This window comes from Streptomyces sp. AK010 (genome assembly GCF_014207295.1).
In the GTDB taxonomy this organism is placed as follows: Bacteria; Actinomycetota; Actinomycetes; order Streptomycetales; family Streptomycetaceae; genus Streptomyces; species Streptomyces massasporeus.
Genome location: NZ_JACHCX010000012.1, coordinates 196,825 through 249,889 on the forward strand (window position 1 = coordinate 196,825; position 53,065 = coordinate 249,889).

Genomic DNA, 53,065 nt, shown 5'->3' on the forward strand with positions numbered 1-53,065 from the left:
CGGAGGAACCGCAGCCCGAGCCCATCGCCGGGAACCGGCCGACGGAACCGCGGCCGGCCGAGCCCACCGCAGTCTGACCGAACGCCTCACTCTTCAGGGCCGCGAGTCTCCTCCCGCTCGCGGCCCTGTTCACGTGCCGAAGACCGCGAGCGTCCCTCCGCTCGCGGCCTTCTTCCGTGCCGGTGGCTCACAGCCCGGCCATGTCTCCCGGTTCCGCGACCGAACGGGCCGCCAGCATGCCCAGCTGGTAGCCGAGCTGGAACCGGGTCTCCGCCTTGAGCTCGGACTTCAGCTTGGCGAGGTGCGTGGCGTAGGCCCGGGTGCTCAGACCGATTCGCTTGGCGATCGCGGTGTCGCTGTCGCCGTTGATCAGGCAGCGGATGATGGTCTCGCGCAGCACCCCGCTGATGTGGCTGGACTCGTTCGGTGTGCGGGAGCCCTCGAACGGCTTCGCCCGCAGCCAGTTGCGCTCGAACACGCCCACGAGGAACCGTACGACGGCCGGCTCCCGGATGATCACCGCCTGGTCGCGTTCGTTGTCGGCCGGGATGAACGCCACGCTGCGGTCGATGACGATCAGCCGGTCGAACAGCTCGTCCATGGTGCGCACCTGGGCGCCGAGCGCGGTCATGTCGGCCACGTACTGCCGGGTCGGGCTGTCGTGCCAGGCCGTGTGCTGGTACAGCGTGCGGACCTCCACACCGCGGCCGAGCAGCTCGGCCGTCTGCATCCGCACCTTCTCCAGAGTGTCCTTGGGCCGACCGCCGCCGGGCTGCGCGGTGAACAGCTCCTTGGTGGCCTGCTGCACCGACTCGTTGACGATCGCGCTGATCGCGGCCTTGCCCTCGATACGGACGATGGGCTCGCCGTCCTGCGGGCGCGGGCCCTTGCGCGACTCGGCGATCAGGGGCTGCAACAGGTCGGTCAGGCTGCGGGCCTCGTCCAGCATCGTCAGGGCCGCGGACCGCAGCAGCGCCCCGAGCCGGGCCTCCACCACGCCGGGGTCGACGACGGACACCTGCTCGGGTGCGGCCGGATCCTGACTGACCATGCCCATCGCCAACAGCTCGCCGAGCGTGCCCTCGTCGAGGTCGCAGCCCTCCCGGCGGACCGGATCGGCACTGCTGCCCGACTGCCCGTGCCATTCCTTGCGGAGCAACTCGACATACGTCGAGCGGGCTTTGGTGCTGGGTATCGGGACCACGGACTTTGCTGGACTCATCGCCAACTCCCCCGGAGTGAGGTCGGTAGTCGCAAACCCGCGAGAGTGTAACCCTTCCCATCTGTCCGCGTGCAGACAATCGCGCAGCGTGATACCCGGGCAATATTTCCGCGGGCGGGGGCGACTTCCGGTCAGGCCAACCCGCCCACCGTCCGGCCCTCTTCCAGTCAGGCCAACCCGCCCACCGTCCGGCCCTCCTCCGGTCACGCCAACCCACCCACCGTCCGGCCCTCCTCCGGTCAGGCCAACCCGTCCACCGTCCGGCCCTCCTCCGGTCAGGCCAACCCACCCACCGTCCGGCCCTCCTCCGGTCACGCCAACCCGCCCACCGTCCGGCCCTCCTCCGGTCAGGCCAACCCGTCCACCGTCCGGCCCTCCTCCGGTCATGCCAACCCACCCACCGTCCGGCCCTCCTCCGGTCAGGCCGACCCGTCCACCGTCCGATCCTCCTCCGGTCACGCCAACCCACCCACCGTCCGGCCCTCCTCCGGTCAGGCCGACCCGTCCACCGTCCGATCCTCCTCCGGTCACGCCAACCCACCCACCGCCCGGCCCTCCTCCGGTCAGGCCGACCCGTCCACCGTCCGGCCCTCCTTCGGTCAGGCCGACCCGTCCACCGTCCGGTCCTCGGGATCCCCGTCCGCGGCCCCGTCCTCCAGGGGCAACCCCAGGCGCCAGGCCCGGTATCCGGCCTGGAACCTGCTCTCGGCGTCGAGTTCGTCGGTGATGTCCCGCAGGTGACGGCGCAGGGTGCGCGGGGCCATGCCGAGGCGGCGGGCGATCACGTCGTCCTTGAGGCCGGCCGCCATCAGCCGCAGGATGGCCAGTTTCAGATCGTCGGAGGCCAGCCGGTCCTGGGCGGTCTCGCCCTGCTCGGTGAGCCGTCCGCCGTGCATCTCGTCGAGGTCGAACGGCCGGCCGGACCGCCACAGCGTCTCGAACATCCGGTACAGGAACCCCACGACGGTCGGGTCGGTGACGATCGACGCGCCCGGCGGGCGTCCCTCGACCCGGGGCTGCGGAACGAACGCGGTCTCCCGGTCGAAGATGATGACCCGGTCGAACACCTCGGCGGTGGTGCGGATCTGCGCGCCCGCCGCCGACACGGCACGGACATAGGTCTGCGTCGTGAGGCTCGCCCGGGCCGTGTGCTGGTAGAGCGTGCGCACCCGCACCCCCCGCTCCAGCATCCCGACGCTCTCGGCGACGATCCCGTGCAGCGTGTTCGGGCTGCGGCCGCCGCCGGGCTGGATGCTGACCATCTCCTCCATGCACAGCCGGGTCATCGCCGACAGCTCCCGCCGCACCTCGGCGGGGTTGTCCACCTGCCGGAGCCGGTCGGTCCTGCGCCCGCTGCGGGAGTGCTCGGCGAACAGCGCGGCGAGCGGCCTCAGCCGGGTGTGCAGCCGGGTCAGCTCCCGCTGCCGCTCGCGTATCTCGCGCTCCAGCGGGGCCCGCGCGGTCACCTCCGCGACGGTCGGGTCCACCGGCGTCCACACGTCATCGCCACCGAGCCGCTGGAGCAGGCCGTGCCGTGCCAGGTCGTCGAGGGCTATGCTCAACTCCCCTTCGGAGAGCCCCAGTTCCCGGGCGGCCTCGCCGGGGTCGCGGAGCGTGCCGTGGCGCAGGGTCCACTCGTAGAGCAGCAGCGAGCCCTGCCGGAGCACCGGTTCCGGCTCCCGCTGCTGTGTTCCCGAACGCTCCATCGTCGGCTTCCTCTTCCGGTCAGGCCACCTTGGGCCACCGATTATCTCTCTGCTCGGCGCGGGAACGCTGCCAGAATCCTCGTATCGCGCTGCACGAATCGGCATGGCTGTGCGGCCATGGCCCCCCGAAAGGGTGAAGAATGCGCCGAATCGCTTTCCTGCGATCCATCGAGATTCAGCAGACCAAGCCTTATCTCACACGTCTTGAGTCGAGGTTCGAACGGGAGGGAATTGAAGCAAAACTCTTTTACACGGACGGCGATTGCGGACCGGACGACTTTCCGGGTGCGGCCGAGAAGCTGCCCGGTGACATCTCGCCGGCGGAGCTCGCCAAGAAGGTGATCGACTGGTCCGCCGACGGCGTGGTGTCGCTGTCCATCGCGGACGAGAACGCCCTGCGTGACGCGGTGGTGAAGCGGATCCTGGAACCCGTCGGCATTCCCATGGTCGGCCACAGCCTGGCGGCCGTGCACGTCGGCTCCAACAAGTGGGAGACGAAGGGCCTGCTGCGGGACCACGGCTTCGACATACCCGGCGGCATCCTCGTCGACAGCGATGTGCTGGCCGGCCGCGGACTGCGGATCCCCGCCTATGTCGACTCCATTCTGATGCAGGCTTCCGACCTCGGATACCCGTTGATCAGCAAGCCGTTGTGGGACTGCATGGGCGTCGGCATGGTGGCGATATCCGACGAGAGCGAACTGCAGGACCATCTGGCCCGGCCGCACGACGGCAATTTCATTCTGGAGCAGTGCGTCTCCGGGGAGATCTGCTCGGTGGAAGTCGTGGGCGCCCGCGGTTCCTACGTGGTGCAGCCCCGGGTCTGGCAGGGCCCGGCCGAGGCCGGACCGGTCTTCAACTTCGGCCGGCTGCGCTACGCCGCCCCGCGCCCCGGGCACGACGAGGCGTTCGCGCCCGTCGCCGAGAAGCTCCAGGCGCTGTGCCGCGCGCTGGACCTTCAGGGCGCCATCGGGATCGACATGATCTACCAGGACGGGCGTTACAAGATCCTGGAGATCAACCCCCGGGTCACCGGCACCACCACCCCCTGCATCGCCGCGTCCGGTTTCAACACCTACGACTGCCTGCTGTCGATCCTGGACGGCAGCTGGCCCGCGCCCGCGGTGCCGGCCGTGGCACCCGTCCGGCAGGTGTGCCTGCAGTTCCCGATCCACGACCCCACACCGGAGTTCGTCCGGGACGCCACGCGCGAGCTGGACGTCGTCCGCACCCAGACCCTCACCATCGACGGGGTACGGCACCCCAACATCATCCTCACCTGCGCACTCGAGGACCGGCCGGAACTGCCCGGCAGGCTCGCCTCGTTGTGGCGGCGGCACCGGTTCACCGACGAGGCGCTCCTGGCGCAGATCGCGCGGGCCGTGGGGGCCGCCGTGCCCGATCCGACGGAACCGGTTCAATGACATGAACATGAAAATGTATCGCAAGGTGCTGGCCCACCAGGGCATCGGATCGCTGATGCTCCTGGGCCTGTTCTCCAAGATCGCCGTGGTGGCGATCCCCGTCGTCCTGAACCTCGCGGTGGTCCTCGGCCTGGACCGCGGGTTCGGCGCCGCCGGACTGGTCATCACGGCCTGGACGGTCGGCGTGGGCATCGGCGGTCCCCTCCAGGGCCGCATGATGGACCGCCACGGAGCCCGCCCGGTGCTGCTGGCCTCGGTCGCCGCCCAGGTGCTGTTCTGGGGCCTGGGCCCGCTGCTGCCCTACGAGGGGCTGATCGCCGGCGCGCTCGCGGTCGGGCTGCTCAACCTGCCCGGCTTCGCCCTGGTGCGGCTGCGGCTGGCGGTGGCGATCCCCGACGAGGACCGCAACGCGGCCTTCGCCCTGGACGCCATGACCTCCAACATCTCGTACATGGTGGGCCCGGCCCTCGGCGTCACCGTCGCCACCGCCGTCTCCAGCACGGCCTCCATGCGCGGGCTCGGCGTCATCATCAGCCTCGCGGGGCTCGGACTCGCCGTGCTCGACCCGGTGGTGAAGGCGACCACCTCCCCGGCCGCCACCGGCGCCCAGCCGCCGAAGCCGACGTTCCGGCAGTGGTTCTCGCCCGCCCTGGTGCCCGTCCTCATGGCGACCACCGCCACCACCCTGGCCACCGCCGGGTACGAGACGGCCATCGTCGGCGGACTGCGCCACGCGGGCCAGATGGAGTTCTCCGGCCTGGTGCTGACCGTCTGCGGGTTCTGCTCGCTGATCGGCGCCCTCGTCTACGGCACCGTCAAGCGCCCGCCCGGCTTCGCCGTCATCGCCGGCCTGGTCGGCCTCACCACCGTCGTCGGCGGCTTCGCGACCGGCGACTGGCGGCTGCTCTGCCTCGCCATGGTGCTCCCGGCGGCCTTGTGCTCCCCCGCGTTCGCCTCCACCGGCAGCGCGGCAAGCGCCCTCGCCCCGGAAGGCTCCCGCGGCGTCGTCATGGGCTGCTACAGCGCCGCCCTCACCGTCGGCAACAGCTTCGGACCCGCCCTGTCCGGCGCGGTCCAGGACTCGGCCGGCCCCCGCTGGGCCTTCGTGGTCATCGGCCTGGCCGGTGCCGCCCTGTCCGCCCTGGCCTTCACCGGACATCTCTGGCTGGGCCGCCGCCCCGCCGGGAGCACCGCGCCCGAGCCGGACCACGCCGCCCTGGCCGAAGCGAAGGCCTGAGCCGCCGCACGGCCGCCCGCACGAGCCCCGTCGGCATTCCGCGGGCCCGCCGCCCGCCCCACCTCACACCCCCCTGACGCATCAAGGAGCAGTGGATGAGCACCAAGGGTCACGTCGTCCTCGTCGACGCCTTCGGCACGGCGCGGTTCTACCCGCCGGAGTTCCGCGACGCCGGCTATGAGTGCGTGCGCGTGCAGAGCGCCCCCGAGCAGCCGGCGGCCTTCGCCTCCTCGCTCGACCTGTCCCTCTACGCGGACAACATCGTCCACCACGGGGACTTCGAGGACACCCTGCGCCGGGTGAGCGCCTACGAGCCGGTCGCCGTCATGGCCGGGCACGAGTTCGGCGTGGAGTTCGCCGACCGGCTCAGCGAGGCGCTGGGCCTGCCCACCAACGGCACCGCCCTCAGCAAGGCCCGCCGCGACAAGTTCACGATGATCGAGACGATCAAGGCGGCCGGGCTGCGCGGCGCCCGCCAGCTGCTGGCCACCAGCGCCGACGAACTGGAGGCCTGGCACGCGGAGCACGGCGGCCGCGTCGTCGTGAAGCCCCTGTCCAGCGCCGGCAACGACGGCATCCGGTTCTGCGACACCCCGCAGGACAGCGCCGCCGCCTTCCGCGAACTCACCGGCGCCGACAACCTGTTCTCGCAGCGCAACGAGGGCGTCGTCGCCCAGGAGTACCTCTACGGCGGCGAGTACATGGTCAACACCGTCAGCCGGGACGGCCGCCACCACATCACCGACATCATCGCCACCACCCGCATCTCGGTGAACGGCGTGCACGACATCTCCAACTCCGTCTACCTGCTGCCCCGTCGCGGCGACGTGCAGGACCGGCTGGTCCCCTACGCGCTGAGCGTCCTGGACGCCCTCGGCGTGCGGCACGGCCCCGCCCACATCGAGCTGAAGCTCACCCCCGAGGGGCCGGTGCTGATCGAGATGGGCGCCCGGATCTGCGGCGGCGACCTGCCGTACTACGTCCGTCACGCCACCGGCGAGTCCCCCTTCGACTGGGCCGTCGACGCCTACGTCCGGCCCGAGCGCTTCCAGGCCCGCCACGCCCAGGACTACACGATCAAGCAGCACTTCGCCTCCGTCGGCCTGGTCTCCCCGACCACCGGCCGGCTCGCCGGACTGCGCCACATCGAGGACATCAAGAAGCTGGAGAGCTTCTACGACTTCTCGCAGTTCGTCCCCGTCGGCGGCGAGATCGTGCCCACCACCGACGACATGACCTACGTCGGCTTCGTGCGGCTCTTCCACGAGATGGAGGAGGTCGTGATGCGCGACATCGGCACCATCCACTACCTCGACGGCGAGGGCATGTACGAGCTGGCCGGTCAGGAGTGAGCATGGCCCGCGCCCCGAAGCCGCACCTCGTGGTCATCAACCGCTGGCGCGAGAGCTACGCCCGCTACGCCGCGTACGTGGACCACGACACCCACCACGTCTCGTACATCACCACCGAGGTCGGCCTGCCCTCGGTACCGGAGGCCGCTGTCGACGTCGTCCTGGTCGAGCGCACCGACGACCTGGACGCGGTACGCGCCGCGACCCGGCTGCTGGCCGCCCGGTACGGACCGCCGCAGGGCATCGTCGCCCTCAAGGAGGACGACCTGCTGGTCGCGGCGGCCCTGCGCGAGGAGTGGGACTGCCCGGGCCCGCGCACGGAGTTCCTGGAGCCGTTCCGCGACAAGTTCCTGATGGCCACCGCCGTCGCCGAAGCCGGTCTCGACGTACCGGACTTCGCCCTGGCGCCCGACGCCCGCACCGTCGTGGACTTCGGCCGGACGCACGGCTGGCCGCTCGTGGTGAAGCCCACCCGGGGCAGTTGCAGCGAGGGCGTCGTACGGCTCGACGGCCCCGAGGACGTACCCCGGCTGGACTTCACCGGCGAACAGCTGCTCGTGCAGCGCTTCCAGGCGGGCCGGATCTACCACGTCGACGGCGTCTTCACCGGCTCCGAGCTGCTGCACTGGACCGCGTCCCGGTACGTCAACACCTGCCTGGGCTTCCGCACGGGCAGCTTCCTCGGCTCGGTCGAGGAGGACGACGAGGGGGTCCTCGCGGCGATCGGCGCCTACGCCGTCGAGGCTCTGAAGGCCCTGACCCGGCAGGCGACCGTCTTCCATCTGGAGGTGTTCGTCGACCCCGTCGCGGGCCGGCCGCACGTCAGCTTCCTGGAGGTCGGGGCGCGGGTCGGCGGCGCCGAGATCGCCTTCGTGTGGCGCGAGGTGCACGACTACGACCTGATGCACGCGGCCTTCCGGTTCCAGCTGGGCCGCCCCCTGCCACCCGGCGCGCCGAAGCCGGACCGCGAGTTCGGCGGCTACCTCCTGATCCCGGCCCCGGCCGCGCGCCCCTGCCGCATCACCGAGGTCACGCCGATGACCGGCCGCACCCCCGGCCCCTACGCCGAAGCCCTGCTCGACGTGGGCGAGGTCCTGCCGCTCGCGGACGCCTACTACGAGCACGTCGGCGGCCGGTTCCGCTTCCGCGGGCGCGCCAGCGGGGAGGTGGAGGCCGCGCTGAAGAAGACCGCGAGCGGGTTCCGGGTGTCGGCGGTGGCGATTCCGGCGGCGGAGACGGTCGCCGCGTGAGGCCGATGAACGAAGGGCAGTGGAGGTCGTTCGTCCGCACCGGCACCCGCACGGGGAAGCTGGCGACCCACCGCAAGGACGGACGGCCCCACGTCACCCCGGTGTGGTTCCTCCTGGACGACACCCCGGACGGCGAACCGCAGCTCCTGTTCACCACCTGGCACGCCTCCCTCAAGGCCAGGGCGCTGCTGCGCTCCCCGCGGTTCGCGCTGTGCGTGGACGACCAGGAGCCGCCCTACAGCTACGTGATGCTCGACTGCACGGCGCGGCTCACCGAGGATCCCGAGGAGCTGCGCCACTGGGCGACCCGCATCGGCGCCCGCTACATGGGCGAGGACCTGGCCGAGCGGTACGGGGCACGCAACTCGGTGCCCGGGGAGTACCTGGTGCGGGCGACGGTGCACGAGGTCCTCGCGTACGGCGGCATCGCGGACTAGGGGGCTTCTGACGGATCTCCGCGGAGGAAGGAGCGGCGTTCGGTGGTTGTTCTCGGTGTGCCGGACGGAAGGCCCGCCGGTCAGTCGAGGCCTCCGCCCACCGTGAAGCCGGTGACCGTGCCGCCGCCCTCCCGCCGGAACGCGAAGGGCGCTCCCCCGTGCGCGAGGGCCACCTCGCGGACGATGGACAGCCCCAGGCCGGAACCCGGCAGGGAGCGGGCGTCGGCGGCCCGGTAGAAGCGGTCGAAGACCCGGGTGAGGTCGCTGTCGGCGATGCCCGGGCCCCGGTCGAGGACCTCGACCCGGATGGTGCCGGGCCGGGCGGGCCCCGAGACGACGATCTCGACGGGAGCCCTGCCGCCCTGGTCGAACTTCACCGCGTTCTCGACGAGGTTGGACAGCGCCCGGGTCAGCATCCCGGGCCGTCCGTCGGTCGTGGTGTCGCCACTCGCGCGCAAAAGGATCTCCCGGCCGCTGCGGCGCCGGGCCACCCCCGCCACCTCCTCGGCGATGTCGGCGAGGTCCACCCGGCGCGGCGGCTCGGTGTCGGACTGCCCGGCCGCGAGATCCACCAGCTCGTTGACCAGGTCGGTCAGCTCCCGGGCCTCCTGGCCCAGGTCGGCGACCAGTTCCTCGCGGGCCTTAGGCGGGAGTTCGTCGATCCGGCGCAGCAGGGAGATGTTCGTACGCAGCGAGGTCAGCGGCGTGCGCAGCTCGTGGCCCGCGTCCTGGACCAGACGGCGCTGGTCCTCCTCGGACTGCGCGAGCCGGCCCAGCATGCGGTCGAAGGCCCGGCCGAGGCGGCCCACCTCGTCATGACCGGCCACCGGCACCTGGATGCCCAGCCGGCGGGTGCGCGCGACGTCCTCGGCGGCGTCGGTCAGCACGACCAGGCGGCGCGTGATCCGCCGGGCCAGCCACCAGCCGAACAGCCCGGCGCCGATCACCACCGCGGCCATCAGCACCAGCGTCCGCTGCTGGAGCGCCCGCAGCAGGTCCTCGACATCGCTGAACTCCTGCGCGACTTGCACGGCGCCCCGCCCGCCGCCGAGGGAGACGGTGGCGACGCGGTAGACGTCGCTGCCCACGTCGACGTCCTTGTGCTCGACCACCTGCCCGGACGGCTCCTCGGCGGCGATCCGCGCGTCGGTGCCGGTGACCGGCAGCCCCGGACTGCCCGCGTCGACGACGTGCCCGTCCGGGCCGAGCACCTGCACGTCGGTGCGGGCGGGCCGTACGAGGTCGTGGCCGGGCGCGGCGGACGAGAAGTCGCCGGGCGTCATGTGGTTCTGCCGCACCTCGTCGCGCAGGTCCTGCACGACCTCGTCGAAGACCGTCTGCTGGTCCACCCGCACCAGCCGGGCGGCGGCGCTGTAGGACAGGATGCCGACCAGGATCGTCACGGCCGCCGTCACCGCCGCGAACGACACGGCGAACGTGGTGCGCAGCGAGACCAGCTTCGGCCGCCGCCCGGCCGGCAGGCGACGGAGGCGGCCCACTCAGTCCTCCCGCAGCACGTAACCCACGCCGCGCACCGTGTGGATCAGCTGCGGTGCGTCCGGCTCGTCGAGCTTGCGGCGCAGATAGCCGACGTAGACGGCGAGGTTCTTCGAGCCGGGCCCGAAGTCGTAGCCCCAGATGCGGTCGTAGATCGTGGAGTGGTCGAGGACGATGCCCGCGTTGCGCACCAGCAGTTCCAGCAGCTCGAACTCGGTGCGGGTCAGTTCCAGCTCGCGCGCGCCGCGCCAGGCCCGGCGCGCCTGCGGGTCCATGCGGATGCCGGCCGCCTCGATGAACCGCTCCGGGAGCGCCTTGGGCGCCTCGGCCGCGGGTGCGTTGCCTGCGCCCACCGGGCTGGTGCGGCGCAGCAGGGCGCGCAGCCGGGCGAAGACCTCCTCCACGTCGAAGGGCTTGACCACGTAGTCGTCGGCGCCCGCGTCCAGTCCGGCGATCCGGTCGGCCGTCTCGACGAGGGCCGTCAGCATCAGTACCGGCGTGCGGTCGCCCTCGGCGCGCAGCACCCGGCACACCTGGAGCCCGTCGATGCCGGGCATCATCACGTCCAGGAGAAGCACGTCGGGGCGGTTGCGGTGGGCCTGCGCGAGCGCCTCGACGCCGTCGGCGACCGCCAGGACCTGGTAGCCCTCCAGGGTCAGGGCACGCTCCAGGGCGTTGCGGATGGCGCGGTCGTCTTCGGCGAGCAGCACGGTGTGGGGCACGCGTCCAGTGTGCCAAGCCGCCCGGCTCCCCAGGCCGTATGCGGTGCGCCGGGGCGTCCTTCTTACTCCCCTCTCACCAGGAGGCGGGCAACCCGGGAGCCGGGTCCTACCGTCCCCTCACCGCCGGTCGCCGGCGAGCCGGGACGCGTGCGTCGGGGCGTCCGGCACGTCGGCCGGGCGGTCCACGGCGAACTCCTTGCGCAGCACCGGCACGACCTCCTCGCCCAGCAGGTCGATCTGCTCCAGCACGGTCTTCAGCGGCAGCCCGGCGTGGTCGATCAGGAACAGCTGGCGCTGGTAGTCGCCGGCGTACTCGCGGAAGGCCAGCGTCTTCTCGACGACCTGCTGCGGGGAGCCGACGGTCAGCGGCGTCTGCTCCGTGAAGTCCTCCAGCGTCGGCCCGTGCCCGTACACCGGCGCGACGTCGAAGTAGGGCCGGAACTCGCGCACCGCGTCCTGCGAGTTCTTCCGCATGAACACGTGCCCGCCGAGCCCGACGATCGCCTGCTCGGGCGTGCCGTGGCCGTGGTGGGCGTAGCGCGTGCGGTACAGCTCGACCATGCGCTTGGTGTGGTCGGCCGGCCAGAAGATGTTGTTGTGGAAGAAGCCGTCGCCGTAGTACGCGGCCTGCTCGGCGATCTCCGGGGAGCGGATGGAGCCGTGCCAGACGAAGGGCGGTACGCCGTCCAGCGGGCGGGGCGTGGCCGTGAAGCCCTGCAGGGGCGTGCGGAACGTGCCCTCCCAGTCGACGACGTCCTCGCGCCACAGGCGGTGCAGCAGGGCGTAGTTCTCGACGGCGAGGTTGATGCCCTGCCGGATGTCCTGCCCGAACCACGGGTAGACCGGGCCGGTGTTCCCGCGGCCCAGCATCAGGTCCACCCGGCCGTCGGCCAGGTGCTGGAGCATCGCGAAGTCCTCGGCGATCTTCACCGGGTCGTTGGTGGTGATCAGGGTCGTGGCCGTGGAGAGGACCAGCCGCTCGGTGCGGGCCGCGATGTGGCCGAGCATCGTGGTCGGCGACGAGGGCACGAAGGGCGGGTTGTGGTGCTCGCCGGTCGCGAAGACGTCGAGCCCCGCCTCCTCGGCCTTCAGCGCGATGGCGACCATGGCCTTGATCCGCTCGCGCTCGGTCGGTGTCCGGCCGGTGGTCGGGTCGGGCGTGACGTCGCCGACGCTGAAGATCCCGAACTGCATGGTCGCTCACCCTCCAGGTTGTTTACGGTTCAACCATACCCGGAGAACGGCGGCCGACCGGGGGCTATTCCCAGTGGGGGTCCCTGCCGGTCCGCGCCTGCAGCCGCTCGAACGCCGACGCACCCGCGCCCTCGGGCACCGGCTCCCCGAACACGCCCGTCTTCCGGGCCGTCGGCGCCAGCTGGTCCACCGCGCCGGCCAGCTCCGCCACGACCGCCTCGTCGGCGCCCGGGAAGGACTGGGCGGAGAACCACTTCGACGAGGTCGCACAGGCCCGCGAACGCTACGACGCAGAGACAGCGGACGCATGACGGCTGACGGCGGCTGACGGCCGACGGCTGACGTCCGACGGCTGACGGCTGACACATGACGTCCGACGGATGACGGCCGAGGCCGACGGCCGGCAACCGACGGCACGAGGCCGTCCCCGGGCGTGCGAAGCTGACCGCCATGTCCGTGCTCCGCTCCGCCGCCCTCTTCGTTCTCGCCGCGCTCCTCGAGATCGGCGGCGCCTGGCTCGTCTGGCAGGGCGTGCGCGAGAACAAGGGCTGGCTCTGGGCGGCCGGCGGCGTCCTCGCGCTCGGCGCCTACGGCTTCGTCGCGACCTTCCAGCCCGACGCCCACTTCGGCCGGGTCCTCGCCGCGTACGGCGGGATCTTCGTCGCCGGTTCGATCCTGTGGGGCGTGGTCGCGGACGGCTACCGCCCGGACCGCTGGGACATCACGGGCGCGCTGGTCTGCCTCGCGGGCATGGCCGTCATCATGTACGCCCCGCGGGGAAACTGACCGGCCCCTCGGCCGGCTCAGAGCGGCTCGTCGGGCGGGAGCAGCCCCAACTGCCCCAGGAAGTCCATCTCGTCGAAGTACAGGCGGTAGTCGACGATCCGCCCGTCCCGCACGGTGGCGATGTCCACCCCGCGGATCCGGACCTCCTTCTGCGTCGGCGGCAGCGTCTCACCGTTGGGCAGCTCCAGCGGCCCGGTGTTCCACCCGCGGTAGATGCCCTCGTCGATGGCCGTGTCCCCGGCCTCGTAGGAGTGCAGCACCTCGAACGTCGCCCCGGGCACCGCCTCGGTCATCGTCCGCCAGTACTCGACGATCGAGTCGCGCCCGCGCAGCTCCCCCTCGTCGGGGGTGAAGGCGACCGCGTCCTCGGCGTAGAGCTCGCCGACGGCCTTCAGATCGGTGTGTGCGGTGACCGCGTCCGTGAGCCGGTCCATGACCTCGCGCGCCTCACCCATGATCCACCTCCGGGAGAACAGAGGATCACCCGTCCTCATTCTCCCACCGAAGGGCCCGCCTATCCTGGCCACGGGCCCGACGCGGACGCCGGGCCCGCCCACGCCCGAGGACCCGAGGAGCACCCCATGGCCACCGCCGCCCCGCCCGCAGCCTCCCGCATCGCCGTCGTCACGGGTGCGAGCAGCGGGATCGGCGCCGCCACGGCCCGGCAGCTCGCCGCGGCGGGCTACCGCGTCGTCCTCACCGCGCGCCGCAAGGACCGCATCGAGGCCCTGGCCGAGGAGATCACCGCGGCGGGCCACCAGGCCACGGCGTACACCCTCGACGTCACCGACCGCGCCGCGGTCGACGAGTTCGCCACGGCGTTCAAGACGATCGGCGTACTGGTCAACAACGCGGGCGGCGCGCTGGGCGCCGACCCGGTCGCGACCGGCGACCCGGCCGACTGGCGGCAGATGTACGAGACGAACGTCATCGGCACCCTCAACCTCACCCAGGCCCTGCTGCCCAAGCTGATCGCGAGCGGCGACGGCACGGTCGTGGTCGTCTCCTCCACCGCCGGCCACGGCACCTACGAGGGCGGCGGTGGCTACGTCGCCGCCAAGCACGGCTCCCACGTCCTCGCTGAGACCCTGCGCCTGGAGATCGTCGGACAGCCGGTCCGGGTCATCGAGGTCGCCCCCGGCATGGTCAAGACGGACGAGTTCGCCCTGACCCGCTTCGGCGGCGACGAGGAGAAGGCGGCCAAGGTCTACCAGGGCGTCGCCGAACCCCTCACGGCCGACGACGTCGCCGACACGATCACGTGGGCGGTCACCCGCCCCGCCCACGTCAACGTCGACCTCCTGGTCCTGCGCCCCCGCGCCCAGGCGTCCAACACGAAGGTGCACCGGGACGCGTAGCGCCGGTCAGCCCTTCACACAGACGACCTGCTTGATCTGCGCCACGACCTCCACGAGGTCGCGCTGCTGGTCGATGACCTGCTCGATCGGCTTGTAGGCGCCGGGGATCTCGTCGACGACCCCGGAGTCCTTGCGGCACTCCACGCCCTGGGTCTGCTGCTCCAGGTCCTTCGTGGTGAACCGGCGCTTGGCCGCGTTGCGGCTCATGCGCCGGCCCGCGCCGTGCGAGGCCGAGTTGAAGGACTTGGCGTTGCCGAGACCCTTCACGATGTACGAACCCGTGCCCATGGAGCCGGGGATGATCCCGTAATCGCCGGAGCCGGCCCGGATCGCGCCCTTGCGGGTCACGAGCAGGTCCATCCCGTCGTAGCGCTCCTCGGCCACGTAGTTGTGATGCGCGCTGATCTCCGGCTCGAAGGTGGGCTTGGCCTTCTTGAACTCCTTGCGGATCACGTCCTTCAGGAGCGCCATCATGATCGAGCGGTTGCGCTTCGCGTACTCCTGCGCCCAGAACAGGTCGTTGCGGTACGCCGCCATCTGCGGGGTGTCCGCGACGAACACCGCGAGGTCGCGGTCGACCAGGTTCTGGTTGTGCGGGAGCTTCTGGGCCACACCGATGTGGTGCTCGGCCAGTTCCTTGCCGATGTTCCGGGAACCGGAGTGCAGCATCAGCCAGACGGAACCGGTCGTATCCGTGCACACCTCGACAAAGTGGTTTCCTCCGCCGAGCGTTCCCATCTGCTTGATGGCACGTTCCTGACGGAACTTGACCGCCTCCGCCACCCCGTCGAACCGCGACCAGAAGTCGTCCCACCCGGCGGTGGCCATTGCATGGAACCGCCCCGGATCCACCGGGTCGTCATGCATCCCGCGCCCCACCGGAATCACCTGCTCGATCCGCGACCGCAGCCGGGACAGGTCGCCGGGCAGGTCGTTCGCCGTCAGGGACGTCTTCACCGCCGACATTCCGCAGCCGATGTCGACCCCCACCGCCGCCGGGCACACCGCACCCCGCATCGCGATGACCGAGCCGACCGTCGCGCCCTTGCCGTAGTGCACGTCGGGCATGACGGCCAGGCCCTTGATCCAGGGCAGGGTCGCCACGTTCCGCAGCTGCTGGAGCGCGCCCTCCTCGACCGAGGCCGGGTCGGCCCACATCCGTATCGGTACCTGCGCACCAGGTATCTCTACATACGACATAACACCCTCAATCCCCCGCAAACGAACACAAGTCTTCAACAGAAAATACCGGAGCCAAGGTCGACGAAAGGGAAATCGGACCGGCGTTCACGGCAGTGCGTGCGATACACATTGTGTTCATCGCCCGGCCTGGGGCGGCAAGCCAATATCCGTGTCGAGAGGGGCCACCACGTGCAACGGAAGGCCTACGTACCCGGTATCGCCGTGCTCCTCGCGGCGGTCCTGGCCGGCTGCACCGGCGGCTCGGGCGACGAGGGGACGCCGGACGGCTCCAACCCGGGCGACACCGGCACGGCATCGCCCGCCGCCGAGCCCGGCCGCTACCGCACGCTCCCCGAGCCCTGCGCCGAGGTCGGCGAGAGCACGCTCGACGAACTCCTCCCGGGCATCCGGAAGATCGGCGACGAGGAGCAGCGCGAGAAGGCCTACGAGGGCGAGCCCACGACCACGTTCGACACCGACCGCAAGGTCGGCTGCCGCTGGAAGGTGGACTCCCCGGACGCCACCGACCACCTGCTGGTCGACTTCGAGCGGGTCGTCTCCTACGACAACGCCGTCAGCGACGACAACCAGGCCGAGCAGCTCTTCGCGGAGCAGGAGGCCTCAGCCCACCTGCCCGTGCCGACCGCGACCGAGACGGCGGTCACCGGCAGCGCCCCGGCGGGCGGTGCGAGCACGTCCAAGAGCGGCTCCCCCTCCACGTCCGGCTCCTCCTCGCCCTCGGCGTCGGTGTCCGCCGCCCCGGCCGAACTGCAGCCCCGGGTACTGGAGGACCTCGGCGACGAGGCCTTCCTCGACGACGGGCTCAGCAGTTCCGGTTCGACGGCCAAGCAGCGGACGGTGACTGTGGCGTTCCGCACGTCCAACGTCATCGTGACCATCGAGTACACGGAGCAGCCGGCGACCGTCGGCGTCGTCCCGGACAGCAAGGAAATGCAGGACAGGGCGCAGAAACTGGCCTCCCAGCTGGCGGATTCGCTGAGCGACTGAGCCCCTTTCACGGCCCCTTCACGCAGAGCCGCAAAGCACCCGAAGGAAGAACACACCGTTGCCTCACCGCGTACGGTGACCACTCGGACCCGTTCCGACCGCAGGGAACCACGAGCGTCATGAGTGAAGGAACCATGCAGCGACGAGCACAGCGAGAAGTGGGGGCACCTCCCAGGCCGGCCGGGCACTGGGGGAGAGACCAGCGAGCGAAGCGCCGTAACCGCGTCCTTGTCTGCGCGGCCGCCGTCCCCGTGATGCTGGTCGCCGCCGGCTGCTCCTCGGACCTCGGCTCCGGCGACAGCACGGACAAGGCGGCGAAGGCCGCCGCTTCGGCGTCCGCGAGCCCGTCACCGACCGTGCAGGCGGCGGCGTACGGCAAGCTTCCGGAACCGTGCAAGGCGTTCTCGAAGAAGACGCTGGAGGACCTCGTCCCGAAGGGCAAGTCCGGCAAGGAGGGCAAGTCGGACGATATCTCGACCCGGGGCCGCTGCTCCTGGAACAGCCTCGACAACAACGGCGTGAAGGGCTCGCAGTTCCGCTGGCTGAACGTGTCGATGCTGCGCTTCGAGTCGGACGTCACCCGGGGCCCGGCCGACAAGCTGGCCCAGGAGTACTTCGACAAGCAGGTGCAGGAGGCCCAGGCCGTCGAGGGCGCGAAGGGCGTCAAGACGGAGCCGGTCCCGGACACGGGCGACCGGGCGACGGCCGTGCACTACGACCTGAAGAAGAAGGAAGGCACCTTCAAGCAGCAGACGGTCGTGGCGCGCGTCGAGAACGTCGTGGTCACACTCGACTACAACGGCGCGGGTCTGGCCGGCGACAAGACGCCGAGCGGCTCCGACATGCTGAAGGACGCGAAGAAGGCCGCCAAGGAGGCGGTGGACGCCGTGTCCGAGGCGAACGGCAAGGGCGGCGGCAAGGCGGACGGCAGCCCGTCCAAGTCCGCGTCCAAGTCGCCGTCGAAGTCCGCGTCCGAGGAAGCCTCGGACGAGCCCTCGAAGGACGACTCGACCTCGCCGTCGAAGAAGCCCGCGTCGGAGAGCTGAGCATCTCCGACGGGAACCGGCCACCCGTTCTCCGCACACATGTGCCACCCTGTTGCGCGCAACAACATGCAAGGGGAGGGGAGTACGGGTGGCCGCGCCACTGCAGCTGACTCGGATGCACCGCGTTCTCATCGGCGTGGTCGTGGCCGGTGCCGTGATCATCGCCGGTATCGGCTTCGCCGGTTCGTACGCGGCGGTCCGCGAGTTGGCGCTGAAGAAGGGCTTCGGGAACTTCTCCTACGTCTTCCCGGTCGGCATCGACGCGGGCATCTGCGTTCTGCTGGCCCTGGATCTGCTCCTCACCTGGATCAGGATCCCGTTCCCCCTGCTGCGCCAGACGGCGTGGCTGCTGACCGCGGCGACGATCGCCTTCAACGGCGCGGCCGCGTGGCCGGATCCGCTCGGTGTGGGCATGCACGCGGTGATCCCGATCTTGTTCGTGGTCTCGGTCGAGGCGGCCCGGCACGCGATCGGCCGTATCGCCGACATCACGGCCGACAAGCACATGGAAGGCGTCCGCCTCACCCGCTGGCTCCTCTCCCCCGTCCCCACGTTCCTCCTCTGGCGCCGTATGAAGCTCTGGGAGCTCCGCTCCTACGAGCAGGTCATCAAGCTGGAGCAGGAGCGGCTGGTCTACCAGGCGCGGCTGCGGTCGCGGTTCGGGCGGTCGTGGCGCAGGAAGGCTCCGGTGGAGTCCCTGATGCCGCTGCGGCTGGCGCGGTACGGGGTGCCGTTGGCCGAGACGGCTCCTGCGGGGCTGGCGGCGGCGGGTATCGAGCCGGCGCTGATCCCGCCGGCTCCCCAGCAGGCGCTGGACGCGGCGGCCCCGCCCGCCCGGGCCGGGGGCGGTCCCGCCGCTTCCTCCCAGCCCGCCCCGCGTAGGGCGACGACGCCTCCCGGCGAGCAGCGCCTGGAGCTCGACGGCGCCCCCGCTCCGGCTCCCGAGTTCCTGGAAGCAGAGCCCGAACCCGACCAGAGTCCCTGGTTCAACACCCCGCGCGAGGTCGCGTACCAGGGTGGCTACGACCCGGCCTACGACCCGGAGCAGTACGCCCAGTGGTTCGCGGAGCAGCAGCACGCCGAGCAGTACCTGGAGGACCAGCCGCTCGAGGCCCCGTCCCCGGAGGACACGGGCGGCTTCCCCATCCCGGTGGGGCCGGGCCGCACCCGTGAACTGGGCGAGGGCGGCGGCACCCCGCCTCCCGGCTCCGCGCCCGCCCCGGAGCCGGACGAGGAGTCGTTCTACCAGGTGTTCAAGCAGTCGATCAACGGCAGCTACCCCACGCCGCGCGAGCTCATCGACAACGTGGAGGCGGAGTTCGGCATCGGCCTGCCGCCGGAGGATGCCAAGCGCATGGTCAACCGCTTCACGAACCGGCACAACGCGGAACTGGAAGAGGACCACATCGCATAGCCGGGCGGCAATTTCGGAATCATTTGTTCCGCCGCCGGGCCCCGGCCGGCAAACGGCTCAGTTCAGGCCATTTCCGAAAACAATCCCTTGCGCGCCCCCGCGCCGCGTGGCTACGATCCTGCGGCGGAAGCGGGGGATCTATGCAGGCAGTTCACTGACGCGCCGATAGAGACGACACGAGTTCGCCGCAAGCCAACTGCGGCGACCCCTCTCGGCGATGAATTGATTCACTTCACCACCCAACTCCCGGGCGACGATGTCACGTAGCGACGTCGCATGGCGGGGGAATTCTGGAAGTTGGGGGCGCAGCCATGCAGCCAAAAGAATATGTACTTCTTCTCGGAGCCGACCAGTATCTCCGGGAAAGAGCCTTCTCGGGCGCGAAAGAGGCCGTCAACCTTCCGGTCTGGGCGGCGTCGGAGGACGCCGTCCGCAGACTGAACCGCACCTTCGACACCATGCTCTCCGCCGACCCCAAGGACGCGGACTCCCTGCTGCGGGCCATCCGCCGGCATTCCGCCCGGGGCTGGCACCCCCGGGTCGTCGTGCCGCTCAACGACTGGACGGTGGACTCGGCGAACGTCGTGAACCGCACCCTGGGCCTGGGCGGCCTGGACGCCACCGCGGTCACCAACGCCCGCAACAAGCACGCGATGAAGCGGGCCCTCCTGGCCGCCGGAGTGCGCACCCCCCGGTCCCGGCTGGTGCAGTCCGAGGAGGAACTGCTCGACGCGGTCGAGGACCTCGGCCTGCCCGTCGTCGTCAAGCCGTACGACTTCGGCGGCAGCGGCGGCGTCGTCCTGGCCACCACCCGCGAGGAGGCGCTGGCCGGTCTCGCGGAGTCCAAGGGCGTGATCGCCCAGTACGGCGCGGCGTTCAACATCCTCGGCGACAAGTACCTGGTCGAGCAGTTCGTCGACTCCGACGACGAGGTGTCCGTGGAGGTGCTCTGCGGTGCCGGGCGCGCGCGGGTCCTCGCCGTGACGGAGAAGTACCTGTCCCCGCGCCCCTGGTTCGCCGAGCTCGCCCACCTGGTGCCGAGTCACCGCACGGGCGACGCGGCGCTGACCGACCTGGCCGTACGGGCCTGTGTCGCGCTGGGCGTCGACCGGGGCCTCGCCCATGTGGAGATCAAGTTCGGCGCGGACGGGACGCCCTGGGTGATCGAGGTGGCGGCCCGCCCGGGCGGCGACGGGATCATGGACCAGGTCGAGCGGGCCTACGAGCTCAACCCCTACCGGCTGCACGTCGGTTCCTACCTGGGCATCGACCTCCTGGACACCGTCGCCGCCGCCACACCCGTCAGGACCTCGGCGATCGCGTTCCTCAAGGCCGCCCCGGGCCGGATCCTGGACGTGCTCGACGGGAAGCCGCTGCCGCCCGAGGTGCGCAGCGTCAACATCGCCGCCAAGCCCGGCGATGTCTCCCACGCGGCCAAGAACTGGAGCACCCGGGAAGGCCTCATCGAGCTCGAATGGGACGAGCTGTTCGATGCGAGGACGCCGCTGCCGGTGACGGTGGCGAAGGACCTGTCCGACCAGATCTTCGTGACGGGCGAGGCGGCCGGGGCGTGACGCGGTACACGCTCTACTCCGCTCTCTACCGATTCTTCAACGGAGTGGTGCTGCTGCTCCTGAACTGGCACATCGCGTCCGCGCAGGGCGGCGGCTACGACGCGCTGGCCGTCTCCACCACGCTCTCCTTCGTCCCGGCCGTCTTCGTCCCGCCGCTGATCCGCTTCACGCCGATCACCGGCGGGGCCAGGATGACCGCGGCGGGCCTCACCGGGATCTCCCTGACGCTGCTCGCGATCGCGGCCTGCTGGTCCCAGGTGCACGCGGTCGTCGCCCTGAACTTCGTCCTGTGGATCTTCTTCTTCTACCTGGAGTCGACCTGGGAGGTCTGGTTCAACGACGAGGCGTCCGGAGTGCACGGTGAGGCCCTGCGCAAGCACAGTTCGCTCACCATGACCGTCAACCAGGTCGCCCTGATGGTCGGTCCGCTGTTCGCCCCGCTGTTCACGCGCCTGATCCGGACCGAGTGGGTGCTGGTCGTGTGCGCCGGACTGTTCGCCGTCGTCGCGGTCCTGAGCCTCGGGTCGCACCGCCTCGCCACCGCCGCACAGGAGGCGCCCGAGACGGCCGGGCCGCGGCGCGCGGGCGGCGTCAACGGGCTCTACCTCCTGGCCTTCCTGCTGGTCTGGCCCATCCTCGGGACGTTCAACCTCATGCTGCCGCTGCAGGCCCTCGCCCACGGCAGGAGCATGCTCGCCGTCGGCGTCCTGGACATGCTGCTCGGCATCGGAATGGCCGTCGCCGGAACCTTCCTGCACCGCCTGACGAAAAGCCTGGACATGCGCTGGGTACTGACGGGAGCCGCCGGCGCGGTGGCCGCGGCGATCGTGATCTGGGCCGTCGTCCCGGTATTCGGGGCGGCGCAGATGGTCGCCGTCTTCGCTCTCGGATGCGCCTTCGGTTCCCTGCGCGTACTCCTGCGCGCGGAAGCCGCGGAGAACTTCTCGCCACGCCAGGTCGGCGCGATCGTGGCGAACGCGAACGCCTGCTCCCTCCTGTTGCTGTCGGTGGTCCTCGCGGGCGGCAGATTCTTCTCCGCGCAGATCTGGCTGGCGCCGTTCGCGCTGACCCTGCTGCTCGTTCTCTCGTTCCACGCCATTCGCAAGGCCCAGCACAACCGACTCGTACCGGCGGAGGTGTCCGAATGACCGTGCTCACCGATTCCCGAGGCGTTCCGCATCACGTGGAAAGCCCGCCGGACATGGAAAGCGTCGAGCGGGCGATCGTCCAACTCGTCTCCATGAAACTGGACCACGACCGATGTCGCCGCTCCGGTGCGGCCCTTCACCTGATCCTGGCCGTGGACCTGCTGTGCTCCATGGAGCGCCCGGCGGTCGAGGAGGCCGGCGCGATCCTCGCCGCCCTGCCGGAGACCGGCCCCGCCGACGCCCGGACCGACGCGATGCGCACCGCCCTCGGCTTCTGGACCACCGGGGACCTGGTCGCCGCCCGCAACGGCTTCCAGACCCTCGTCGACACATATCCCGGCGACGCCGTGTCGATCTACGCCGTGCACATGCTGGACTTCTTCCTCGGCGACGCCCCGCACATGCTCGCCACGACGGCCGATTCCCTGGCGGCCTTCGCCCCCGACGACCCGGTCATCGGCTACCTGCACGGCCTGCACGCCTTCGCGCTGGAGGAGAACGGCCTGATCGAGGCGGCGATCGAACGCTGCCGGCTCGCCCTCGCGCTGAACGCCGACGACATCTACGCGATGCACGCGATGGTGCACTGCCTCTACGAGACCGGCCGGCACGAGGAGGGCGCCCGCTACATCCGCGACTACATGCGCGGCCGGGACGCCTCGACCCCCATGCGCATCCACGTCTGGTGGCACTACGCCCTGTTCGAGCTCTACGCGGACAACATCCAGGAAGTGCTGGCCTGTTACCGCATCGGCATCCGCAGGAAGACGTCCCTGCGCTCGGCCGAGGACCTGGACGCCGTCACCCTGCTCTGGCGCCTCGCCCTGATCAGGCCGCAGCTCGACCTCTCCGCCTACTGGCGCTCGCTCTACCAGGACTGGGAGCAGTACCTGGAGGAGAGCTGGTACCTCTTCAACGACTTCCACGCGTACCTCACCTACTGCCAGGTCGGCGAGTACGGCCGCGCCGACGCCCTCCTGGAAGCCGTCCTGGCCCGCGGCAAGGAGGTGCCCGAGGAGATGGTCGACGTCTTCCTCGGCTTCCGCTCCTTCACCACCGGCGACTACGCCGACGCCGCCGACCGGCTGGCCAGGTCCTACCACCGGGCGTTCGCGATGGGCGGCAGCAACGCCCAGCGCGACGTCGTCGAACTCACCGGGATCGAGGCGGCCCTCCGCTCCCGGAACTACGAACTCGCCGAGCACCTGCGCGAGTCGGGCCGGATCTTCCGCCACCGCAGCCCCGTGCTCGACGAGTACGCGGCCCGGCTGGCGGCGCTGCGCACATCCGAACGCCACACACAGGGGGTACTGAAGTGAGCCTTTACCAAGCGATACTCGACGAGACCGCGCCCGGCGACGTGCCGCCCAGCACGATCAAACTCGCCGACCGGACCACCGTGTGGCAGCTCGACAGCCCGTCCGGCTTCGCCGCCAAGGTGACCCACGGCCGGGCGGCGGTCTTCGTCTGCGAGAAGGCGGCGGCCCTGACCCTGGACGCCCTGAAGGAGTGTTGCGCGCCCTTCGGGGTCGGCGAGGCGGTCGAGTGCTCGAAGTCGCAGTACCTGCTGGCCATCGGGCTGCTCGACGACACCGCGCTGCTGGTGCTGGGCGCGGACGCCGATGTCACGGCCGCCCCGGTGGAGTTCTCCCCCACCAGCGACGACGTCCGCAGCATCGTCGGCGCCCTCGACGACTACTACTACGGCTACGAGGACCGCTACCGGACCGTGTACGAGCACGGCGCCGAACTGTGGGAGTCGGCGGAGCCGAACGCCTCCCTGCGCCAGATGATGACGGAGCGCCCGGACGTCTTCGCCGGGCGGATCATCGACCTGGGCTGCGGCGAGGGCCGCGACTCCCTCTACCTGCTGTCGCGGGGGCACGACGTCGTCTCGGTCGACGTGTCCCACTCGGCGCTGTCCCGCGCCCGGGAGCGCGCCGCCGCCGCGAACCTGGACGCCTCCGGGTTCATGGAGCGCGACATCATCTACCTGCGCGGCTTCGAGGAGGGCGGCTTCGACCTCGCGATGAACATGGGCTGCCTGCACATGCTGGTCGACGAGGAGCAGCGGGCCCGCCACATCTCCCGCGTCCACGAGATCCTCCGCCCGGGCGGCCACTTCGTCGTGGACCACTGCGCGAGCGAGTGGGGGAAGGGCTTCTTCTCCATCCCCGACTACGACGACGTCTCCGAAGACCTCGTCCCGGGGCGGGTCATCTCCCGCAGGATCCGTGTCGAGGACGGCGAGAAGAACATCGGCCTTGAGGTGCTCCCCTACGCGGAGCGGTCCGGTGACGCCCTCACCGAGGAGATCAGCCGGCACGGCTTCCGGCTGGTGAGCAGCACCCACACGGACACCGAGGCGTTCGGCTCGTCGACGATGCTGCTGTTCCAGAAGCCCGGAGCCTGACCCGAGAAGGGGCCCTCCGGCTGGAGGGCCCCTTCCCTGTCGGGCGACTACCGGCCGAGCAGCGCGCGCACCCGGTCCTGCCCCACCGCCAGCAGCAGCGTGGGCAGCCGCGGCCCGGTGTCCCGGCCCACCAGCAGGTGGTACAGCAGCGCGAAGAACGACCGCTGGGCGGTCTTGATCTCCGGCGGCAGCTCCTTCGGCGTGGCGTCGGCGGAGAACCCGGCCTGCACCTTCGGCACGCCGTAGACCAGGTGCGTCAGCCCGTCGAGCGACCAGTGGTCGGCCAGCCCGTCGAGCAGCAGCCGCAGCGACTGCTGGGATGCCTCGTCGAGCGACTTCAGCAGCTCGGCGTCCGGCTCGTCCCGCACGATCGTCCGCTGGTCGGCGGGGACGTGCGTGTTGATCCAGGCCTCGGCCTTGTCGTAGCGCGGGCGCGCCTCGTCGAGGGAGATCAGCGGCTGGTCGGGGTCCAGCTCGCTGAGGATGCGCAGCGCCTGGTCCTCGTGCCCGGCGGTGATGTCCGCGACGGACGCCAGGGTCCGGTACGGCAGCGGCCGGGGCGTGCGGGGCAGCTCACCGGCGGCCGTGCCCACGGCACGGGCGTGCGCGGCCACGTCGGCCGGCAGGGCGCTGCCGTCGGCGACCTTGGCGTCCAGCCGGTCCCACTCGTCGTAGAGCCGCTGGATCTCCTGGTCGAAGGCGACCTTGAAGGACTGGTTGGGCCTGCGGCGCGCGTACAGCCAGCGCAGCAGCTGCGGCTCCATGATCTGCAGGGCGTCGGCCGGGGTGGGCACACCGCCCTTCGAGGACGACATCTTCGCCATGCCGGAGATGCCGACGAACGCGTACATCGGCCCGATCGGCTGCTTGCCGCCGAAGATCCCGACGATCTGCCCGCCGACCTGGAACGACGACCCCGGGGAGGAGTGGTCGACGCCGGACGGCTCGAACACGACCCCCTCGTACGCCCAGCGCATGGGCCAGTCGACCTTCCAGACCAGCTTGCCGCGGTTGAACTCCTCCAGCCGGACCGTCTCCGAGAAGCCGCACGCGGTGCAGGCGTAGGTCAGCTCGGTGGAGTCGTCGTCGTAGGAGGTGACGGAGGTGAGGTCCTTCTCGCAGTTGCCGCAGTACGGCTTGTACGGGAAGTACCCGGCGGCGGTGGAACTGCCGTCGTCCTCACCGGCCGCGCCGGAGCCCTCGGCGGCCTCCAACTCGGCCTCGTCGACCGGCTTCTGCCCCTGCTGCTTCTTCGCCGGCGCCTTCTTCGTGCGGTACTGGTCGAGGATCGCGTCGATCTCGCCGCGGTGCTTGATGGCGTGCAGGATCTGCTCGCGGTACACGCCGTTCGTGTACTGCTCGGTCTGGCTGATCCCGTCGAACTCCACGCCCAGCTCGGCCAGCGACTCGACCATCGCGGCCTTGAAGTGCTCGGCCCAGTTCGGGTGCGAGGAGCCCTTCGGCGCCGGGACGGACGTCAGCGGCTTGCCGATGTGCTCCTTGTAGCTCTCCTCGTCGACCCCGGCGATGCCCTTGGGCACCTTGCGGTACCGGTCGTAGTCGTCCCAGGAGATCAGGTGCCGCACCTGGTGGCCCCGGCGGCGGATCTCGTCGGCGACGAGGTGCGGGGTCATGACCTCGCGCAGGTTGCCGAGGTGGATGGGGCCCGAGGGTGACAGGCCGGACGCGACGACGACGGGTTTGCCCGGGGCCCGGCGCTCCGACTCCTCGATGACCTCATCCGCGAAACGGGAGACCCAGTCGGTGGTCTCGGTGCTCTGAGCCACGATCGGCACGTCCTTCTTTCTGCATCGGGCAGCCGGTACGGTCGCACGGCTGACCGCACCATTGTCCCAGACCCCCTCGCGCCCGGAAAAACGGCTTTACCCCCATGGGATACTGGCCGTGTCCATCGATTTCCCCTAGGAGAACGGCACCCTCGCCCATGGCCTCGGTCACGTCCCTCAGCGACTCCGTCCACCAGCGCCTCGCGGCGGCCCTCTCGGCGGCCCTGCCGCAGGCCGGCTCCGCGGACCCGCTGCTGCGACGAAGCGACCGGGCCGACTTCCAGGCCAACGGGATCCTGGCCCTCGCCAAGAAGGAGAAGGCCAACCCGCGGGACCTGGCGACGCAGGTCGTCGCCCAGGTCGAGTCGGGTGACGTGATCAAGGACGTCGAGGTCTCCGGCCCCGGCTTCCTGAACATCACGCTCACCGACCGCGCGATCACCGGGAACCTCGCCGCGCGGCACGCGGACGGCGAGCGTCTCGGGGTGCCGCTGAAGGAGAACGCGGGCATCACGGTCGTCGACTACGCCCAGCCGAACGTGGCGAAGGAGATGCACGTCGGCCACCTGCGGTCGGCGGTCATCGGCGACGCCCTGCGCGGCATGCTCGACTTCACCGGTGAGCAGACGATCGGCCGGCACCACATCGGCGACTGGGGCACCCAGTTCGGCATGCTCATCCAGTACCTGTTCGAGCACCCCGGCGAGCTGGCCCCCGCGGCCGACGTCGACGGCGAGCAGGCGATGAGCAACCTGAACCGGGTGTACAAGGCGTCGCGTGCGCTCTTCGACGCGGACGAGGAGTTCAAGGAGCGGGCCCGTAAGCGGGTCGTCGCCCTGCAGTCCGGTGACAAGGAGACGCTCGAGCTGTGGCAGCAGTTCGTGGACGAGTCGAAGGTCTACTTCTACTCCGTCTTCGAGAAGCTGGACATGGAGATCCGTGACGAGGAGATCGTCGGCGAGTCCGCCTACAACGAGGGCATGCCCGAGACCGCCCGCCTCCTGGAGGAGATGGGTGTCGCGGTGCGCTCCGAGGGCGCGCTCGTGGTGTTCTTCGACGAGATCCGCGGCAAGGACGACCAGCCGGTCCCGCTGATCGTGCAGAAGGCGGACGGCGGCTTCGGCTACGCGGCCTCCGACCTGACGGCGATCCGCAACCGCGTCTTCGACCTGCGGGCGACGACGTTGCTGTACGTCGTGGACGTGCGCCAGTCGCTGCACTTCAAGATGGTCTTCGAGACGGCCCGCAGGGCCGGCTGGCTGGGCGAGCACGTCACCGCGCACAACATGGGCTACGGCACAGTGCTCGGCGCGGACGGCAAGCCGTTCAAGACGCGTGAGGGCGAGACCGTACGGCTGGAGGACCTGCTGGACGAGGCGGTGCAGCGGGCCGCCGAGGTCGTCCGGGAGAAGGCGCAGGACCTCACCGAGGACGAGATCCAGGAACGGGCCGCGCAGGTCGGGATCGGTGCCGTGAAGTACGCGGACCTGTCGACGTCGCCGAACCGGGACTACAAGTTCGACCTGGACCAGATGGTGTCGCTGAACGGCGACACGTCCGTCTACCTCCAGTACGCCTACGCCCGGATCCAGTCGATCCTGCGCAAGGCCGGCGGGACGGAGCCGGTCGCGCACCCGGAGCTCGACCTCGCACCGGCGGAGCGGGCACTCGGTCTGCACCTGGACACGTTCGGCGACACGGTCTTCGAAGCCGCCGCCGAGTACGCCCCGCACAAGCTGGCGGCGTACCTGTACCAGCTGGCGTCGCTGTACACGACGTTCTACGACAAGTGCCCGGTCCTCAAGGCCGAGACGCCCGAGCAGGTCGAGAACCGGCTGTTCCTCTGCGACATCACGGCACGCACGCTCCGCCAGGGCATGAACCTGCTGGGCATCCGGACACCCGAGCGCCTCTGAGCCCGGGCTCCGGCCGACGGCCCCGAGGGCGGCACTCCCCGGTGGAGTGCCGCCCTCTGGCGTTCCGCAGCCATTTCCGCGGCGGTGGGTGAGTGCCGTGGGTGCTGCCCGCCCGGCTTCGATGCCCCGCATCCGGTCGGCTCAGCGCCGGGCCGTGGTGTTCGCGCCGTCCAGGGTCTCCCTGATGATGTCCGCGTGCCCGGCGTGCTGGGCGGTCTCCTTGATCAGGTGCAGCAGGATCCGGCGTACGGACCAGTGCCCGGGGCCCGGCGGGGACCAGGGTGTGCGCGGCAGCGGCACGCGCACGTCCAGGTCCGGCATCCCGGCCACGGCCTCGTCGGCGGCCCGCGCGGCCGACTCGTAGCGCTCCAGCAGCGCGGGGAGGGTGTCGCTCCCGGCCATCCGCTACTGCGCCATGTCCGGCATGCCGTCGGGCAGTTCCCCGTCGGCCTTGGTCATCAGCTGCGTCCAGGTCTCCTGGCCCTGGGCCAGGTGCTTCAGGACGCCGCCGAGGGTCAGCTCGCTCACCGTCGTACGCTGCGCGGCCTGCGCGTCGGTGAGTCCCTGCACCGTGAGCAGCAGCAGGGCGCGCTGTTCCGCGAACGCCGCCGGCAGGTCCGCCTTCTCCGAGGAAGTGGTCATGTCCCGAACGGCAGGGCGCCAATAAGGGGTCCTTTCACTATGAGCGTCCGATCAGGGCGCGTGGTCTGGTGCCGTGCGTCGCAAGGCGCCGGGAAGCCCTCGTAGCGGAGCTACCAGGGCTTTTCGGCAACGCGGCGAGGTGCGGTGCCAGGCCGCGCGACCCGGACGGGCATAGTGAAAGGACCCCTAAGTCGGATTCTGTCCGCCATGACGGTCGCGGGGCCGGCCGGGCTGTCAGTGGCGGGCTCTACAGTCCCCACCATGGCGACTCTTCCCAATCCCCTGCCCGCGCTGGCGGCCGACCCGAGCGGCGGCTCGCTCGGCCTCCGGCTCCCCGCCGGGACGCTCCTCGACACCACCGACGAGGGCCCCTGGCACGAGCCGTTGCTGTGGTGCGCGGACAGCCGGGCCCTTCCGGGCGGCTGGGCGGCACTGGAGCCGGCCCGCCGGGCTGGACTGCTGCCCGTCGTGCTGGAGACGGGCGACGGCCACGGCGGGCCGGACCGCTGGGAGTTGATGCCCGGCGAGATGTCCTACCCGGGGGACCACGACGCGCAGGAGGTGCTCGCCGAGTACTGGGAGGAGCACGCCGCACAGGACGAGGCATGGCCCGCACCGGCCGGGCCCCTCGACCAGGGACGGGACCCGGAGGTCCTGGCCGCCGACGTCGCGGACACCCTGCTCGGCGACGGCGGCCCGTTCAAGGAGCCCCGCCTCGCCCTGGTCCCGGCCCGCCGCAGCGCGGACCTCCCGACGGCGATCGGCTGGACGGGCCCGGTGAACCACGAGGGCGACACGGCCCGCCTCAGCGCGGTGCTCCGCTCCTGGGAGGACCGCTTCGGCATACGGGTCGCCGCCCTCGGCTTCGATCACCTGCTGGTGTCCGTGGCGGCCCCGCCCACCACCCCGGCCGCCGCGGAGGCCGTCGCCGCCGAGCACCTCGCCTTCTGCCCGGACAACATCCGGCAGGGCGCCCACCCGACCCTCCGCGCCTACGCCGAGCACCAGGTCCTCAACCGGCGGACCTGGCACTTCCGGTGGGACTGAGCCCCTCCCCCAGCCTGCGCAGCCCTTCCCCGATCTCCTCGGGCGTCTGCGTCACGAAGCACAGCCGCAGGGTGGTCCGGTCGGGCGTGCCCGCGTAGAAGGGGGCGCCGGGGACGTAGGCCACGTTCTGCCGGACCACCTGCGGCAGCAGGGCCGTGGTGTCGTACGGCTCCGGCAGGCGCGCCCAGAGGAACATGCCGCCCTCGGGCCGGTGCCAGACCGACCCCTCGGGGAGTGCCCCGGCGAGGCCGGCGAGCATCGCGTCGCGGCGGTCGCGGTACACGCCGGCGACGCGGGCGACATGGGCGTCCAGGTCGTTGTCGGCGAGGTAGCGGGCCGCGGCGAGCTGGTTGACGGTCGGGGTGTGCAGGTCGGCGGCCTGCTTGACGACGGCACAGGCGCGCCGCAGCTCGCCGGGCGCCCGCAGCCAGCCCAGCCGCAGTCCGGGCGCCATGACCTTGGAGAAGCTGCCCAGCAGCACCGTCCGGTCCTCGGCGCCCGGGTGGGCGGCGATCCACGGCACGCGTTCACCGTCGTAGCGCAGCTCCCCGTACGGGTCGTCCTCGACGATCCACAGTCCGCACCGGGCGGCGGCCGACGCCACGGCGGCGCGCCGCTCGGCGGGCAGCGTCCGGCCGGTGGGGTTCTGGAAGGTGGGCACGGTGTAGAGCAGCTTGGGCCGCTCGCGCACGACGAGTTCCTCCAGCGCCCCGGGGTCGATGCCGTGCTCGTCGCCGGGCACGGCCACGATCCGCGCCCCGGCGAAGCCGAAGGCCTGGAGTGCGGCCAGATAGCAGGGGCTCTCGACGAGGACGGTGTCCCCGGGTTCGAGCAGCGCGGTGGCCAGCAGCGAGAGGGCCTGCTGGGAGCCGGTGGTGACCAGCAGGTCGTCGGGGCCGGTCGGCAGGCCGCGCGCGGTGGTCCGGGCGGCGAGCGCGTCCCGCAGCGCGGGTTCGCCCTCGGTCGTGGAGTACTGCAGCGCCCGCCCGGGCGCTTCGGCGAGCACCGCCTCGTAGGCGGCGGCGATGCCCTCGGCGTCGAACAGCTCCGGTGCCGGGAGCCCGCCCGCGAAGTTGATCACCTCGGGGCGGGCGGTGACGGCGAGGATGTCCCGTACGGGAGAGCCGCCGACGGCCCGCGCCCGCGCGGCCAGGGGCGGCACGGGAGAGTGGGTGGGCAGGGGCTCGGCGACGGTCATGACAGGGCTCCTTCGGCTGCGGTGACGCCTGGTGCCCCGCAGCCTAAGGAAGTACGTGCCGTCTACAAGCAGGGTTCCGGGATCCGGACGCCCCGCAGGTCACACGGCGGAACCGCGACTCACCCCTTGGCGCCCATCGCCGCGTACACGTTGATGTCCGCGTCCGTCACGTCGTTGATGTCGCGGTAGCGCACCTTCTCGATCTCCTCAAGACCGGCGAGGTAGGACTCCTCCGGCTGCTCGGGGACGGGGGCGGCGTGGTCGGGCCTCCAGCGGTGCGCCGGGACGATCCCCGGGTCGGCGATCTCCAGCCCGCTGTCCGTGAAGAACCGCTCGACATCGGCCCGGGACCGCAGCACGAAGGTGAACCCCCGCTCGGTGTAGGTCCGCTGGACCGCGCGGATGTTCTCGGGGTTGAGGTCGTCGGTGAGGTGGCTCAGCACCAGCCGGCTGCCGGCGGGCAGTTCGTCGAGCAGCCCGCTCACCAGCGGGTAGGCCTCCTCGTCGGCGACGAAGTGCAGGACCGCGACCAGGCAGAGCGCGACCGGCCGGTCGAAGTCCAGGGTCTTGGCGGCCTGTTCGAGGATGCGGGCCGGGTCCCGCAGATCGGCGTCGATGTAGTCCGTACGCCCCTCGGGTCCGCTGGTCAGCAGGGCCCGTGCGTGCGCGAGGACCACGGGGTCGTTGTCGACGTACACGACCCGCGACTCGGGCGTGATCCGCTGCGCGATCTGGTGCACGTTCTCGGCGGTGGGCAGCCCGGTACCGATGTCGAGGAACTGCCGGATGCCGTCCTGCTCCACGAGCGTGGTCACCGCACGCCGGAGGAAGTCGCGGTTGTGCCGGACGTCGAGGTATCCGCGCGGGTTGGCGGCCAGCGCGGCGGCGGCCGCGTCCCGGTCGGCGGGGTAGTGGTCCTTGCCGCCGAGGAACACGTCGTAGACCCGGGCCGGGTGCGCCTTGCTGCTGTCGATCCTCCTCTGCAACTCGGCGGGATCCTGGCTGAGGGCGTCACCGGACATGGACGTCTCCCTGAAAGTAGGTTGTTCAATCAGCAACCACTACGACGGTCAACAACCTAACGGTTCACCTGATTTGATGGTGCCCGTGCCGAACGACCACCGACCGACGACGACCCTCTGGCACCCGACCGGCCCCAAGGAGCTGGACCTGGTCCGCGACCTCGACTGGCGCGCCTGGCCACCCCGGCTCCCCGAGCAGCCGATCTTCTACCCGGTCCTCAACGAGGACTACGCGATCCCTACCACCCGGTCCTGCGCTTCGACGAGATGCAGTGGGTCCCGCGGCCGATCAGGGACTCCAAGCCGCAGGCGGTGACGACGCCGGCCCCCGGCGAGTCCGGCTACGCGGGCGTCTCGCTGTCGGCGGCCGACGGCAGCGGCGAATGGGGCACGACCAGCCACAAGCTCACGGTCGGCTTCCAGGGCCGCACGCCGAACAGCGACGGCGGCCCCTCCGCGTCCCGGCCCTGCCGGCCAAGGGCGTGTACTACGACAGCACGCTCACGGTCACGTACTGGCTGCGCGACATGGACGACGCGCTGTCCTACTGAAGCCGGAGACCTACTGGTCCTTGAGCTTCTGGGCCACTTCGGTGGCCCAGTAGGTGAGGATGCTCCGCGCACCGGCCCGCCGGATGCCGGTCAGGGCCTCCATGATCGCCCGGTCCCGGTCGATCCAGCCCTTCTCGGCGGCGGCCTCGATCATCGAGTACTCGCCGGAGATCTGGTAGGCGGCGACGGGCACGTCCACGGCGTCCGAGACGCGGGCGAGGATGTCCAGGTAGGGCCCGGCCGGCTTGACCATCACCATGTCGGCGCCCTCCTCCAGGTCGAGGGCGAGCTCGCGCAGCGACTCCCGGATGTTCGCGGGGTCCTGCTGATAGGTCTTGCGGTCCCCCTGGAGCGACGAGCCGACGGCCTCCCGGAAGGGCCCGTAGAAGGCGGAGGCGTACTTGACGGTGTAGGCGAGGATGGCGACGTCCTCCCGCCCGATCTGGTCGAGCGCGTCACGGATGACCCCTACCTGCCCGTCCATCATCCCGCTGGGCCCGACGACATGGGCGCCGGCGTCGGCCTGCACCTGGGCCATCTCGGCGTACCGCTCCAGGGTGGCGTCGTTGTCGACCCGCCCCTGGTCGTCGAGGACGCCGCAGTGCCCGTGGTCCGTGGTCTCGTCGAGGCACAGGTCGGACATGACGAGCAGGTCGTCCCCGACCTCGGCCCGCACGTCCCGGAGGGCGACCTGGAGGATCCCGTCCGGGTCGGTCCCGGGCGTCCCGAGGGCGTCCTTCTTCGACTCCTCCGGCACGCCGAACAGCATGATCCCGGAGATCCCCGCGGCGACCGCCTCCGCGGCGGCCTTCTTCAGACTGTCCCGGGTGTGCTGCACGACCCCCGGCATGGCGGTGATCGGCACGGGCTCGCTGACACCCTCCCGCACGAAGGCCGGGAGGATGAGATCGGCAGGGTGCAACCGGGTCTCGGCGACCATCCGACGCATCACGGGGTTGGTCCGCAACCGCCGCGGCCGAGTACCGGGAAATGATCCGTACGTCGTCATGCCCCTACGCTACGCCCGCCCCAAACCCCCCGATACCGACGCCTTGTCGGCCTCCACCCCCGCTGCGGGCACGCATGCCCCCGCCCCCGCTGCGGGCATGCGTGCCGCCAGGGGCGGCACAGGTGGGCGCAGCGGCACCCCGCTCCGCCGGGCTGCGGATCCACCCGGCCCCAACGACAACCCCGAGCACCCCCGAAGCCCACAGCCCCCGCATGCGCCCCCACACCCCCAGGTCCATCCTGAAACAGCAAGGACAAGGACCCCGACGGCAGGCCCACACCCACCGCCGCCGTCCCTCCGTACCCGCTCCCACGGAGGACGCGATGACCGCCCCCCACCACATCCCCGATCTCTTCGCCCTCTCAGAGATCCACGGCCCCGTCCTACGCCCCGGCGAACGCGCCTACGCCGACGAGGTGACCGGCTTCAACCTGGCCTCCCTCCACACCCCGGACGTCGCCATAGGCGCCACCGGCCCCGACGACGTCGTCACCGCCATGCGCTGGGCCCACGCCACCCGCACCCCCGTCGCCGTCCAGGCCACCGGCCACGGCGCCAACTTCCCGATCGAGCACGGCCTGCTGATCAACACGTCCCGCATGACGGACGTCCACGTCGACCCCACCACCCGCACCGCCACCATCGCCGCGGGCGCGAAGTGGAGCCACGTCATGGCCGCGGCCGCCCCGCACGGCCTGGCGGGCCTGTGCGGCACCTCCACGGACGCGGGCGTCGTCGGCTACACCCTCGGCGGCGGACTCCCGGTCCTCGGCCGGGCCTACGGCTACGCCGCCGACCTGGTCCGCTCCTTCCAGGTCGTCACCCCGGACGGGCACCCGCGCGAGTCGGACCCCCGCCACGAACCGGAACTGTTCTGGGCGCTGCGCGGCGGCAAGGGCAACGTGGGCGTGGTGACCTCACTGATCACCGAACTCCTCCCGCTACCCCGCCTCTACGGCGGCGGCATCCACTGCCACGCCGAGCACACGGAGACGCTCCTGCGGACCTGGACGGACTGGACCCGCAGGGTACCGGACGAAATGTGCAGCATGTTCTCGGTCCTGCGGCTGCCGCCGATCCCGCAGATCCCGGAGCCCCTGCGCGGCGGCTTCTGGGCCCGGGTCGCGATCGCGTGGCCGGGCGACCCGGCCGAGGGCCAGGCCCTGATCGCGCCGCTGCGCGAAGCCGCCCCCGTGGCGGTCGACACGATCGAGGAGATGGACTGCGCGGACATGGACCGCATCCACATGGAACCCCAGGACCCGCTCCCGGCACGCGAGTGCTGCATGCTCCTGCGCGACCTGCCCCCCGACGCCATGGACACGTTCCTGGAGCAGGTCGGCCCGGCGGCCGGCGCCGAGCACCCCCTCCTCGTCGCCTCGCTGCGGCACATGGGCGGCGCGCTGTCCCGCCCGTCCGCCGTCGAGGACGCCGTCTGCTCCCGCGACGCCCGCTACTTCATGGAGTCGGTCGGCATCATGCCCGCACCGCCCGTGGCCGAGGCCGTCGAGCAGGCGACCCGCCGCCTCTACACGGCCATGGCCCCGTACGGGACGGGCCGCACCATGGTCAACATCCACGGCACCCCGGGCGACGAACAGGACCGCGCCCGCGCCTGGACCCCGGAGGTCTACGCCCGCCTACGCCACGACAAGTCCGTCTACGACCCCAGAAACCTGCTGCGCTACGGCCACGCGGTGACACCGGCGTAGCGGCGGGCGGTTACAGGCAGGCCTTCGACGGCTCAGGGCGACGGCAGCGGCAGACACGGGAGCTGCGGGTGTCACAGGTGCTGTCCGGCTTCATGGACGCAGGGTGAAAGCCCCCGGCTCATGCCGGGCTCTCGTCACTCAGTGCCTCCACTGGCGCGCAGTACGTAAAGCGATGACGGTTCGTACGGCCGGAAGCTGTACGGGAGGTGTCCGGATTCCGTCCGGGCTGTCCGGCGTGACCGACTGACACCGGCCGGAGTTGGTCCGGGGAAGGGCGCGCGACGGGAGGGCGGCGAGCATGAGCGGGTGGGAAGCGGGGCTGGACGACGACGAGGCCGGGGCCGTGATGCGCACGGTCACGCGGCAGTTGAAGCTGTGGCGAGAGGCGGCAGGCCTCACCCAGGCGGAGTTCGGGGCGGCGATCGGGTACGGCGAGGACCTGGTCTCGTCGGTGGAGCGGGGACGGCGGATTCCACGGCCGGAGTACCTGGACGCGGCGGACGAGGCGCTGGGCGCGGACGGGAAGATCGCCGCGATGAGGAGGGACGTGGTGGAGGCCCGGTATCAGAAGAAGGTGCGGGACCTGAAGAAACTGGAGGCGGAGGCCGTCGAATTGGGGGCCTACAACAACTCCGTCGTCCATGGGCTGTTGCAGACCCAGGCGTACGCACGGGCAGTGTTCAGCGCTCGCCGACCGCCCTTCTCGACGGACGAACTCGAACAACGGTTGTCAGCCCGTGTGGCGCGTCAGGAGATCGTCAGCGACACGACAGCCCGCCCGCTCTTCACTTTTGTCCAGTGTGAGTCGACGCTGCGCAGGCCCATCGGGGGCAGGATGGTCATGCGCGAACAGCTCGAACGACTACTGGAGGTGGCCGAGTTGCCCAACGTCGACCTTCAGGTACTGCCGCTGAGCCGGGAGGAGAACTCAGGTCTCGCCGGGCCGTTCAGGCTGCTCAGGCTCAAGGACGGCACCACGGTCGGGCACGTGGAGGTGCAGCACATCAGCCGTGTGATCGCCGATCCGAAGGAAGTGCAGTTCCTCGACATTCGTTATGGGACCATCCGGGCGCAGGCTCTCAGCCCACGAGAGCCGATGACCCTCATCGAGAAAGTGCTTGGAGAGACATGACCGACCTCGTGTGGACAAAGAGCAGCTACAGCACGGACGAGGGCCCCGACTGCGTCGAGGTGGCGACCCCGGACGAGACCCGGGTCCTCGTCCGCGACTCCAAGAACCCTCACGGCCCCCGCCTCGCCCTCACCCCCACCACCTGGGCGAGCTTCCTGCCGTATGCCTCCGCGCACTGACGACAGCCCGAGCGGGGCGAACACGCTGATCGCGGTTCGCCCCGCTCGTCGGGTCAGGTCGGCCGGGTCCGGCCGGTCGGCTCAGGTCGTGGACCGCCTCCGCCGCGCCCCCGGCCGCCGCTCGCTCGGCCGCGTCACCGGGTCCCCGGCCTCCAGGGCCGCCGCCCGGCGCTTGGCGCCGAAGTCAGCGAGGGCCTCTGCCAGCTTGTGCACGGACGGCTCGGGAGCCATGACGTCCACCCGGAGCCCGTGCTCCTCGGCGGTCTTCGCCGTGGCCGGGCCGATACAGGCGATCACGGTGACGTTGTGCGGCTTGCCGGCGATGCCGACCAGGTTCCGCACCGTGGACGACGAGGTGAAGAGAACGGCGTCGAAGCCACCGCCCTTGATCGCCTCGCGGGTCTCCGCCGGCGGCGGCGAGGCCCGCACGGTCCGGTAGGCCGTGACGTCGTCGACCTCCCAGCCGAGCTCGATCAGCCCGGCGACCAGCGTCTCCGTGGCGATGTCGGCACGCGGCAGGAACACTCTGTCGATCGGGTCGAAGACCGGGTCGTAGGGCGGCCAGTCCTCCAGCAGACCGGCGGCCGACTGCTCACCGCTCGGCACCAGGTCCGGCTTCACGCCGAACGCGATCAGCGCCTTCGCCGTCTGCTCGCCGACGGCCGCGACCTTGATGCCCGCGAAGGCACGCGCGTCGAGCCCGTACTCCTCGAACTTCTCCCGCACGGCCTTGACCGCGTTGACCGAGGTGAAGGCGATCCACTCGTAGCGGCCCGTGACGAGCCCCTTGACCGCGCGCTCCATCTGCTGGGGCGTGCGCGGCGGCTCGACGGCGATCGTCGGCACCTCGTGCGGCACGGCCCCGTACGACCGCAGCTGGTCGGAGAGCGACGCCGCCTGCTCCTTGGTCCGCGGCACGAGCACCTTCCAGCCGAACAGCGGCTTGGACTCGAACCACGCGAGCTGGTCGCGCTGGGCGGCGGCGGAACGCTCACCGACCACGGCTATCACCGGCCGGCCGCCGTCGGGCGAGGGCAGCACCTTGAGCTGCTTCAGCGTCTGCGCGATCGTGCCGAGCGTGGCGCTCCAGGTGCGCTGCCGGGTGGTGGTGCCGGCGACGGTGACCGTCATCGGGGTGTCCGGCTTGCGCCCGGCGGAGACGAGCTCGCCGGCCGCCGCGGCGACGGAGTCCAGCGTCGTGGACACGACGACCGTGCCGTCCGACACCCCGACCTCCGTCCAGCACCGGTCCGACGCCGTCCGCGCGTCCACGAACCGCACGTCCGCGCCCTGCGCGTCACGCAGCGGCACACCGGCGTACGCGGGCACGCCGACGGCGCTCGCGATGCCGGGGACGACCTCGAAGGGCACCCCGGCGGCGGCGCACGCCAGCATCTCCTCGGCGGCGTACGTGTCGAGGCCCGGGTCCCCGGACACCGCACGCACGACCCGCCTGCCGCCCCGTGCGGCCTCCATGACAAGATGTGCGGCATCCCGCACCGCGGGGGCGGCGACGGTGGTTGACGTGCCGTCAACTACCGTCAGCTGGGGCGTTCCTGTGCCCGGTGCCGGATCCTGGGAAGGATCAGGGTCCGTGTGCACTTCGGACACGCCCTGCCTGGCGTGCTGACGTACGACGTCGAGCACCTCGTGCTCGGCGACGAGGACGTCCGCGTTCGCCAGCGCCTCCACGGCGCGCAGAGTCAGCAGTCCCGGATCTCCGGGTCCGGCACCCAGGAAGGTGACGTGCCCGTGTTCAGGACCGGCGGAAAGGGTGGTGGGGCTCAATGTGCTCGCTCCCCCATCAGACCGGCCGCGCCCTGGGCGAGCATCTCGGCGGCGAGTTCGCGACCGAGCGCCATTGCCCCGTCGTACGTCTCGGGCACGGGACCGGTGGTGGACAGCTGCACCATGCGCGTGCCGTCGGTGGTCCCGACGACGCCGCGCAGGCGCATTTCCTTGACAATCTGCCCGTCGGCCTGGGGGTCCCCCCGCTCGAGCGGATCCGGGAGTGGGGGCAAGTCGGCCAAAGCGCCCACGGGAGCGCTGCAGCCGGCCTCCAGGGCGGCGAGCAGTGATCGCTCGGCCGTCACGGCGATCCGCGTGAACGGGTCGTCGAGTTCGGCGAGCGCGGCGATGAGGTCCGCGTTGCCCGCGGTGCACTCGATCGCCAGGGCCCCCTGGCCGGGGGCGGGCAAAACCGTGTCGACCGACAGGAAGTCGGTCACTTCGTCGCCGCGGCCGATCCGGTTGAGTCCGGCGGCGGCCAGCACGACGGCGTCGAGCTCTCCGCTGCGCACGAACCCGATGCGGGTGTCGACGTTGCCGCGGATCGGGACCGTCGCTATGTCCAGGCCGTGGCTGCGGGCGTACGCGTTGAGCTGCGCCATGCGGCGCGGGGAACCCGTACCGATGCGGGCCCCGGAGGGCAGGTCGGTGAACTTCAGCGCGTCCCGGGCGACGATCACGTCCCGCGGGTCCTCGCGCACCGGCACGGCCGCGACGACCAGGTCGTCGGGCTGCGTGGTCGGCAGGTCCTTCAACGAGTGCACCGCGAAGTCGACCTCGCCCTTGAGGAGCGCGTCGCGCAGGGCGGTCACGAACACGCCGGTGCCGCCGATCTGGGCGAGCTGCTCGCGCGAGGTGTCGCCGTACGTGGTGATCTCGACGAGCTCGACGGGCCGCCCGGTCACCCGGCTCACGGCTTCCGCCACCTGGCCGGACTGGGCCATGGCGAGCCTGCTGCGCCGGGTGCCGAGCCTCAGCGTCTTGTCGGTCATGCCGGCCCTCGGTCTTTCTCGGTGGTGCTGTCCTCGGCCCGGGAGACGGCGGCCACCGTCTCGGGGTCGAGGTCGAACAGGGTCCGCAGTGCGTCCGCGTACCCGGCGCCGCCGGGTTCGGCCGCGAGTTGCTTGACCCGCACGGTCGGCGCGTGGAGCAGTTTGTCGACCACGCGCCGCACGGTCTGGGTGATCTCCGCTCGGTGTTTGTCGTCGAGACCGGGCAGCCGACCGTCCAGCCGGGCGATCTCGCCGGCCACGACATCGGCGGCCATGGTGCGCAGGGCGACCACGGTCGGTGTGATGTGCGCGGCCCGCAGTGCTGCCCCGAAGGCCGCGACCTCGTCGGAGACGATACGCCGTACCTGGTCCACATCGGCAGCCATCGGAGCGCCCGCGGAGGCCTCCGCCAGCGACTCGATGTCCACCAGCCGCACCCCGGCCAGCCGGTGCACGGCCGCGTCGATGTCGCGCGGCATCGCGAGGTCCAGCAGGAAGAGCACGGGCTCGGGCCGCTGCGGCTCCTCGGCCCGCTCGGGCCGGCGCCGCTCGGGGATCCGCCCGACGGTGGCGACGGTCGCGGCGAGCGCGGCGATGGCGTCGGTGTCCGCGGCCGGGTCGAGCGTGCCGGTCTGTCCCGGCCGGGCCGTACCGCCCGCGGCACGCCGGTCGCCGCCCGCCGAGCCGTTGTCCACCCACGCCGCGTGCTGTTCGAGGTCCGCGGCGGCCATCCCGGCCACGGCGGCCTCTCCCAGCACGGAGAACCCGGCGGTGCCCTGCACCGCGGAGAGGTCGAGCGGACAGCCGTCCTCGATGCCCAGGCTGGTGCCCGACGCACCGCCGCGCTGCGCCCCGGAACCGGTCGCGGAGCCGGACTCGCCGCCCGGCGCCCCCGGTCCGTCCTCGCCGGACCCGGCGGCCGGCGCGGGCGTACGGCCCTCGACTGCCTCGGCGACCGACTCGGCCGTCAGGACCAGGCCCGTCGCACCCGTGCAGGAGACGGTGACGTCGGCACGTGTCAGCTCGGCCGGCACCGACTCCATCGGTACCGCGCGGGCCGCCACGTCCGTGTCGTCGCCGTCCATGAGACGTTGCCCGTACTGCTCTTCGAGCAGGTGGGCGAGGCGCTCGGCGCGGTCCAGGGTGCGGTTGGCGACGACGATCTCTGCGACCCCGGCCCGCGCGAGCGTGGCGGCGGCCAGGGAGGACATCGACCCGGCCCCGATGACCAGGGCCTTCTTGCCCCGCGCCCACTGCTGTACGTCCCCGCCCCGGGCCAGCTGCTCCAGGCCGAAGGTGACCAGGGACTGGCCGGCGCGGTCGATGCCGGTCTCGGAGTGGGCGCGCTTGCCGACCCGCAGGGCCTGCTGGAACAGGTCGTTCAGGAGCCGGCCGGCGGACTGCAGGTCCTGCGCCCGGGCCAGGGAGTCCTTGATCTGGCCGAGGATCTGCCCCTCGCCGACGACCATCGAGTCCAGCCCGCAGGCCACCGAGAACAGGTGGTGGACGGCCCGGTCCTCGTAGTGCACGTAGAGATAAGGGGTGAGCTCCTCCAGGCCGACGCCGCTGTGCTGGGCGAGCAGCGTGGACAGCTCGGCGACACCGGCGTGGAACTTGTCCACGTCGGCGTAGAGCTCGATGCGGTTGCAGGTGGCGAGCACCGCGGCCTCGGTGGCCGGTTCGGCGGCGACCGTGTCCTGGAGCAGCTTGACCTGCGCGTCCGCGGTCAGCGCGGCCCGCTCCAGCACGCTGACCGGGGCGCTGCGGTGGCTGAGTCCGACGACGAGGAGGCTCATGCCGGCATCACCGCGGGCATGTCCCCGTCGGGCCCCTGGTCGGCGGAGTCGCTGCGGGCGGCGGCGGTGGGGACGCCCCCGTCGGAGGCGGCGGCCTCCTCCCCGGCCTTGCGCTGCTCATGGAAGGCGAGGATCTGCAGCTCGATGGAGAGGTCGACCTTGCGTACGTCGACGCCCTCGGGGACGGACAGCACGGTCGGCGCGAAGTTCAGGATGGAGGTGACACCGGCGGCCACGAGCCGCTCGCAGACCGCCTGGGCGGCACCGGCGGGGGTGGCGATGACACCGATGGACACGCCGTTGTCCTGGATGATCTTCTCCAGGTCGTCGGAGTGCTGCACCGGGATCCCCGCGACGGGCTTGCCGGCCATGGCCGGGTCGGCGTCGATCAGAGCGGCGACCCGGAATCCACGGGAGGCGAACCCGCCGTAGTTGGCGAGGGCGGCGCCGAGGTTACCGATACCGACGATCACAACCGGCCAGTCCTGGGTGAGCCCCAGTTCGCGGGAGATCTGGTACACGAGATACTCGACGTCGTAGCCGACACCCCTGGTCCCGTACGACCCGAGGTAGGAGAAGTCCTTGCGCAGCTTCGCGGAGTTGACCCCCGCGGCGGCCGCGAGCTCCTCGGAGGAGACCGTGGGCACCGAGCGCTCCGACAACGCGGTCAGAGCGCGGAGGTACAGCGGAAGCCGGGCGACGGTGGCCTCGGGAATCCCTCGGCTGCGGGTCGCCGGTCGGTGAGTTCGGCCAGTTGCCACGGTGCTCCTGCGGGTAGAGCGGGGCTGTAGGCGGTCATACGTCCCTACATGACCGCCCCGTCGAAAGCAGGCTATGTCTTTGTGAACGCGTGCACAAAGATGGTGTCCGATTTGCCCGGCCAACGTGACCGGGGTCACGCGCCCCCGGCGCACGCGCAGGGAACCGGCGTATGTGCACCACCGTTCCTTGTCTTTCGGGGGCAAAACCGCACACTCTCCTCAGTGAATCCCGCCCCCGAGACCAAGTCACCATCGATCCTAAGCGACTCCCCGGCCACTTTGGACTGATCGGTCAGTCGCTGACCGGGCGGGATCAGTCGGTCAGCGCCTTGCGCAGGCGGTCCTCGTTCACGCGCCAGAACGTGTGCTGCCTGCCGTCCACCAGCACGACCGGGATCTGCTCCCAGTACTGGTCGTGCAGTTCCCGATCCTCGGTGATGTCCTTCTGCTCCCAGGGGACTCCGAGATCACCGCACACCTTCTCCACAACGACCTGTGCGTCATCACACAGATGACAGCCGGGCTTGCGGATCAGGGTGACGAGCCGGTCCCGAGGGGGCCTGCGACGGAAGAGGGGACTCATGTCGGCCATTGTCGCGCGGCCGCGCCCGGGCGGAACCCTCGCGAAAGCGCCAGGGGACGCGCCGACCACGCCCACCCCGTGCGGCATCTTTAACGACACGCTTGCCGAGAGTTCACAGGCTCCCAACCTTCCGACTCCGGAACCCCCGAACAAACTGGCTATGCTCACGCCATGGCCGCTCTAGGATGGCTCACTCCCCGTAGGCGCTCCGCCACGGCGCGGAGCGTGTTGGCAGGCGAGGCCTCGGCGGAGGCAGCCCGCAAGTCCACGCAGGAGGTCGCCGGCACGACCGAGGAACCGCAGTTCCCGGTGCACGGCGACGACCAGGCCGCCGCCTTCTTCGACCTGGACAACACCGTCATGCAGGGCGCGGCCCTCTTCCACTTCGGACGCGGCCTGTACAAACGGAAGTTCTTCGAGACGCGCGAGCTCGCGAAGTTCGCCTGGCAGCAGGCATGGTTCCGCCTCGCCGGCGTCGAGGACCCCGAACACATGCAGGAGGCCCGCGACTCGGCCCTCTCGATCGTCCAGGGCCACCGCGTCGCCGAACTGCAGTCGATCGGCGAGGAGATCTACGACGAGTACATGGCCGAGCGCATCTGGCCCGGCACCCGCGCCCTCGCCCAGGCCCACCTGGACGCCGGCCAGAAGGTGTGGCTGGTGACGGCCGCCCCCGTCGAGATCGCCACGGTCATCGCCCGCCGCCTCGGCCTGACCGGCGCCCTGGGCACGGTCGCCGAGTCCGTCGACGGCGTCTACACCGGCAAACTCGTCGGCGAACCGCTGCACGGCCCCGCGAAGGCCGAGGCCGTCCGCGCCCTGGCCGCCGCAGAGGGCCTGGACCTCGGCCGCTGCGCCGCCTACAGCGACTCGCACAACGACATCCCGATGCTCTCGCTGGTCGGCCACCCCTACGCCATCAACCCGGACAGCAAGCTGCGCAAGCACGCCCGCCGGCTGGACTGGCGGCTGCGCGACTACCGCACGGGCCGCAAGGCCGCCAAGGTCGGCATCCCGGCCGCGGCGGGCGTCGGCGCGGTGGCCGGCGGCACCGCGGCCGCCATCGCCCTGCACCGCCGTCGCCGCTGACCAACCGATCAAACCGAGACACCATCGTTTACGGCCTGACAATCGCCGTAAATCCAACTGGCGTACCCCCACAACCTCGTATCCAGTCCTCTTGGCTGCACACGGCCACAACACGCCCCGGACTCAGCCGCAATCCGAACCCTTTCGATCAACAACCGCACACTCTCCGGCACTTGATGCGGCGTCAATCGGTTACGGAAGCGACGTAATCGATGATTTGAGCAACTCGGTGTAGCAGGGCCTACACGAAGCGTTATTCTCCTCAGACGCAAACCGGTACCCCTCCGTCGCTACGACGGGTGAAAGGTCCCGCACTGCACGTGATGGAAGCTCTGCCTCTGGGAGTCCCGTGTACCCACACGTCGGGGTTGACGCCTCGGGCCTGGCTACGCTGCGCGCAACGGTCCAAGACCTGTTGCGCGGCTTCGTCCCCACCGCGTACGCCGTCCCCGCATTCGCCACCGCCGCGCCCGTCGGCCCGTGCTACGCACTGGCAGACGGCAGCGCCGCGGTCGGCAGACGAGGCCGCCCGTCCGGGGCGGCCACCGCCCGCCGCCCGGCGGCGGACAGCGACAGCGCCCGGATGATGGACCTCGTGGAGCGCGCCCAGGCCGGCGAGTCCGACGCCTTCGGCCGCCTCTACGACCAGTACAGCGACACTGTCTACCGGTACATCTACTACCGGGTCGGAGGAAAAGCGACCGCCGAGGACCTCACCAGCGAGACCTTCCTGCGCGCCCTGCGCCGCATCGGCACGTTCACCTGGCAGGGCCGGGACTTCGGCGCCTGGCTCGTGACCATCGCCCGCAACCTCGTCGCGGACCACTTCAAGTCCAGCCGCTTCCGCCTCGAGGTCACCACCGGCGAGATGCTCGACGCCAACGAGGTCGAGCGCTCCCCCGAGGACTCCGTCCTGGAGTCCCTCTCCAACGCCGCCCTGCTCGACGCCGTACGGCGGCTCAACCCGCAGCAGCAGGAGTGTGTGACGCTCCGCTTCCTCCAGGGCCTCTCCGTCGCCGAGACCGCCCGGGTGATGGGCAAGAACGAGGGCGCCATCAAGACCCTCCAGTACCGGGCCGTCCGCACCCTCGCCCGGCTCCTCCCGGAAGACGCCCGCTGACCGCCCCGCACACTCGGCGACATTCAACTCACGTTCCGTGACGGCGCGTTGACTTCGGCATTCGATCAGCCGGTGTCCGTAACCCAAGTGCCGCGCCGCTCGTTGTGCGGGATGCAGGCTCCCTGCGGTCACCCCCTGGCCGGCTCCGATCACTCGATCGTGTGGTCGCGGTCAGGGTGTGCAACCCTCAGGACCCCCTGGGGAGTCGACCGTCATGACGAGAGGAGGTGCCGCCAGTGATCGCGAACGTATCGGCGCACCGGCGGGCGAACGCCTTCGCCCAGGCCCTGGAGGAGCAGCCCGAGCAGGGCACGGCGGCCGAGCAGCCCGAAGGATCGGCACCGGCCCCGGCGACCGCGGAACCGAGCGAGCAGGACCGCCATCTGGCGCTCGCCTCGGGGCTCGGCGCGCTGCCCAAGCCGGAGCTCGACCCGGAGGTCAAGGTCGTCCAGCGGGCCCAGCTGGTGGCCGCTTTCGAGGCCATGCTCCAGGAGGGCACCGCGGGCGGCGGGGCGACGGACAGCGCGGTCCCCGAGCAGCGATCCCGGGCTCGCGGCGCGCACCGCGCGAGTTCACTGAAGAAGTTCCGGCCGCGTTCCCGGCTCGCCAAGGGCCTCACCGCGGGCGGACTCAGCGTAGGGGTGGCCGCGAGCGCCTTCGGCGGAGTCTCCGCCGCCAGCTCGGACGCCCTGCCCGGCGACTCGCTCTACGGCCTCAAGCGCGGCATCGAGGACGTCACGCTCGGCCTCGCCGACGGGTCGGACGAGCGCGGCCGGGTCTACCTCGACCACGCCTCCACCCGGTTCAGCGAGGCACGCCGCCTGATGGAGCGCGGCCGCAGCGGCCCCCTGGACCACGAGTCCCTCGGCGAGATCCGCCGTGCCCTGTCCGGCATGCGGCACGACGCGTCGGAGGGCCACCGGCTGCTGAGCGAGGCGTACGAGCGCGACCCGGACTCGCTGGGCCCCATCCAGGCCCTGTCCGCGTTCTCCCGCTCCCACCGCGAGGCCTGGGGCGAACTGCGCGAGCGACTGCCCGTCCAGCTCGGGGACGTCACCGAGCAGGTGTCGTCCGTGTTCGACGCCATAGACGAGGACGTCGCCCCGCTGCAGTCCCTGCTGCCCGAGCCCCCGGCCACGAGCGGCGGCGACGGCAAACGGCGCGGCGCCTCCGAGTCGGCCCCCAGCGGCTCCTCCGGAACGGACCGCTCAACCCGCCCCAGCGACAGCGGCGGCAGGCTCAGCGACGAGGGCCGAACCGGCAGCGGCAGCCCCAGCCGCTCGGCCGGCTCCGGCAGCGACGGCCTGCTCGGCGGCAACACCGGTGGCCTCCTCGACCCGCCGAAGGACAAGGACGGCGAGGCGAGCACCTCTCCGTCCGCGGGGGGCAACACACCCGTCCCCGAGCCGGATGTGACGCTCCCACCGCTCCTGCCCGGATTGCTGCCCGGCCTGGGCATCGACGGCGAGGACGCGAACTGAACGGCACGTTGGGGGCGCCCCTTCGGCAAGGGGCGCCCCCAACGTCGTACGCGGGTCGGCTCAGTACTCGGGCCGGCTCAGTACGCGGGCAGGTTCAGAAGATCACCGACCGCTTCTGCACCAGCAGCTTGGCCCCTCCTGTCTGCTGCCCTCGCACCGCTCCGCGGGCTTCAGACACCTGCGCCGGACTCCGTCCGGCGGCTCCGAGCAACCGGCGGGCTGTTGCGAACGACGGCGTCAGAAGAACACCGACCGCCTCTGCACCAGCAGTTTGTACAGCGTGTGCTGGATCTGCTCCCTGACCTGGTCGGTCAGGTTGAACATCAGCATCGGGTCCTCGGCCGCCTCCGGCGGATAGCCGTCCGTGGGGATCGGCTCGCCGAACTGGATCGTCCACTTGGTCGGCAGCGGGATCGCCCCGAGCGGCCCGAGCCACGGGAACGTGGGCGTGATCGGGAAGTACGGGAAGCCCAGCACCCGCGCGACCGTCTTGGCGTTGCCGATCATCGGGTAGATCTCCTCCGCCCCGACGATCGAGCAGGGCACGATCGGCGTCCCCGCGCGCAGGGCGGTCGAGACGAAACCGCCGCGGCCGAAGCGCTGGAGCCTGTAGCGGTCCGCGAAGGGCTTGCCGAGACCCTTGAAGCCCTCCGGCATCACCCCGACCAGCTCGCCCTGCTCCAGCAGCCGGGACGCGTCCTCGGCACACGCCAGGGTGTGACCCAGCTTGCGGGCCAGCTCGTTGACCACCGGCAGCATGAACACCAGGTCCGCAGCCAGCAGCCGCAGATGCCGGCCCGCCGGGTGGTTGTCGTGCACGGCGACCTGCATCATCAGGCCGTCCATCGGCAGCGTGCCGGAGTGGTTGGCGACGATCAGGGCGCCGCCCTCGGAGGGGATGTTCTCGATGCCCTTCACCTCGACCCGGAAGTACGTGTCATACAGGGGGCGCAGCAGGGACATCAGGACCTGGTCGGTGAGTTCCTCGTCGTAGCCGAAGTCGTCGACCTCGTAGTCCCCGGTGAGGCGGCGGCGCAGGAAGGCCAGGCCGCCCGCGATCCGCCGTTCCAGGCCGCCCTCGCCGTCCCGGGAAGGCTCCGGCGGCTGTTCATCGGAAGTCACAGGAACATCATCCTGCGGAACAGCCCTGGTGGGCAGGGGCTGCACCTCACGCACCGGCACGGACTCCGCGCCCGAGCGGCGGTTCCCGGCGCCCCGGCGCCGCTGCGGGCGCTGCACGGCGCTCCCGCGGGACCGGTCGTCGTCGAACGGAATGACCTTGGCGTCCGCCATCGTTGATGCGCTCCTCAGTTGGCGCTCTGCGTCGGGGAGTGTCCGCCGCCCGCGAGGGGCGAGTCGGCGATCCGGTCGACGGCCCCCGCAAGGGCCTCCGGCGGAAGAAGTCCGGGGCCCTGGCTGCGGGCGAAGTCCGCGAACGTCTCCGCGGTCGTGTACTTGGGCTGGAATCCCAGCGTTTCGCGCATCTGGCCCGTGGCCACCACCCGGCCGTGTGTGAGCAGCCGGATCTGCTCGGGCGAGAAGTCCGTCATGCCCAGCGTACGCACCAGCGAGCCCGCCCATGTGACCGCCGGCAGCAGCAGCGGCACCGTGGGCCGCCCGAGGCGCCGGGAGCACTGGGAGAGCAGCAGCACACCGTCGCCCGCGATGTTGAAGGTGCCGCTGTTGAGCGTGCCCCGCCGGGGTTCGTGCGAGCCGATCCGCAGCACCTCGATCACGTCGTCCTCGTGCACGAACTGCAGCCGCGGGTCGTAGCCGAACACCGTCGGCAGGACCGGCAGCGCGAAGTACGAGACGAGCGGGGTGTCCGCGGTCGGGCCCAGGATGTTGGCGAACCGCAGCACACACACGGCCACGTCGGGCCGGCGGCGCGCGAAGCCGCGGACATAGCCCTCGACCTCGACGGTGTCCTTGGCGAAGCCGCCGCTGGGCAGGGACTTGGGCGGGGTCGTCTCAGTGAACACGGCCGGGTCGCGGGGCGCGGAGCCGTAGACGTTCGTGCTGGACTTCACGACCAGCCGTTGCACGGCCGGGGACTTCTGGCAGGCACCGAGCAACTGCATGGTGCCGATGACGTTGGTCTCCTTCAGGGAGGCCCGGTTGCCGCTGCCCAGCGGTGTGCCCGTCACGTCCAGGTGGACGATCGTGTCGGCGCCCGTTTCGGCGAGCACCCGCGCGATCCCGGGCTGCCGGATGTCGGCCTGGACGAAGTCCGCACCGCCCAGATGGTGCTCGGGCGGCACCGCGTCCACGGCGACGACCCGGTCCACCTCGGGGTCCCGCTGGATGCGCCGGACGAACCGGCTCCCCAGCTGGCGGGCCACTCCGGTCACGAGCACGACCTTGCCCAAGATCAGCGCCTTCCTTCCAGAACGTCTTGCCCCCCGCCGCGTTCCCCCGTGGGGCCAACTTAGCGGGTTGTCGTTGCGCTGTGATGACCGCCCGATGCGTGAAGTGACCGAAGCAGCCGGACGCAGGAGCGCGGGGCCGCGGCCGCGGGGCCCGAGGCGGATATGCGTGTGGCCCCCCACCGGTGGTGGGGGGCCACAGCAACGCTTTCGCGGCTCGCGCGTCGCGAACTTACTTCTTGTTGCGACGCTGAACGCGCGTGCGCTTGAGCAGCTTGCGGTGCTTCTTCTTCGCCATCCGCTTGCGCCGCTTCTTGATAACAGAGCCCACGACTACCCTCGCTCACTTCTCATCACTCGGTGTTTGGGCGCCATGGGCCCATACGACCTACGAGGGGCCAGCCTACCCGTCCGAGCGCTGAGGTCGTAATCGAGGAGGCCGGGGGGATCCCGAGTGCCCTGTGGGGATCGCCCCGACCCTGCCGTCAGGCGGTTTCCACCCCCACGTAACTCTCGCGGAGGTACTCGTGAACCGCTTGCTCCGGGACGCGGAAGGACCGCCCCACACGGATCGCGGGCAGATGACCGCTGTGCACCAGCCGGTACACGGTCATCTTCGACACTCGCATCACCGAGGCGACTTCCGCCACGGTAAGGAACTGAACCTCGTTCAGAGGCCTCTCGCCAGCTGCAGCCATGACACACCTGAACCTTCCGCACTCGACGGCCACCGGCTTCCCCTTCCGGTGACTCTTCGTCGCTGCGTGCTCACTCCCCAATGTAGGTGCCAGTGATGCGAGTGGGGAAGAGGTGCACCCATCGGCGGCCTACTGTGACAGACACGCCCGATTGAGTACGTAGCGGGTAAGTGGCAGGTAGTAATCGGACCGCACGCCGTCATCAAGTGGAACGGCCACGGCCACGGACCCCTCGGCCTCCCCCACGAACAGCGCCGGGTCGTCCGTATCGGCCGGCCCGATGGCCTCGAACCCGAGCTGACCTGCCCCGCAGACCCACCCGTGGTCCCCGATCACCAGCTTGGGAAGGGGCCCGCCGGCCTCCGCACAAGCGGCCAGTACGGTACGAACCGGGAGAGGTGAGTGCGTATGTGCGCCGGGCTCACAACCGGGGCGTTCCACGCCCGGGGACCGCACCAGCGCGACTCCTCGTACGTAGTCGAGGTTGTACGTACGTAGGCCGAACCGGGTCGTTATGTCGACACGGCGACCCTGCGCCGGGGTGAGAACGGCACATCCAGCCGCCGACAGCGCGTCTGCCAGAGCGCCGTAGAAGCCGAGCAGCCGGTGCGGGTGCCCGGTCCCGAGAAGCACGGGAGCACCCCGCCCGGCGGCCTCGGCGAGACGTTCCGCGAAGGCGTCCAGCCCCGCCAGGGTCCGCTCCGGATCGATCACGTCCTGGCCGGAAACCAACCGGGAATCGGCCGAAACGCCACACCGGTCCGCCATCAGCTCGATCAACTCCCGCTGCCCCCAGGCAGCTTCGGGATCAATGCCGAGCAGCACCCGGGGGTCCCGGGCGGCGAAGAGCCGGTAACTGCGCAGGCTCTCCTCCCGCGAGGTCGCCACGGTCCCGGCGAGCCGAGCGCCCACCAGATGCGCACGCAGGGCTTCGGTGGTCAGCACAAGAAGATCGTGCGTGACCGGAACTCCCCCTGTCCCGAGAACCCGCGAAGACCGCACGGTCGGCCTACGCCCGCCGGCACTGCCTCACGCCAGCAGCCCCCGCAGCGGGAACACCGCCCGCCGGGTCTTCAGCACCGCCTGGTCCAGCCGGTCCGCCGGGTCGTACCCCTCGTCCCAGCCCGACCAGGCCACGGGCCAGCGCCCGTCCGTCATCCGCGCCGGGGCCAACTGCCGCGTCTTCGCGAACACTTCCTGACGCCAGCCCTCGGGGATCATCGCCTCGGGCTCCACGGCCCGCCCGGCCGCGATCGCCACCAGGTGCGTCCAGGAGCGCGGCACCACGTCGACCACCGCGTATCCGCCCCCGCCCAGGGCCACCCACCGCCCGTCGGCGTATTCGTGCGCCAGGTCGTGACAGGCCACCTGCACCGCCCGCTGCGCGTCCAGCGACACCGCCAGGTGCGCCAGCGGATCCTCGAAGTGCGTGTCGGCCCCGTGCTGCGTCACCAGCACCTGAGGCCGGAAGTCGGCGATCAGCTCCGGCACGACCGCGTGGAACGCCCGCAGCCACCCCGCGTCGCCCGTCCCGGCCGGCAGCGCCACGTTCACCGCCGAGCCCTCCGCGGAGTCCGCCCCGGTCTCCTCCGGCCACCCGGTCTGCGGGAACAGCGTCTGGGGATGCTCGTGCAGCGAGATCGTCAGCACCCGCGGGTCCTCCCAGAACGCCGCCTGGACCCCGTCCCCGTGATGCACGTCGACGTCGATGTACGCGACCCGCTCCGCCCCGAGCTCCAGCAGCCGCGCGATCGCCAGCGAGGCGTCGTTGTAGATGCAGAACCCGGACGCACCGCCCGGCATCGCGTGGTGCAGCCCGCCCGCGAAGTTCACCGCGTGCAGCGCCTCACCCCGCCACACGGCCTCCGCCGCCCCCACCGACTGCCCGGCGATCAGCGACGACACCTCATGCATCCCGGCGAACGCCGGATCGTCCATCGTCCCCAGCCCGTACGACTGGTCCGCCGCCCCCGGATCCGCCGACGCGGCCTTCACCGCACCGATGTAGTCCTGGCGGTGGACGAGCCGCAGCGTCGACTCCCCGGCCGCCTTCGCGGCGACGACCTCCACCTCACGGTCCAGCCCGAAGGCGTCGACCAGTCTCCGGGTCAGGGCGAGCCGGACCGGGTCCATCGGGTGCCCGGGACCGAAGTCATAGCCCGTTACTGCCTCGTCCCACATCAGCTGTGCGCGGCCGCTCATGCCCGCCACCGTATCGGTCCGGTTGAGCCGCGAACGAACGGGCGTACACCAGCGTCACCAGCACCAACACCATCGGCACGAGCATGGCCCCGCGGTAGCTCCACAGATCCCCGAGCGCGCCCACCAACGGCGAACCGATCAAGAACCCCACGTAGTTGAAGACATTCAGCCGCGCTACGGCCGCGTCCGACGCCCCCGGGAACAGCCTTCCGGCCGCCGCGAACGTCTGCGGCACCAGCACGCACAACCCCAGTCCCAGCAGCGTGAACCCCAGCATCCCGGCCCAGGCCCCGGGCGCCGCGGCCACCACGGCGAACCCGCCCGCCGCGACCAGCGCCCCGGCCCGCACGACCGCCACGGCCCCGAACCTCCGCACCCCGAGGTCCCCGATCGTCCGCCCCAGCAGCGTGGTGACCATGTACACGTTGTACGGCACGGTCGCCATCTGCTCCGAGCTCCCGAGGACGTCCTGAAGGTACTTGGCGCTCCAGTTGGAGACCGTCGAGTCCCCGATGTACGCGACCGTCATCACCAGACACAGCGGCACCAGCCACTTGAAGACGAGGACCTGGCCCTCCCCGGCCGGCTTCTCCGCCTCGCCCGCCGCACCGCCCCGGTCGTCGACGTACCACCGGCTCCCCGCCAGCACGGCCGGCAGCAGCACCAGCACGACCGGCAGGTACGACACCCACAACGCCAGATGCCAGTGCGCCCCCGCCCATGCCAGCGAGGCCCCGCCGATCCCGCCCAGGCTGTACGCCGCGTGGAAACTGAGCATGATGCTGCGCCCGTACGACCGCTGCAGGCTCACCCCGAGCATGTTCATCGACGCGTCCAGCACACCGACGGCGAGCCCGAAGGCCGCGAGCGCGATCCCGAGCTCCACCATTCGCTCCCCGGCCCCGACGCCGAGCAGCGACAGCAGCACCACGGGCTGGGACCACCGCAGCAGCCGGCTCGGCCGTACCCGCTTCACCAGCCGCTCGGTGGTCACGCTCCCGACCCCGGCGAGGATCGGCACAGCGGCCAGAAACGCGGGCAGCAGCGCGTCGGACACCCCGTACCGGTCCTGGATGGCCGGGATCCTCGTCACGAGCAGAGCGAAGGCGACACCCTGCACCAGGAAGCTGAACGCCAATGAGCCCCTGCCGCGCCGCAGCACATCAGTCATGGCGGCGAGCGTAGGGCCCCGGCCTACCCGTGGGTAGATCCAGCCAAAGGTGAATTCTCCTCAGCTTCGGCCGGGTCGTCGGGAACGGCTCACACCAGCAGGTCGAGCAACTCCCCCATGCCGGAGAAGAGCCGGGTGGCCCCGGCGAGCTTCTCCGGGGGCGTCATGGCGGTGAAGCCGTACACGTCCATGCCGGCTGCGACAGCCGCCTGTACCCCCAGCGGACTGTCCTCGACGACGACGCATCGCTGCGGCGCGACCCCCATCCGCTCGGCCGCGTGCAGGAAGAGATCGGGGGCCGGCTTGCCCTGCCCGACGTCCTGCGAGCTGAAGACCCGCTCCTCGTCGAACCACCGGTCGAGCCCGGTCGTCCGGTGTCCCACGCGGATCCGCTCATGACTTCCGGAGGATGCCACGCAGTACGGCACCCCGTCGGCGGCCAGCTTCTCCAGCACCTCGGAGGCCCCTGCCACGGCCACGAGTTCCTGCTCGAAGGCCGCGAACACCCGTGTGTGAAAGACGTCGTCGAAGTCCTGCGGCAACTGCTGTCCTGTCCGCTCGAGGACCAGTTCGTGAATGCGGTGCATCGCCGAACCCATGTAGTCACGAATGGACTCCTCGTAGGAGGTGGGGTGCCCCAGTTCGGTGAGGTACGCCGCGAGCAACCGGTTGGAGATGGGCTCACTGTCGACGAGCACACCGTCGTTGTCGAAAATCACGAGGTCATAGCGCATGGATTCGAGCTTAAACGCAGAAAGCCCCCGCATCCGAAGATGCGGGGGTTTTCCCAAAGATTGTTCGGCGGCGTCCTACTCTCCCACAGGGTCCCCCCTGCAGTACCATCGGCGCTGTA

At 71.0% G+C, this 53,065-nt stretch carries 47 protein-coding genes and 3 pseudogenes; 24 read left to right on the forward strand and 26 right to left on the reverse strand.

Going from position 1 to position 53,065, the window contains the following annotated elements; genetic code table 11:
* Positions 1 to 187: 187 nt before the first annotated feature.
* Positions 188 to 1,222, reverse strand: a complete 1,035-nt coding sequence (locus tag HDC93_RS23425; protein WP_185012806.1) for a LuxR family transcriptional regulator — start codon at positions 1,220 to 1,222, stop codon at positions 188 to 190.
* A gap of 599 nt (positions 1,223 to 1,821) precedes the next feature.
* A complete protein-coding gene (locus HDC93_RS23430) occupies positions 1,822 to 2,928 on the reverse strand; it encodes a helix-turn-helix transcriptional regulator (RefSeq protein ID WP_185012807.1) in 1,107 nt (368 codons plus the stop codon).
* Between the two features lie 338 nt (positions 2,929 to 3,266).
* Between HDC93_RS23430 and HDC93_RS23435 the strand changes: the two genes are divergently transcribed.
* The 5 genes from HDC93_RS23435 to HDC93_RS23455 all read left to right on the forward strand — a co-directional run bounded on the left by HDC93_RS23435 (position 3,267) and on the right by HDC93_RS23455 (position 8,628).
* Positions 3,267 to 4,352 (forward strand): ATP-grasp domain-containing protein, encoded by a 1,086-nt coding sequence (locus HDC93_RS23435; RefSeq protein ID WP_311774607.1) that lies wholly within the window; start codon positions 3,267 to 3,269, stop codon positions 4,350 to 4,352.
* A gap of 7 nt (positions 4,353 to 4,359) precedes the next feature.
* Positions 4,360 to 5,589, forward strand: coding sequence for an MFS transporter (locus HDC93_RS23440; RefSeq protein ID WP_185012809.1), 1,230 nt, complete (start codon positions 4,360 to 4,362; stop codon positions 5,587 to 5,589).
* Between the two features lie 95 nt (positions 5,590 to 5,684).
* The gene (locus tag HDC93_RS23445) at positions 5,685 to 6,941 is read left to right on the forward strand and encodes an ATP-grasp domain-containing protein (RefSeq protein WP_185012810.1); all 1,257 of its coding nucleotides are present in this window, start codon (positions 5,685 to 5,687) and stop codon (positions 6,939 to 6,941) included.
* Positions 6,942 to 6,943: 2 nt separating this feature from the next.
* Complete coding sequence (locus tag HDC93_RS23450) at positions 6,944 to 8,191, forward strand: acetyl-CoA carboxylase biotin carboxylase subunit family protein (RefSeq protein WP_185012811.1); 1,248 nt, start codon at positions 6,944 to 6,946, stop codon at positions 8,189 to 8,191.
* Between the two features lie 5 nt (positions 8,192 to 8,196).
* Positions 8,197 to 8,628, forward strand: a complete 432-nt coding sequence (locus HDC93_RS23455; RefSeq protein WP_185012860.1) for a PPOX class F420-dependent oxidoreductase — start codon at positions 8,197 to 8,199, stop codon at positions 8,626 to 8,628.
* Between the two features lie 80 nt (positions 8,629 to 8,708).
* On the opposite strand, the gene HDC93_RS23460 is transcribed toward HDC93_RS23455, so the two are convergent.
* The 4 genes from HDC93_RS23460 to HDC93_RS23475 all read right to left on the reverse strand — a co-directional run bounded on the left by HDC93_RS23460 (position 8,709) and on the right by HDC93_RS23475 (position 12,252).
* Positions 8,709 to 10,127 carry a HAMP domain-containing sensor histidine kinase gene (locus tag HDC93_RS23460; protein ID WP_185012812.1) on the reverse strand — a complete coding sequence of 473 codons (1,419 nt, stop codon included), beginning with the start codon at positions 10,125 to 10,127 and terminating at the stop codon, positions 8,709 to 8,711.
* Entirely contained in the window at positions 10,128 to 10,847 is a 720-nt protein-coding gene (locus HDC93_RS23465) for a response regulator transcription factor (protein WP_185012813.1), read from the reverse strand. It abuts the gene before it with no gap.
* A 117-nt stretch (positions 10,848 to 10,964) separates the two neighbouring features.
* Positions 10,965 to 12,041: an LLM class flavin-dependent oxidoreductase gene (locus HDC93_RS23470; protein WP_185012814.1), complete on the reverse strand. Its 1,077-nt coding sequence runs from the start codon at positions 12,039 to 12,041 to the stop codon at positions 10,965 to 10,967.
* Positions 12,042 to 12,105: 64 nt separating this feature from the next.
* Entirely contained in the window at positions 12,106 to 12,252 is a 147-nt protein-coding gene (locus HDC93_RS23475; RefSeq protein WP_311774608.1) for a hypothetical protein, read from the reverse strand.
* 239 nt (positions 12,253 to 12,491) lie between these two features.
* Between HDC93_RS23475 and HDC93_RS23480 the strand changes: the two genes are divergently transcribed.
* On the forward strand, positions 12,492 to 12,827 hold the full coding sequence (locus HDC93_RS23480) for a YnfA family protein (RefSeq protein ID WP_030840287.1): 336 nt from the start codon (positions 12,492 to 12,494) through the stop codon (positions 12,825 to 12,827).
* A 17-nt stretch (positions 12,828 to 12,844) separates the two neighbouring features.
* On the opposite strand, the gene HDC93_RS23485 is transcribed toward HDC93_RS23480, so the two are convergent.
* On the reverse strand, positions 12,845 to 13,282 hold the full coding sequence (locus HDC93_RS23485) for an ester cyclase (RefSeq protein ID WP_185012815.1): 438 nt from the start codon (positions 13,280 to 13,282) through the stop codon (positions 12,845 to 12,847).
* A gap of 126 nt (positions 13,283 to 13,408) precedes the next feature.
* Between HDC93_RS23485 and HDC93_RS23490 the strand changes: the two genes are divergently transcribed.
* A complete protein-coding gene (locus HDC93_RS23490) occupies positions 13,409 to 14,185 on the forward strand; it encodes an SDR family NAD(P)-dependent oxidoreductase (RefSeq protein WP_185012816.1) in 777 nt (258 codons plus the stop codon).
* Positions 14,186 to 14,191: 6 nt separating this feature from the next.
* Here the strand turns inward: HDC93_RS23490 and HDC93_RS23495 are convergent, their stop codons facing one another.
* A complete protein-coding gene (locus tag HDC93_RS23495) occupies positions 14,192 to 15,385 on the reverse strand; it encodes an RtcB family protein (protein ID WP_185012817.1) in 1,194 nt (397 codons plus the stop codon).
* Positions 15,386 to 15,556: 171 nt separating this feature from the next.
* On the opposite strand from HDC93_RS23495, the gene HDC93_RS23500 reads away from it, so the two are divergent.
* The 7 genes from HDC93_RS23500 to HDC93_RS23530 all read left to right on the forward strand — a co-directional run bounded on the left by HDC93_RS23500 (position 15,557) and on the right by HDC93_RS23530 (position 23,970).
* Positions 15,557 to 16,375, forward strand: coding sequence for a DUF3558 domain-containing protein (locus HDC93_RS23500; RefSeq protein ID WP_185012818.1), 819 nt, complete (start codon positions 15,557 to 15,559; stop codon positions 16,373 to 16,375).
* Positions 16,376 to 16,494: 119 nt separating this feature from the next.
* Positions 16,495 to 17,421, forward strand: a complete 927-nt coding sequence (locus tag HDC93_RS23505; protein WP_185012819.1) for a DUF3558 family protein — start codon at positions 16,495 to 16,497, stop codon at positions 17,419 to 17,421.
* 115 nt (positions 17,422 to 17,536) lie between these two features.
* Positions 17,537 to 18,835 carry a DUF2637 domain-containing protein gene (locus tag HDC93_RS23510; RefSeq protein WP_185012820.1) on the forward strand — a complete coding sequence of 433 codons (1,299 nt, stop codon included), beginning with the start codon at positions 17,537 to 17,539 and terminating at the stop codon, positions 18,833 to 18,835.
* Positions 18,836 to 19,146: 311 nt separating this feature from the next.
* On the forward strand, positions 19,147 to 20,409 hold the full coding sequence (locus tag HDC93_RS23515; protein WP_185012821.1) for an acetyl-CoA carboxylase biotin carboxylase subunit family protein: 1,263 nt from the start codon (positions 19,147 to 19,149) through the stop codon (positions 20,407 to 20,409).
* Positions 20,406 to 21,557: an MFS transporter gene (locus HDC93_RS23520; protein WP_185012822.1), complete on the forward strand. Its 1,152-nt coding sequence runs from the start codon at positions 20,406 to 20,408 to the stop codon at positions 21,555 to 21,557. Before HDC93_RS23515 ends, HDC93_RS23520 begins: the two co-directional genes overlap by 4 nt.
* A gap of 53 nt (positions 21,558 to 21,610) precedes the next feature.
* Positions 21,611 to 22,876, forward strand: a complete 1,266-nt coding sequence (locus HDC93_RS23525; protein WP_260419715.1) for a hypothetical protein — start codon at positions 21,611 to 21,613, stop codon at positions 22,874 to 22,876.
* Positions 22,873 to 23,970: a class I SAM-dependent methyltransferase gene (locus HDC93_RS23530; RefSeq protein ID WP_311774609.1), complete on the forward strand. Its 1,098-nt coding sequence runs from the start codon at positions 22,873 to 22,875 to the stop codon at positions 23,968 to 23,970. The genes HDC93_RS23525 and HDC93_RS23530 overlap by 4 nt, the downstream gene beginning before the upstream one ends.
* A 47-nt stretch (positions 23,971 to 24,017) precedes the next feature.
* Here HDC93_RS23530 and lysS read toward each other — a convergent pair whose 3' ends face one another.
* Positions 24,018 to 25,766, reverse strand: a complete 1,749-nt coding sequence (gene lysS / locus HDC93_RS23535) for a lysine--tRNA ligase (RefSeq protein WP_185012824.1) — start codon at positions 25,764 to 25,766, stop codon at positions 24,018 to 24,020.
* A 149-nt stretch (positions 25,767 to 25,915) separates the two neighbouring features.
* Here lysS and argS point away from each other — a divergent pair, with 149 nt between their 5' ends.
* A complete protein-coding gene (gene argS, locus HDC93_RS23540; RefSeq protein ID WP_185012825.1) occupies positions 25,916 to 27,673 on the forward strand; it encodes an arginine--tRNA ligase in 1,758 nt (585 codons plus the stop codon).
* Between the two features lie 141 nt (positions 27,674 to 27,814).
* Here argS and HDC93_RS23545 read toward each other — a convergent pair.
* Positions 27,815 to 28,315 (reverse strand): annotated as a pseudogene (locus HDC93_RS23545) (DinB family protein).
* A gap of 261 nt (positions 28,316 to 28,576) precedes the next feature.
* On the opposite strand from HDC93_RS23545, the gene HDC93_RS23550 reads away from it, so the two are divergent.
* Positions 28,577 to 29,362 (forward strand): DUF4253 domain-containing protein, encoded by a 786-nt coding sequence (locus HDC93_RS23550; RefSeq protein ID WP_185012826.1) that lies wholly within the window; start codon positions 28,577 to 28,579, stop codon positions 29,360 to 29,362.
* On the opposite strand, the gene HDC93_RS23555 is transcribed toward HDC93_RS23550, so the two are convergent.
* Complete coding sequence (locus HDC93_RS23555; RefSeq protein WP_185012827.1) at positions 29,328 to 30,560, reverse strand: PLP-dependent aminotransferase family protein; 1,233 nt, start codon at positions 30,558 to 30,560, stop codon at positions 29,328 to 29,330. The genes HDC93_RS23550 and HDC93_RS23555 overlap by 35 nt on opposite strands.
* Before the next feature lie 119 nt (positions 30,561 to 30,679).
* Positions 30,680 to 31,582 carry an SAM-dependent methyltransferase gene (locus tag HDC93_RS23560; RefSeq protein WP_185012828.1) on the reverse strand — a complete coding sequence of 301 codons (903 nt, stop codon included), beginning with the start codon at positions 31,580 to 31,582 and terminating at the stop codon, positions 30,680 to 30,682.
* 76 nt (positions 31,583 to 31,658) lie between these two features.
* On the opposite strand from HDC93_RS23560, the pseudogene HDC93_RS23565 reads away from it, so the two are divergent.
* Both HDC93_RS23565 and HDC93_RS23570 read left to right on the forward strand, forming a co-directional pair.
* A pseudogene (locus tag HDC93_RS23565) lies at positions 31,659 to 31,832 on the forward strand (ADP-ribosylation/crystallin J1); the annotation flags it as partial.
* Positions 31,823 to 32,133 (forward strand): annotated as a pseudogene (locus tag HDC93_RS23570) (DUF4232 domain-containing protein); the annotation flags it as partial. The pseudogenes HDC93_RS23565 and HDC93_RS23570, both read left to right, overlap by 10 nt.
* Positions 32,134 to 32,143: 10 nt before the next feature.
* On the opposite strand, the gene hemB reads toward HDC93_RS23570, so the two are convergent.
* Positions 32,144 to 33,142, reverse strand: coding sequence for a porphobilinogen synthase (hemB, locus tag HDC93_RS23575; protein WP_185012829.1), 999 nt, complete (start codon positions 33,140 to 33,142; stop codon positions 32,144 to 32,146).
* 323 nt (positions 33,143 to 33,465) lie between these two features.
* Here hemB and HDC93_RS23580 point away from each other — a divergent pair, with 323 nt between their 5' ends.
* The 3 genes from HDC93_RS23580 to HDC93_RS23590 all read left to right on the forward strand — a co-directional run bounded on the left by HDC93_RS23580 (position 33,466) and on the right by HDC93_RS23590 (position 36,165).
* The gene (locus HDC93_RS23580) at positions 33,466 to 34,854 is read left to right on the forward strand and encodes an FAD-binding oxidoreductase (RefSeq protein ID WP_185012830.1); all 1,389 of its coding nucleotides are present in this window, start codon (positions 33,466 to 33,468) and stop codon (positions 34,852 to 34,854) included.
* A gap of 298 nt (positions 34,855 to 35,152) precedes the next feature.
* Positions 35,153 to 35,986: a helix-turn-helix transcriptional regulator gene (locus tag HDC93_RS23585; protein WP_185012831.1), complete on the forward strand. Its 834-nt coding sequence runs from the start codon at positions 35,153 to 35,155 to the stop codon at positions 35,984 to 35,986.
* Positions 35,983 to 36,165 (forward strand): DUF397 domain-containing protein, encoded by a 183-nt coding sequence (locus tag HDC93_RS23590; RefSeq protein ID WP_185012832.1) that lies wholly within the window; start codon positions 35,983 to 35,985, stop codon positions 36,163 to 36,165. The genes HDC93_RS23585 and HDC93_RS23590 overlap by 4 nt, the downstream gene beginning before the upstream one ends.
* Positions 36,166 to 36,246: 81 nt before the next feature.
* Here HDC93_RS23590 and HDC93_RS23595 read toward each other — a convergent pair whose 3' ends face one another.
* The 5 genes from HDC93_RS23595 to HDC93_RS23615 form a co-directional block, all read right to left on the reverse strand.
* A complete protein-coding gene (locus tag HDC93_RS23595; RefSeq protein ID WP_185012833.1) occupies positions 36,247 to 37,953 on the reverse strand; it encodes a bifunctional uroporphyrinogen-III C-methyltransferase/uroporphyrinogen-III synthase in 1,707 nt (568 codons plus the stop codon).
* Positions 37,950 to 38,945, reverse strand: a complete 996-nt coding sequence (gene hemC / locus HDC93_RS23600) for a hydroxymethylbilane synthase (protein ID WP_185012834.1) — start codon at positions 38,943 to 38,945, stop codon at positions 37,950 to 37,952. The genes HDC93_RS23595 and hemC overlap by 4 nt, the downstream gene beginning before the upstream one ends.
* Entirely contained in the window at positions 38,942 to 40,741 is a 1,800-nt protein-coding gene (locus HDC93_RS23605) for a glutamyl-tRNA reductase (RefSeq protein WP_185012835.1), read from the reverse strand. The genes hemC and HDC93_RS23605 overlap by 4 nt, the downstream gene beginning before the upstream one ends.
* A complete protein-coding gene (locus HDC93_RS23610; RefSeq protein ID WP_185012836.1) occupies positions 40,738 to 41,502 on the reverse strand; it encodes a redox-sensing transcriptional repressor Rex in 765 nt (254 codons plus the stop codon). The genes HDC93_RS23605 and HDC93_RS23610 overlap by 4 nt, the downstream gene beginning before the upstream one ends.
* A gap of 313 nt (positions 41,503 to 41,815) precedes the next feature.
* Positions 41,816 to 42,094, reverse strand: coding sequence for a glutaredoxin family protein (locus HDC93_RS23615; RefSeq protein ID WP_086603661.1), 279 nt, complete (start codon positions 42,092 to 42,094; stop codon positions 41,816 to 41,818).
* Positions 42,095 to 42,256: 162 nt separating this feature from the next.
* On the opposite strand from HDC93_RS23615, the gene HDC93_RS23620 reads away from it, so the two are divergent.
* From HDC93_RS23620 to HDC93_RS23630, 3 genes are all read left to right on the forward strand, one after another.
* Complete coding sequence (locus tag HDC93_RS23620) at positions 42,257 to 43,174, forward strand: HAD family phosphatase (RefSeq protein ID WP_185012837.1); 918 nt, start codon at positions 42,257 to 42,259, stop codon at positions 43,172 to 43,174.
* Between the two features lie 349 nt (positions 43,175 to 43,523).
* On the forward strand, positions 43,524 to 44,294 hold the full coding sequence (locus tag HDC93_RS23625; protein ID WP_030840376.1) for an ECF subfamily RNA polymerase sigma factor, BldN family: 771 nt from the start codon (positions 43,524 to 43,526) through the stop codon (positions 44,292 to 44,294).
* Between the two features lie 236 nt (positions 44,295 to 44,530).
* Positions 44,531 to 45,775 carry a DUF5667 domain-containing protein gene (locus HDC93_RS23630; protein WP_185012838.1) on the forward strand — a complete coding sequence of 415 codons (1,245 nt, stop codon included), beginning with the start codon at positions 44,531 to 44,533 and terminating at the stop codon, positions 45,773 to 45,775.
* 237 nt (positions 45,776 to 46,012) lie between these two features.
* Here the strand turns inward: HDC93_RS23630 and HDC93_RS23635 are convergent, their stop codons facing one another.
* The 8 genes from HDC93_RS23635 to HDC93_RS23670 all read right to left on the reverse strand — a co-directional run bounded on the left by HDC93_RS23635 (position 46,013) and on the right by HDC93_RS23670 (position 52,946).
* The gene (locus tag HDC93_RS23635; protein ID WP_185012839.1) at positions 46,013 to 47,068 is read right to left on the reverse strand and encodes a lysophospholipid acyltransferase family protein; all 1,056 of its coding nucleotides are present in this window, start codon (positions 47,066 to 47,068) and stop codon (positions 46,013 to 46,015) included.
* A gap of 14 nt (positions 47,069 to 47,082) precedes the next feature.
* Positions 47,083 to 48,144 carry an NAD-dependent epimerase/dehydratase family protein gene (locus tag HDC93_RS23640; protein WP_185012840.1) on the reverse strand — a complete coding sequence of 354 codons (1,062 nt, stop codon included), beginning with the start codon at positions 48,142 to 48,144 and terminating at the stop codon, positions 47,083 to 47,085.
* Positions 48,145 to 48,373: 229 nt separating this feature from the next.
* On the reverse strand, positions 48,374 to 48,472 hold the full coding sequence (locus HDC93_RS23645; protein ID WP_003948845.1) for a 30S ribosomal protein bS22: 99 nt from the start codon (positions 48,470 to 48,472) through the stop codon (positions 48,374 to 48,376).
* Positions 48,473 to 48,626: 154 nt separating this feature from the next.
* Complete coding sequence (locus HDC93_RS23650; RefSeq protein WP_004984898.1) at positions 48,627 to 48,839, reverse strand: helix-turn-helix domain-containing protein; 213 nt, start codon at positions 48,837 to 48,839, stop codon at positions 48,627 to 48,629.
* A 129-nt stretch (positions 48,840 to 48,968) separates the two neighbouring features.
* Positions 48,969 to 49,784 carry a phosphatase gene (locus HDC93_RS23655; protein ID WP_185012841.1) on the reverse strand — a complete coding sequence of 272 codons (816 nt, stop codon included), beginning with the start codon at positions 49,782 to 49,784 and terminating at the stop codon, positions 48,969 to 48,971.
* Positions 49,785 to 49,868: 84 nt separating this feature from the next.
* Positions 49,869 to 51,041, reverse strand: coding sequence for an acetoin utilization protein AcuC (locus tag HDC93_RS23660; protein ID WP_185012842.1), 1,173 nt, complete (start codon positions 51,039 to 51,041; stop codon positions 49,869 to 49,871).
* On the reverse strand, positions 50,992 to 52,212 hold the full coding sequence (locus HDC93_RS23665) for an MFS transporter (protein WP_185012843.1): 1,221 nt from the start codon (positions 52,210 to 52,212) through the stop codon (positions 50,992 to 50,994). The genes HDC93_RS23660 and HDC93_RS23665 overlap by 50 nt, the downstream gene beginning before the upstream one ends.
* Before the next feature lie 89 nt (positions 52,213 to 52,301).
* The gene (locus HDC93_RS23670; RefSeq protein WP_185012844.1) at positions 52,302 to 52,946 is read right to left on the reverse strand and encodes an HAD family phosphatase; all 645 of its coding nucleotides are present in this window, start codon (positions 52,944 to 52,946) and stop codon (positions 52,302 to 52,304) included.
* Positions 52,947 to 53,065: the final 119 nt, after the last annotated feature.

Coding starts and splice junctions, on each gene's coding strand:
- HDC93_RS23665 (WP_185012843.1), bottom strand. CDS start 52,212: ATGACTGATGTGCTGCGGCGCGGCAGGGGCTCATTGGCGTTCAGCTTC.
- HDC93_RS23580 (WP_185012830.1), top strand. CDS start 33,466: ATGACCGCCCCCCACCACATCCCCGATCTCTTCGCCCTCTCAGAGATC.
- HDC93_RS23495 (WP_185012817.1), bottom strand. CDS start 15,385: ATGTCGTATGTAGAGATACCTGGTGCGCAGGTACCGATACGGATGTGG.
- HDC93_RS23660 (WP_185012842.1), bottom strand. CDS start 51,041: ATGAGCGGCCGCGCACAGCTGATGTGGGACGAGGCAGTAACGGGCTAT.
- HDC93_RS23550 (WP_185012826.1), top strand. CDS start 28,577: ATGGCGACTCTTCCCAATCCCCTGCCCGCGCTGGCGGCCGACCCGAGC.
- hemB (WP_185012829.1), bottom strand. CDS start 33,142: ATGACGACGTACGGATCATTTCCCGGTACTCGGCCGCGGCGGTTGCGG.
- HDC93_RS23445 (WP_185012810.1), top strand. CDS start 5,685: ATGAGCACCAAGGGTCACGTCGTCCTCGTCGACGCCTTCGGCACGGCG.
- HDC93_RS23525 (WP_260419715.1), top strand. CDS start 21,611: ATGGAAAGCGTCGAGCGGGCGATCGTCCAACTCGTCTCCATGAAACTG.
- HDC93_RS23505 (WP_185012819.1), top strand. CDS start 16,495: ATGAGTGAAGGAACCATGCAGCGACGAGCACAGCGAGAAGTGGGGGCA.
- HDC93_RS23560 (WP_185012828.1), bottom strand. CDS start 31,582: ATGTCCGGTGACGCCCTCAGCCAGGATCCCGCCGAGTTGCAGAGGAGG.
- HDC93_RS23615 (WP_086603661.1), bottom strand. CDS start 42,094: ATGGCCGACATGAGTCCCCTCTTCCGTCGCAGGCCCCCTCGGGACCGG.
- HDC93_RS23620 (WP_185012837.1), top strand. CDS start 42,257: ATGGCCGCTCTAGGATGGCTCACTCCCCGTAGGCGCTCCGCCACGGCG.
- HDC93_RS23430 (WP_185012807.1), bottom strand. CDS start 2,928: ATGGAGCGTTCGGGAACACAGCAGCGGGAGCCGGAACCGGTGCTCCGG.
- HDC93_RS23510 (WP_185012820.1), top strand. CDS start 17,537: ATGCACCGCGTTCTCATCGGCGTGGTCGTGGCCGGTGCCGTGATCATC.
- HDC93_RS23425 (WP_185012806.1), bottom strand. CDS start 1,222: ATGAGTCCAGCAAAGTCCGTGGTCCCGATACCCAGCACCAAAGCCCGC.
- HDC93_RS23455 (WP_185012860.1), top strand. CDS start 8,197: ATGAACGAAGGGCAGTGGAGGTCGTTCGTCCGCACCGGCACCCGCACG.
- HDC93_RS23480 (WP_030840287.1), top strand. CDS start 12,492: ATGTCCGTGCTCCGCTCCGCCGCCCTCTTCGTTCTCGCCGCGCTCCTC.
- HDC93_RS23490 (WP_185012816.1), top strand. CDS start 13,409: ATGGCCACCGCCGCCCCGCCCGCAGCCTCCCGCATCGCCGTCGTCACG.
- HDC93_RS23470 (WP_185012814.1), bottom strand. CDS start 12,041: ATGCAGTTCGGGATCTTCAGCGTCGGCGACGTCACGCCCGACCCGACC.
- hemC (WP_185012834.1), bottom strand. CDS start 38,945: ATGACCGACAAGACGCTGAGGCTCGGCACCCGGCGCAGCAGGCTCGCC.
- HDC93_RS23635 (WP_185012839.1), bottom strand. CDS start 47,068: ATGGCGGACGCCAAGGTCATTCCGTTCGACGACGACCGGTCCCGCGGG.
- HDC93_RS23440 (WP_185012809.1), top strand. CDS start 4,360: ATGAAAATGTATCGCAAGGTGCTGGCCCACCAGGGCATCGGATCGCTG.
- argS (WP_185012825.1), top strand. CDS start 25,916: ATGGCCTCGGTCACGTCCCTCAGCGACTCCGTCCACCAGCGCCTCGCG.
- HDC93_RS23670 (WP_185012844.1), bottom strand. CDS start 52,946: ATGCGCTATGACCTCGTGATTTTCGACAACGACGGTGTGCTCGTCGAC.
- HDC93_RS23585 (WP_185012831.1), top strand. CDS start 35,153: ATGAGCGGGTGGGAAGCGGGGCTGGACGACGACGAGGCCGGGGCCGTG.
- HDC93_RS23485 (WP_185012815.1), bottom strand. CDS start 13,282: ATGGGTGAGGCGCGCGAGGTCATGGACCGGCTCACGGACGCGGTCACC.
- HDC93_RS23515 (WP_185012821.1), top strand. CDS start 19,147: ATGCAGCCAAAAGAATATGTACTTCTTCTCGGAGCCGACCAGTATCTC.
- HDC93_RS23605 (WP_185012835.1), bottom strand. CDS start 40,741: ATGAGCCTCCTCGTCGTCGGACTCAGCCACCGCAGCGCCCCGGTCAGC.
- HDC93_RS23590 (WP_185012832.1), top strand. CDS start 35,983: ATGACCGACCTCGTGTGGACAAAGAGCAGCTACAGCACGGACGAGGGC.
- HDC93_RS23555 (WP_185012827.1), bottom strand. CDS start 30,560: ATGACCGTCGCCGAGCCCCTGCCCACCCACTCTCCCGTGCCGCCCCTG.
- HDC93_RS23650 (WP_004984898.1), bottom strand. CDS start 48,839: ATGGCTGCAGCTGGCGAGAGGCCTCTGAACGAGGTTCAGTTCCTTACC.
- HDC93_RS23450 (WP_185012811.1), top strand. CDS start 6,944: ATGGCCCGCGCCCCGAAGCCGCACCTCGTGGTCATCAACCGCTGGCGC.